Annotated in this window: 53 protein-coding genes and 1 riboswitch (2 of these 54 only partly in view); of the genes, 40 read left to right on the forward strand and 13 right to left on the reverse strand. The window is 74.7% G+C overall.

Annotation, left to right across the window (positions count from 1 at the left end; all coding sequences use genetic code 11):
* A protein-coding gene (gene bldD / locus ABEA15_RS01720) for a transcriptional regulator BldD (protein WP_017591133.1) crosses the window boundary here: on the reverse strand, positions 1-84 show its 5' end (the start). The gene continues 411 nt to the left of window position 1, outside the view; only the first 84 of its 495 coding nucleotides appear in the window; the start codon lies at positions 82-84; its stop codon lies off the left edge, out of view.
* Positions 85-604: 520 nt separating this feature from the next.
* Between bldD and pyrR the strand changes: the two genes are divergently transcribed.
* The 15 genes from pyrR to ABEA15_RS01795 all read left to right on the forward strand — a co-directional run bounded on the left by pyrR (position 605) and on the right by ABEA15_RS01795 (position 18,790).
* Positions 605-1,279 (forward strand): bifunctional pyr operon transcriptional regulator/uracil phosphoribosyltransferase PyrR, encoded by a 675-nt coding sequence (pyrR, locus tag ABEA15_RS01725; protein WP_425579346.1) that lies wholly within the window; start codon positions 605-607, stop codon positions 1,277-1,279.
* On the forward strand, positions 1,279-2,187 hold the full coding sequence (locus ABEA15_RS01730) for an aspartate carbamoyltransferase catalytic subunit (RefSeq protein ID WP_345555167.1): 909 nt from the start codon (positions 1,279-1,281) through the stop codon (positions 2,185-2,187). The genes pyrR and ABEA15_RS01730 overlap by 1 nt, the downstream gene beginning before the upstream one ends.
* A gap of 95 nt (positions 2,188-2,282) precedes the next feature.
* Positions 2,283-3,581, forward strand: coding sequence for a dihydroorotase (locus tag ABEA15_RS01735; RefSeq protein WP_344140739.1), 1,299 nt, complete (start codon positions 2,283-2,285; stop codon positions 3,579-3,581).
* Positions 3,578-4,759, forward strand: coding sequence for a glutamine-hydrolyzing carbamoyl-phosphate synthase small subunit (gene carA / locus ABEA15_RS01740; protein ID WP_345555168.1), 1,182 nt, complete (start codon positions 3,578-3,580; stop codon positions 4,757-4,759). The genes ABEA15_RS01735 and carA overlap by 4 nt, the downstream gene beginning before the upstream one ends.
* Positions 4,760-4,774: 15 nt before the next feature.
* Positions 4,775-8,074 carry a carbamoyl-phosphate synthase large subunit gene (carB, locus tag ABEA15_RS01745; protein WP_345555169.1) on the forward strand — a complete coding sequence of 1,100 codons (3,300 nt, stop codon included), beginning with the start codon at positions 4,775-4,777 and terminating at the stop codon, positions 8,072-8,074.
* Between the two features lie 126 nt (positions 8,075-8,200).
* Positions 8,201-9,100 (forward strand): dihydroorotate dehydrogenase electron transfer subunit, encoded by a 900-nt coding sequence (locus ABEA15_RS01750; RefSeq protein WP_345555170.1) that lies wholly within the window; start codon positions 8,201-8,203, stop codon positions 9,098-9,100.
* Between the two features lie 2 nt (positions 9,101-9,102).
* Positions 9,103-10,050: a dihydroorotate dehydrogenase gene (locus ABEA15_RS01755; RefSeq protein WP_345555171.1), complete on the forward strand. Its 948-nt coding sequence runs from the start codon at positions 9,103-9,105 to the stop codon at positions 10,048-10,050.
* Between the two features lie 293 nt (positions 10,051-10,343).
* Positions 10,344-11,045 (forward strand): orotidine-5'-phosphate decarboxylase, encoded by a 702-nt coding sequence (pyrF, locus tag ABEA15_RS01760; protein WP_344139325.1) that lies wholly within the window; start codon positions 10,344-10,346, stop codon positions 11,043-11,045.
* Between the two features lie 338 nt (positions 11,046-11,383).
* The gene (gene mihF / locus ABEA15_RS01765; RefSeq protein WP_131098131.1) at positions 11,384-11,704 is read left to right on the forward strand and encodes an integration host factor, actinobacterial type; all 321 of its coding nucleotides are present in this window, start codon (positions 11,384-11,386) and stop codon (positions 11,702-11,704) included.
* Between the two features lie 374 nt (positions 11,705-12,078).
* Entirely contained in the window at positions 12,079-12,711 is a 633-nt protein-coding gene (gmk, locus tag ABEA15_RS01770; protein WP_344148468.1) for a guanylate kinase, read from the forward strand.
* A 128-nt stretch (positions 12,712-12,839) separates the two neighbouring features.
* Entirely contained in the window at positions 12,840-13,106 is a 267-nt protein-coding gene (rpoZ, locus tag ABEA15_RS01775; protein WP_131098133.1) for a DNA-directed RNA polymerase subunit omega, read from the forward strand.
* Between the two features lie 111 nt (positions 13,107-13,217).
* Positions 13,218-14,444: a bifunctional phosphopantothenoylcysteine decarboxylase/phosphopantothenate--cysteine ligase CoaBC gene (coaBC, locus tag ABEA15_RS01780; protein WP_344148464.1), complete on the forward strand. Its 1,227-nt coding sequence runs from the start codon at positions 13,218-13,220 to the stop codon at positions 14,442-14,444.
* Between the two features lie 423 nt (positions 14,445-14,867).
* Entirely contained in the window at positions 14,868-16,061 is a 1,194-nt protein-coding gene (gene metK, locus ABEA15_RS01785; protein ID WP_311543525.1) for a methionine adenosyltransferase, read from the forward strand.
* Between the two features lie 348 nt (positions 16,062-16,409).
* Positions 16,410-16,898 (forward strand): hypothetical protein, encoded by a 489-nt coding sequence (locus tag ABEA15_RS01790; protein ID WP_345555172.1) that lies wholly within the window; start codon positions 16,410-16,412, stop codon positions 16,896-16,898.
* A 305-nt stretch (positions 16,899-17,203) separates the two neighbouring features.
* On the forward strand, positions 17,204-18,790 hold the full coding sequence (locus tag ABEA15_RS01795; RefSeq protein ID WP_345555211.1) for an OFA family MFS transporter: 1,587 nt from the start codon (positions 17,204-17,206) through the stop codon (positions 18,788-18,790).
* On the opposite strand, the gene ABEA15_RS01800 is transcribed toward ABEA15_RS01795, so the two are convergent.
* From ABEA15_RS01800 to ABEA15_RS01820, 5 genes are all read right to left on the reverse strand, one after another.
* On the reverse strand, positions 18,780-20,030 hold the full coding sequence (locus ABEA15_RS01800; RefSeq protein WP_345555173.1) for a DUF418 domain-containing protein: 1,251 nt from the start codon (positions 20,028-20,030) through the stop codon (positions 18,780-18,782). The genes ABEA15_RS01795 and ABEA15_RS01800 overlap by 11 nt on opposite strands.
* Before the next feature lie 385 nt (positions 20,031-20,415).
* On the reverse strand, positions 20,416-20,880 hold the full coding sequence (locus tag ABEA15_RS01805) for a nitroreductase/quinone reductase family protein (protein WP_344148453.1): 465 nt from the start codon (positions 20,878-20,880) through the stop codon (positions 20,416-20,418).
* Between the two features lie 68 nt (positions 20,881-20,948).
* Positions 20,949-22,139, reverse strand: a complete 1,191-nt coding sequence (locus ABEA15_RS01810) for an acyl-CoA dehydrogenase family protein (RefSeq protein ID WP_345555174.1) — start codon at positions 22,137-22,139, stop codon at positions 20,949-20,951.
* Positions 22,140-22,222: 83 nt separating this feature from the next.
* Positions 22,223-23,548, reverse strand: coding sequence for a CaiB/BaiF CoA transferase family protein (locus ABEA15_RS01815; protein ID WP_425579347.1), 1,326 nt, complete (start codon positions 23,546-23,548; stop codon positions 22,223-22,225).
* Positions 23,545-23,931, reverse strand: a complete 387-nt coding sequence (locus ABEA15_RS01820; RefSeq protein ID WP_345555176.1) for a DUF3870 domain-containing protein — start codon at positions 23,929-23,931, stop codon at positions 23,545-23,547. The genes ABEA15_RS01815 and ABEA15_RS01820 overlap by 4 nt, the downstream gene beginning before the upstream one ends.
* Positions 23,932-24,371: 440 nt before the next feature.
* Here ABEA15_RS01820 and ABEA15_RS01825 point away from each other — a divergent pair, with 440 nt between their 5' ends.
* Both ABEA15_RS01825 and ABEA15_RS01830 read left to right on the forward strand, forming a co-directional pair.
* Complete coding sequence (locus ABEA15_RS01825) at positions 24,372-25,205, forward strand: SAM-dependent methyltransferase (protein WP_345555177.1); 834 nt, start codon at positions 24,372-24,374, stop codon at positions 25,203-25,205.
* Between the two features lie 117 nt (positions 25,206-25,322).
* Entirely contained in the window at positions 25,323-25,880 is a 558-nt protein-coding gene (locus tag ABEA15_RS01830) for a DinB family protein (RefSeq protein ID WP_344148441.1), read from the forward strand.
* Positions 25,881-25,960: 80 nt separating this feature from the next.
* Here the strand turns inward: ABEA15_RS01830 and ABEA15_RS01835 are convergent, their stop codons facing one another.
* Both ABEA15_RS01835 and ABEA15_RS01840 read right to left on the reverse strand, forming a co-directional pair.
* Positions 25,961-26,581: a Uma2 family endonuclease gene (locus tag ABEA15_RS01835; protein ID WP_386699080.1), complete on the reverse strand. Its 621-nt coding sequence runs from the start codon at positions 26,579-26,581 to the stop codon at positions 25,961-25,963.
* A gap of 518 nt (positions 26,582-27,099) precedes the next feature.
* On the reverse strand, positions 27,100-29,505 hold the full coding sequence (locus ABEA15_RS01840) for a primosomal protein N' (protein ID WP_345555178.1): 2,406 nt from the start codon (positions 29,503-29,505) through the stop codon (positions 27,100-27,102).
* Between the two features lie 146 nt (positions 29,506-29,651).
* On the opposite strand from ABEA15_RS01840, the gene fmt reads away from it, so the two are divergent.
* The 13 genes from fmt (at position 29,652) to ABEA15_RS01905 (ending at position 42,118) form a co-directional block, all read left to right on the forward strand.
* Positions 29,652-30,584: a methionyl-tRNA formyltransferase gene (gene fmt / locus ABEA15_RS01845; protein ID WP_344148432.1), complete on the forward strand. Its 933-nt coding sequence runs from the start codon at positions 29,652-29,654 to the stop codon at positions 30,582-30,584.
* A gap of 187 nt (positions 30,585-30,771) precedes the next feature.
* Complete coding sequence (locus tag ABEA15_RS01850; protein ID WP_345555179.1) at positions 30,772-32,262, forward strand: RsmB/NOP family class I SAM-dependent RNA methyltransferase; 1,491 nt, start codon at positions 30,772-30,774, stop codon at positions 32,260-32,262.
* Positions 32,263-32,323: 61 nt separating this feature from the next.
* Positions 32,324-32,989, forward strand: coding sequence for a ribulose-phosphate 3-epimerase (rpe, locus tag ABEA15_RS01855; RefSeq protein WP_344148426.1), 666 nt, complete (start codon positions 32,324-32,326; stop codon positions 32,987-32,989).
* Positions 32,990-33,083: 94 nt separating this feature from the next.
* Positions 33,084-34,130: a phosphatase PAP2 family protein gene (locus ABEA15_RS01860; protein ID WP_345555180.1), complete on the forward strand. Its 1,047-nt coding sequence runs from the start codon at positions 33,084-33,086 to the stop codon at positions 34,128-34,130.
* Positions 34,131-34,167: 37 nt separating this feature from the next.
* Positions 34,168-34,298, forward strand: a riboswitch (FMN riboswitch).
* Positions 34,299-34,409: 111 nt separating this feature from the next.
* The gene (locus ABEA15_RS01865; protein ID WP_344148420.1) at positions 34,410-35,024 is read left to right on the forward strand and encodes a riboflavin synthase; all 615 of its coding nucleotides are present in this window, start codon (positions 34,410-34,412) and stop codon (positions 35,022-35,024) included.
* Positions 35,025-35,131: 107 nt separating this feature from the next.
* The gene (locus tag ABEA15_RS01870) at positions 35,132-36,475 is read left to right on the forward strand and encodes a bifunctional 3,4-dihydroxy-2-butanone-4-phosphate synthase/GTP cyclohydrolase II (RefSeq protein WP_345555181.1); all 1,344 of its coding nucleotides are present in this window, start codon (positions 35,132-35,134) and stop codon (positions 36,473-36,475) included.
* Positions 36,476-36,586: 111 nt separating this feature from the next.
* Entirely contained in the window at positions 36,587-37,084 is a 498-nt protein-coding gene (gene ribH, locus ABEA15_RS01875) for a 6,7-dimethyl-8-ribityllumazine synthase (RefSeq protein ID WP_345555182.1), read from the forward strand.
* Between the two features lie 122 nt (positions 37,085-37,206).
* The gene (locus ABEA15_RS01880) at positions 37,207-37,617 is read left to right on the forward strand and encodes a PH domain-containing protein (RefSeq protein ID WP_344148474.1); all 411 of its coding nucleotides are present in this window, start codon (positions 37,207-37,209) and stop codon (positions 37,615-37,617) included.
* Between the two features lie 74 nt (positions 37,618-37,691).
* Positions 37,692-37,823, forward strand: coding sequence for a hypothetical protein (locus ABEA15_RS01885; protein ID WP_345555183.1), 132 nt, complete (start codon positions 37,692-37,694; stop codon positions 37,821-37,823).
* 189 nt (positions 37,824-38,012) lie between these two features.
* The gene (locus tag ABEA15_RS01890; protein WP_344148408.1) at positions 38,013-38,963 is read left to right on the forward strand and encodes an AAA family ATPase; all 951 of its coding nucleotides are present in this window, start codon (positions 38,013-38,015) and stop codon (positions 38,961-38,963) included.
* Between the two features lie 5 nt (positions 38,964-38,968).
* Positions 38,969-40,102: a vWA domain-containing protein gene (locus ABEA15_RS01895; protein ID WP_345555184.1), complete on the forward strand. Its 1,134-nt coding sequence runs from the start codon at positions 38,969-38,971 to the stop codon at positions 40,100-40,102.
* Complete coding sequence (locus tag ABEA15_RS01900) at positions 40,095-41,258, forward strand: XdhC family protein (RefSeq protein ID WP_345555185.1); 1,164 nt, start codon at positions 40,095-40,097, stop codon at positions 41,256-41,258. Before ABEA15_RS01895 ends, ABEA15_RS01900 begins: the two co-directional genes overlap by 8 nt.
* A 218-nt stretch (positions 41,259-41,476) precedes the next feature.
* On the forward strand, positions 41,477-42,118 hold the full coding sequence (locus ABEA15_RS01905; protein ID WP_345555186.1) for a nucleotidyltransferase family protein: 642 nt from the start codon (positions 41,477-41,479) through the stop codon (positions 42,116-42,118).
* 103 nt (positions 42,119-42,221) lie between these two features.
* Here ABEA15_RS01905 and ABEA15_RS01910 read toward each other — a convergent pair whose 3' ends face one another.
* The 4 genes from ABEA15_RS01910 to ABEA15_RS01925 form a co-directional block, all read right to left on the reverse strand.
* Entirely contained in the window at positions 42,222-43,133 is a 912-nt protein-coding gene (locus ABEA15_RS01910) for an aldose 1-epimerase family protein (protein ID WP_345555187.1), read from the reverse strand.
* A gap of 139 nt (positions 43,134-43,272) precedes the next feature.
* The gene (locus ABEA15_RS01915) at positions 43,273-45,948 is read right to left on the reverse strand and encodes a protein kinase domain-containing protein (protein WP_345555188.1); all 2,676 of its coding nucleotides are present in this window, start codon (positions 45,946-45,948) and stop codon (positions 43,273-43,275) included.
* A 190-nt stretch (positions 45,949-46,138) separates the two neighbouring features.
* Complete coding sequence (locus ABEA15_RS01920) at positions 46,139-46,459, reverse strand: DUF2470 domain-containing protein (protein WP_344148392.1); 321 nt, start codon at positions 46,457-46,459, stop codon at positions 46,139-46,141.
* Positions 46,460-46,595: 136 nt separating this feature from the next.
* Positions 46,596-47,138 carry a YceI family protein gene (locus ABEA15_RS01925; protein ID WP_345555189.1) on the reverse strand — a complete coding sequence of 181 codons (543 nt, stop codon included), beginning with the start codon at positions 47,136-47,138 and terminating at the stop codon, positions 46,596-46,598.
* 230 nt (positions 47,139-47,368) lie between these two features.
* Between ABEA15_RS01925 and ABEA15_RS01930 the strand changes: the two genes are divergently transcribed.
* The 10 genes from ABEA15_RS01930 (at position 47,369) to ABEA15_RS01975 (ending at position 55,970) form a co-directional block, all read left to right on the forward strand.
* Complete coding sequence (locus tag ABEA15_RS01930; protein WP_345555190.1) at positions 47,369-48,073, forward strand: SseB family protein; 705 nt, start codon at positions 47,369-47,371, stop codon at positions 48,071-48,073.
* Between the two features lie 88 nt (positions 48,074-48,161).
* Positions 48,162-49,013, forward strand: coding sequence for a prepilin peptidase (locus tag ABEA15_RS01935; protein WP_345555192.1), 852 nt, complete (start codon positions 48,162-48,164; stop codon positions 49,011-49,013).
* Between the two features lie 64 nt (positions 49,014-49,077).
* Positions 49,078-50,256 carry a chorismate synthase gene (aroC, locus tag ABEA15_RS01940; protein ID WP_345555193.1) on the forward strand — a complete coding sequence of 393 codons (1,179 nt, stop codon included), beginning with the start codon at positions 49,078-49,080 and terminating at the stop codon, positions 50,254-50,256.
* Positions 50,257-50,312: 56 nt separating this feature from the next.
* Complete coding sequence (locus ABEA15_RS01945; RefSeq protein ID WP_345555194.1) at positions 50,313-50,837, forward strand: shikimate kinase; 525 nt, start codon at positions 50,313-50,315, stop codon at positions 50,835-50,837.
* Positions 50,834-51,910 (forward strand): 3-dehydroquinate synthase, encoded by a 1,077-nt coding sequence (aroB, locus tag ABEA15_RS01950; protein ID WP_345555195.1) that lies wholly within the window; start codon positions 50,834-50,836, stop codon positions 51,908-51,910. Before ABEA15_RS01945 ends, aroB begins: the two co-directional genes overlap by 4 nt.
* A gap of 140 nt (positions 51,911-52,050) precedes the next feature.
* On the forward strand, positions 52,051-52,614 hold the full coding sequence (efp, locus tag ABEA15_RS01955) for an elongation factor P (RefSeq protein WP_344148371.1): 564 nt from the start codon (positions 52,051-52,053) through the stop codon (positions 52,612-52,614).
* A gap of 46 nt (positions 52,615-52,660) precedes the next feature.
* Positions 52,661-53,083, forward strand: a complete 423-nt coding sequence (gene nusB, locus ABEA15_RS01960; protein WP_345555196.1) for a transcription antitermination factor NusB — start codon at positions 52,661-52,663, stop codon at positions 53,081-53,083.
* A 53-nt stretch (positions 53,084-53,136) separates the two neighbouring features.
* The gene (locus ABEA15_RS01965; RefSeq protein WP_344148365.1) at positions 53,137-53,934 is read left to right on the forward strand and encodes a methyltransferase; all 798 of its coding nucleotides are present in this window, start codon (positions 53,137-53,139) and stop codon (positions 53,932-53,934) included.
* A 58-nt stretch (positions 53,935-53,992) separates the two neighbouring features.
* Complete coding sequence (dinB, locus tag ABEA15_RS01970) at positions 53,993-55,267, forward strand: DNA polymerase IV (RefSeq protein WP_345555197.1); 1,275 nt, start codon at positions 53,993-53,995, stop codon at positions 55,265-55,267.
* Between the two features lie 280 nt (positions 55,268-55,547).
* A complete protein-coding gene (locus tag ABEA15_RS01975) occupies positions 55,548-55,970 on the forward strand; it encodes a DUF3040 domain-containing protein (protein ID WP_344148359.1) in 423 nt (140 codons plus the stop codon).
* 191 nt (positions 55,971-56,161) lie between these two features.
* On the opposite strand, the gene ABEA15_RS01980 is transcribed toward ABEA15_RS01975, so the two are convergent.
* On the reverse strand, positions 56,162-57,671 hold the 3' portion of the coding sequence (locus ABEA15_RS01980) for a transglutaminase TgpA family protein (RefSeq protein ID WP_345555198.1). Its footprint extends 836 nt past the window's final position; 1,510 of the gene's 2,346 nt are visible here — the last part of the coding sequence; the start codon falls outside the window, past its right edge; the stop codon is at positions 56,162-56,164.

Genomic DNA, 57,671 nt, shown 5'->3' on the forward strand with positions numbered 1-57,671 from the left:
CTCCACTCCGTGCAGGGAGAGCCCCTGCTGGGTGCGGATGGCGCGCAGCCGCGCACCTAGGGACTTGGCGTATTCGGATGGCATCTTCTTCGTCGCTCCCCGGCCGTGAAAGTGGCTGGTGTGGGCGGTAGGGCCCCGAGTCCGCCATGGGCGACCGCGCCCGGCCGAAGGCGCCCGTGGGCTCCTGCCGCAGGGCCCGGACGGAGCGGTCCCGCCCGAGATTGGTTACGGACAGTGACGGTAGGGCTGTTCGGTTGCCAGGTCAAGCCGTTGGGTGGAAATGCGACGATTCAGTGGCCAAACCGTGTGTAAGTGAGAGGGCTCTCATTCCGGGACTGATCGGGACACCGTATCCACCCCGGGTGCGCGGAAAGCCCGTTGGCGTGGGGATTCTGGAGATCCGTCCGGTGTGTGCACCGTGTGTGGCATCCCCTTCGCCGGACAATGGTGCACTATGTCAAGATTGGTGACTGTGACGAGAGTCACATTTTTCGCCGAGTGTCGTCGACCCGCCGCCCGGAGTGCTCTACCTCCGCTGATAGCGTGAAGGCGTTCGACATCCTTTAACCGCCTGTCCCGTGAGGCAGGGAAGGGGGTCACTACTGTGTGTGCGCACCAGCGTGCCGAACGTGATTCGGACGCATCCGCGGGCGGAGCCGCCGATCCGCTCGGATCCGGCTCGCGCGTCCCAGCGGCCGCGCGGACCGTCCTGAACGGCCCCGAGATCCAGCGGGCGCTGACCCGCATCGCCCACGAGATCCTGGAACGCACCAAGGGCGGCGCCGACGTCACCCTGCTGGGCATCCCCTCGCGCGGCGTCCCGCTGGCCGAGCGGCTGGCCGAGCGCATCGAGCGCGTCGAGGGCCGCACCGTCCCCCGGGGCTCGCTGGACATCACCATGTACCGCGACGACCTGCGGCTGGCGCCCGCCCGCGCACTGGGCCGGACCGATATCCCGCCCGAAGGCACCGACGGCCGCCAGGTGGTCCTGGTCGACGACGTCCTGTTCTCCGGGCGCACCGTGCGCGCCGCCCTGGACGCCCTCAACGACCTCGGCCGCCCCCGCGCGGTGCAGTTGGCGATCCTCGTCGACCGCGGCCACCGCGAGCTGCCCGTCCGCGCCGACTACGTCGGCAAGAATCTCCCCACCTCGCTGCGCGAGAACGTCACGGTGCAGCTGGAGGAGTACGACGGGACCGATGCCGTTCTGCTGGGCCCGGCGGAGCGGCCCCGTCCCGGCGGCCGGAGCCACGAGGGGCACGAGGGGGTGGAGGCCTGATGCGCCACCTGCTGTCCGCCGGCGACCTCTCCCGCGACGAGGCGCTGCTGGTGCTCGACACCGCCGCCGAGCTCGCCCAGGTCAGCGGCCGCTCGGTGAAGAAGCTGCCCACCCTGCGCGGGCGCACCGTGGTCAACCTCTTCTACGAGGACTCCACCCGCACCCGCACGTCCTTCGAGCTCGCCGCCAAGCGCCTCTCGGCCGACGTCGTCAACTTCTCCGCCAAGGGCTCCAGCGTCTCCAAGGGCGAGAGCCTCAAGGATACCGCGCTGACGCTGCAGGCCATGGGCGCCGACGGCGTCGTCGTGCGCCACAGCGCCTCGGGGGCCGCCCACCGGCTGGCCGAGTGGGTCGACGGCGCCGTGCTCAACGCCGGCGACGGCACCCACGAGCACCCCACCCAGGCGCTGCTGGACGTCTACACCATGCGCGAGCGCCTGGGCCGCCTCGACGGGCTGCGCGTGGCGGTCGTCGGCGACATCCTGCACAGCCGGGTGGCCAGGTCCAACGTGCTGCTGCTGCACACGCTGGGCGCCGAGGTCACCCTGGTCGCACCGCCCACCCTGGTTCCGGTGTCGGTGCACACCTGGCCCTGCTCGGTCTCCTACGACCTCGACGCCGTGCTGCCCAAGAGCGACGTGGTGATGCTGCTGCGGGTGCAGGCCGAGCGCATGCACGACGCGTTCTTCCCCACCGCGCGCGAGTACAGCCGCCGCTACGGGCTCGACGGCGAGCGCTTCGCCCGTATGCAGGACGACGCCATCGTCATGCACCCCGGCCCCATGGTCCGCGGCATGGAGATCTCGGCCGAGGTCGCCGACTCCCCCCGCAGCACCGTCAACGAGCAGGTCGCCAACGGCGTCAGCGTGCGCATGGCCGTGCTCTACCTGCTCCTGGGCGGCTCCTAGCGCGCACCGCCCCGGCCCCGCCGCGCCCGCCTGCTCCCGGGGCGGCGGCCGCGCCGCGCCCGCAACACGACCACCACACAGAAGCGATGGACCATATGACCCAGAGCAGCGCCGCCTACCTGGTCCGCGGTGCCCGGATCGCCGGGCGTGACCCGGTCGACATCCTCATCCGCGACGGCGCGATCGCCGAGACCGGCACCGGTCTCAGCGCCGCCGGCGCCGCCGTCGTCGACGCCGAGGGGCTCGTCGCACTGCCCGGCCTCGTCGACCTCCACACCCATCTGCGCGAACCCGGCCGCGAGGACGCCGAGACCGTGGCCGGCGGCGCCCGCGCGGCCGCGGCGGGCGGCTACACCGCCGTGCACGCCATGGCCAACACCGACCCGGTCGCCGACACCGCCGGCGTCGTCGAGCAGGTGTGGCGGCTCGGCCGCGAGTCCGGCCACTGCGACGTCCAGCCCGTCGGCGCGGTCACCCGGGGCCTCGGCGGTGTCCGGCTCGCCGAGCTGGGCGCCATGGCCGACTCCGCCGCGGCGGTGCGCGTGTTCTCCGACGACGGCACGTGCGTCTCCGACGCGCTGCTGATGCGCCGCGCCCTGGAGTACGTCAAGGCCTTCGACGGCGTCGTCGCCCAGCACGCCCAGGAGCCCCGGCTCACCGAGAACGCCCAGATGAACGAGGGCGTGGTCAGCGACCGGCTGGGCCTGGCCGGCTGGCCGGCCGTGGCCGAGGAGGCGGTCATCGCCCGCGACTGCCTGCTCACCGAGCACGTCGGCTCGCGGCTGCACGTCTGCCACGTCTCGACCAAGGGCTCGGTGGAGATCATCCGCTGGGCCAAGGAGCGCGGCTGCGACGTCACCGCCGAGGTCACCCCGCACCACCTGCTGCTCACCGACGACCTCGCCGAGAGCTACGACCCCGTCTACAAGGTCAACCCGCCGCTGCGCACCGCCGAGGACGTGCGCGCGCTGCGGGAGGGTCTGGCCGACGGCACCATCGACTGCGTGGCCACCGATCACGCGCCCCACCCGGCCGAGGCCAAGGAGACCGAGTGGGCCACCGCGGCGATGGGCATGCTCGGCCTGGAGACCGCGCTGTCGGTGGTGCAGCACACCATGGTCGACACCGGTCTGCTCGACTGGGCCGCACTGGCCCGGCGGATGTCGGCCGAACCCGCTCGCATCGGACGTCTTGCAGGTCACGGTCGTCCGATCGCCCCCGGCGAGCCCGCCAACGTTACGCTGTATGACGCGGACACCGCCTGGGACATCGATCCGGCGGCCCTGGCATCCAAGAGCGCGAACACCCCGTACCGGGGCATGCGCCTGCCCGGCCGCATCCAGGCGACGTTCCTGCGCGGCGTCCCCACGGTCCTCGATGGGAAGATCCAGTGAATCCACAACCAGCAACCGGCGGCGTGCCCGCGGTCCTCGTCCTGGAGGACGGGCGCGCGTTCCACGGAAGGTCCTTCGGCGCACAGGGCGAGACCCTCGGCGAGATCGTCTTCAACACCGGGATGACCGGATACCAGGAGACCCTCACCGACCCGTCCTACCACCGCCAGATCGTCGTGATGACCGCCCCGCACATCGGCAACACCGGCGTCAACGACGACGACCCCGAGTCGGGCCGGATCTGGGTCGCGGGCTACGTGGTGCGCGAGCCCGCCCGCGTCTCCTCCAACTGGCGCGCCGAGCGCACCCTGGAGGAGGAGCTGGTGCGCCAGAACGTGGTGGGAATCGCCGTCGACGGCACCCGCGCCCTCACCCGCCACCTGCGCGACCGCGGCGCCATGCGCGCGGCCATCAGCACCGTCGAGACCGACCCCGAGCGGCTGCGCGAGCGCGTGCTGGCCAGCCCGCAGATGGCCGGGGCCGACCTGGCAGGCGAGGTCGCCACCGCCGAGCCCTACACGGTCCGACCGCCCGAAGGCGTGGCCGTCCGCTTCCGCGTCGCGGCCGTGGACCTCGGCATCAAGGCGATGACCCCCCAGCGGCTCGCCGAGCGCGGCTGCGAGGTCACCGTGCTGCCGGGCGGCGCCACCGCCGAGGAGATCCTGGCGCTGGAGCCCGACGGCGTCTTCTTCAGCAACGGCCCGGGCGACCCGGCCACCGCCGACGCGCCGGTGGCCGCGATGCGCGGCGTGCTGGAGTCGGGCACGCCGCTGTTCGGCATCTGCTTCGGCAACCAGATTCTGGGGCGTGCGCTGGACCTGGGCACCTTCAAGCTGAGGTTCGGCCACCGCGGCGTGAACCAGCCCGTGCAGGACGTGCACACCAAGCGGGTCTACATCACCAGCCACAACCACGGCTTCGCCGTCGACGCCCCGGCGGACGGCCCGTTCGCGACCCCCTACGGCCGCGCGGAGGTCAGCCACGTCGACCTCAACGACGGCGTCGTCGAGGGCCTGCGGCTGCTCGACCGGCCCGCGTTCAGCGTCCAGTACCACCCCGAGGCCGCCGCCGGGCCGCACGACGCCGCCGAGCACTTCGACGCCTTCTGCGACCTCATGGCCGCCTCCACCGATCCGTCCAGCAGCTCCGGCCGGTCGGCCGAGCCCGCCCAGTCGTAAGCCGGGGGACCGCACATGCCGCGCCGTAATGACCTGAAGTCCGTCCTCGTGGTCGGCTCCGGGCCGATCGTGATCGGGCAGGCCGCGGAGTTCGACTACTCCGGCACCCAGGCCTGCCGCGTGCTCAAGGCCGAGGGCCTGCGCGTGGTCCTGGTCAACTCCAACCCGGCCACGATCATGACCGACCCCGAGATCGCCGACGCCACCTACGTCGAGCCGATCACACCGGAGATGGTCGAGAAGATCATCGCCAAGGAGCGCCCCGACGCGCTGCTGCCGACCCTGGGCGGCCAGACCGCGCTCAACACCGCCGTCGCCCTGCACGAGTCCGGCGTGCTGGCCAAGTACAACGTCGAGCTGATCGGCGCCAACGTCGAGGCCATCCAGTCGGGCGAGGACCGCGAGACGTTCAAGGGCATCGTCGAGCGCATCGGCGGCGAGTCCGCGCGCTCGCGCATCTGCCACACCCTCCAGGAGTGCCTGGAGGCCGCCGAGGAGCTGAGCTACCCGGTCGTCGTGCGGCCCTCGTTCACCATGGGCGGGTCGGGCTCGGGCTTCGCCCACGACGAGGCCGACCTGCGCCGCATCGCCGGCCAGGGGCTCGCGCTCTCGCCGGTGACCGAGGTCCTGCTGGAGGAGTCCATCCTCGGCTGGAAGGAGTACGAGCTGGAGCTGATGCGCGACGGCAACGACAACGTGGTCGTCGTCTGCTCCATCGAGAACTTCGACCCGATGGGCGTGCACACCGGCGACTCCGTCACCGTCGCGCCGGCCATGACCCTCACCGACCGCGAGTACCAGCGCATGCGCGACGTCGGCATCGACGTCATCCGCGAGGTCGGCGTCGACACCGGCGGCTGCAACATCCAGTTCGCCGTCGACCCCGACAGCGGGCGCATGATCGTCATCGAGATGAACCCGCGCGTCTCGCGCTCCTCGGCGCTGGCCTCCAAGGCCACCGGGTTCCCCATCGCCAAGATCGCCGCCAAGCTGGCCGTGGGCTACACCCTCGACGAGATCCCCAACGACATCACCGCCGAGACCCCGGCCAGCTTCGAACCGAGCCTGGACTACGTCGTGGTCAAGGTGCCCCGGTTCGCCTTCGAGAAGTTCCCCGGCGCCGACCCCGCGCTGACCACCACCATGAAGTCGGTCGGCGAGGCCATGGCCATCGGCCGATCCTTCCCCGAGGCGCTGCAGAAGGCGATGCGCTCGGTCGAGAAGAACGGCGTCGGGTTCACCTGGGCCGGCGAGCCCGGCGGCAGGGACGAGCTGGTGCGCGCCGCGGCCACGCCCGGCGAGCTGCGCATGCGCCGGATCCAGCAGGCGCTGCGCGCGGGCGCGGGCGTGGCCGAGCTGCACGAGGCCACCGGCATCGACCCCTGGTTCCTGGACCAGATGCTGCTGTTGGAGGAGACCGCCCGCGGCCTGGCCGGGGCCCGGCTGGACGCCGAGCGGCTGCGCGCCGCCAAGCGCGCGGGGTTCTCCGACCTGCAGATCGGCGAGATCACCGGCAAGACCGAGGAGGTCGTGCGCGAGCTGCGCCACGCGCTGGGCGTCCACCCCGTCTACCTGACCGTGGACACCTGCGCCGCGGAGTTCGCCGCCAAGACGCCCTACCTCTACTCCAGCTACGACGAGGAGACCGAGGTCCCCGAGGGCACCAAGCCCAAGGTGATCATCCTGGGGTCGGGCCCCAACCGCATCGGCCAGGGCGTGGAGTTCGACTACAGCTGCGTGCACGCCTCGTTCGCGCTGTCGGCGGCCGGCTACGAGACGGTGATGGTCAACTGCAACCCCGAGACCGTCTCCACCGACTACGACACCAGCGACCGCCTCTACTTCGAGCCGCTCACGCTGGAGGACGTGCTGGAGGTCGTGCGCGCCGAGCGCGCCACGGGCGAGCTCGCCGGGGTGGTCGTCCAGCTGGGCGGGCAGACCCCGCTGGGGCTGGCGCGCGGCCTGGAGGCCGCGGGGGTGCCCATCGTCGGCACCAGCCCCGGCTCCATCGACCTGGCCGAGGACCGCGGCGAGTTCGGCAAGGTGCTCGCCGACGCCGGGCTGCCCGCGCCCAAGCACGGCACCGCCCACTCCTTCGCCGGCGCCCGCGAGGTCGCCGGCGAGATCGGCTACCCCGTCATGGTGCGGCCCTCCTACGTGCTGGGCGGGCGCGGCATGGAGATCGTCTACGACGAGCGGATGCTGGCCGACTACATCGAGCGCAACGCCGAGGTCAGCCCGGACCACCCGGTACTGATCGACAGGTTCCTCGACGACGCCATCGAGATCGACGTCGACGCCATCTACGACGGCACCGACCTCTACCTCGGCGGCATCATGGAGCACATCGAGGAGGCCGGAATCCACTCCGGCGACTCCGCCTGCGCGCTGCCGGCGGTGACGCTGGGCAACGAGGACTTCGAGCGCATCCGCTACTCCACCGAGGCCATCGCCCGCGGTACCGGCGTGCGCGGTCTGCTCAACGTGCAGTACGCGCTGGCCTCGGGCGTCCTGTACGTGCTGGAGGCCAACCCGCGCGCCTCGCGCACGGTCCCGTTCGTGTCCAAGGCGACCGCGGTGCCGCTGGCCAAGGCGGCCGCCCGGGTGATGCTGGGGGCGGGCGTGCGCGAGCTGCGCGCCGAGGGCCTGCTGCCGGCCGAGGGCGACGGCGGCACGCTGCCCATGGACGCCCCCGTCTCGGTGAAGGAGGCGGTGCTGCCCTTCAACCGCTTCATCGACCGCCAGGGCGAGGGCGTGGACACCGTGCTGGGGCCGGAGATGCGCTCCACCGGCGAGGTCATGGGCCTGGACACCGACTTCGGGGCCGCCTACGCCAAGTCGCAGCTGGCCGCCTACGGCTCGCTGCCGACGGCGGGGTCGGTGTTCGTCTCGGTGGCCAACCGGGACAAGCGCACCATGGTCTTCCCGGTCAAGCGGCTGGCCGACCTCGGGTTCGAGATCCTGGCGACCGAGGGCACCGCCTGGGTGCTGCGCCGCCACGGCGTGGCCGCCCGCGTGGTGCGCAAGCACAGCGCAGGGCCCGGAGCGGACGGCGAACCCACTATCGTGCAACTCATCCACCGCGGCGATGTGGACCTCATCGTCAACACGCCCTTCGGCAGCGCCGGGCAGTCCGGTCCGCGCCTGGACGGCTACGAGATCCGCACCGCAGCGGTCGTGCGCGGGGTGCCCAGCGTCACCACGGTCCAAGGGCTGGCCGCGGCGGTCCAGGGCATCGAGGCCCTGGTGCGGGGCGACATCGGGGTGCGCTCGCTGCAGGAGCACGCCGCGTCGCTGCGCGGCGCCGCGGGCTGAGCGCGCGTGTGAGGGGGCGTCGAGGCGGCCGGGAAGCCCCCGGCCGCGACAGGGGCGGCCGGTAGGCGGCCGGGCGCGGGGCCGGGGCAGGCCGCGCAGCCGAGCGGATCGAGGCAGGGCAGCCGAGTGAGTGACAGCGGGCCGGTCCAGACGCGCAGCTCCGTGCTGACCGTGCGCCGGGTCGACGCCTACCACGCCATCACGGTCGTGGCGCCCCAGATCGCCGAGCGGTTCCGCTCCGGGCAGTTCCTGTCGGTGGGCGTGGGCGGCGAGCACTCCGGCATGCTGCTGCGCCGCCCCTTCGCCGTCCACGACGTCAAGCCCGACTACGGCGGCACGGTGGAGTTCCTCTTCGCGGTGCGCGGGCCCGGGACGGCCTGGCTGGCCGAGCGGCGCTCGCGCGACCTCATCGACGTCGTGGGCCCGCTGGGCCGGCCGTTCCCGCTGCCGCGCGACCCGGTCAACTGCGTGCTGGTCGGCGGCGGGTCCGGTGCGGCCCCGCTGTTCCCGCTGGCGCACGCGCTGCGCCGGCGGGGCTGCCGCGTGGACTTCGTGCTGGGCGCCGCCTCGGCCGACCGGGTCTTCAGCGCGATCAGCGCCCGCCGCGTCGCCGAGACCGCCACCTTCACCACCGACGACGGCTCCTTCGGCGTCCGCGGCCGCGTCACCGACGCGCTGGAGCGGGTGGTGGCCGACGCGCGCTCCGACGTGATCTACGCCTGCGGGCCGATGCCGATGCTGGGCAGGGTGGCCGCGGCCGCCGCGCGCATGGACATCCCCGCGCAGGTGGCGGTGGAGGAGGCGATGGCCTGCGGGACGGGCGTGTGCATGAGCTGCGTCGTCCCGGTGGTCGGCGAGGACGGCATCACCCGCATGGCGCGCGCCTGCGTGGACGGGCCCGTCTTCCGCGGGGAGCGGGTGCGTTTCGACGACGTGGGCACCATCCCCTTCGACGCGCTGGGCGCGCCCGGCTGGAAGGCCCGCGCCGAGGACGCGGGCGGGGCCGCCGAACGGGAGGCCGGCTGAGCGTGAACCCCGACATGCGCGTCCGCCTGGCCGGACGGGAACTGGCCAACCCGGTCATCGCGGCGGCCGGCTGCGCCGGAACCGGGCGCGAGCTCGCCCGCTTCTACGACATCGCCCGGCTGGGCGCCCTGGCGACCAAGTCGGTCATGCTGGAGCCGCGGGCCGGGCGGCCCGCTCCGCGCATCGCCGAGACCCCCTCGGGCATGGTCAGCGCGATCGGCCTGCAGGGGCCGGGCATCGAGGTGTTCCTCCAGCGCGACCTGCCGTGGCTGCGGTCGCGCGGCGGCACCACCGTGGTCTCCGTGGCCGGGTCGGGCCCCGACGAGTACGCCGCGCTCGCCGCGCGCCTGACCGCCGAGGCGGGGGTGGCGATGATCGAGATCAACCTCTCCTGCCCCAACCCCGCCGGGCACGGGCGCGACTTCGCCGACGACCCGGCCGAGGCGGCCCGCGTGGTCGCGGCCGTGCGCGGCTCCGCGGAGCCGCGCATGCCGGTCTTGGCCAAGCTGGCCGCCGACGTGCCCGACCCGGTGGCCCTGGCCGGCGCCTGCGTCGACGCGGGCGCCGACGGGCTGAGCATGGTCAACTGCCTGCGCGGCATGGCGATCGACCCCGCCACCCTGCGGCCGGTGGTGGCCGGGGGCGTGGGCGGCGTCTCGGGGCCGGCGATCCGCCCGATCGCCGTGGGCTGCGTCTACCGCGTGCGCGCCGCCCTGCCGGACGTGCCGATCGTCGGGATGGGCGGCGTGCGCACCGGCGCCGACGCCCTGGAGTTCCTGGCGGCCGGCGCCTCGGCGGTGGCCGCGGGCACCGTGAACTTCGCCGACCCCTCCGCGTGTGTGCGGATCCTGCGCGAGCTGGAGGAGCTTCTGGAGGAGCGCGGTGTGGATCGGGTCACCGACGTCGTCGGGGCCGCACACCGTCCGATCGGAACTGTGCTGGGACGATGACCGGCAAACCGCTCAGATCGCCTCCAGGCACCCAAAGCGCCCGGGGCTGTGTCCAACCTACCCTCGGGTACGGAACGCCGCGCTGCGGTCGTCTCAGCGGCGCCGACGCACATCTGGCGGCGAACATGCATGAACCGGCCGCACGGGGGAACCGCTCGGGGCAGCGCGCCGGCGCTGACCGGTCGGCCGCCTCCGCCCGACCGCGCGGGCACCGCGCGGTCCGTCCCGGCTCCGCGGCCGGCCGCACACCCTGAACCGTTCCGACCACCTCAGCGAGCCGAAGGAGAACCACCGTGGCAGCGCCCATCGCCGTCGCCATCGACGCACCCGACATCGAGACAGCCGCACGCTGGGCCTCCGAGGTCTCTCCCCACGTCAGCACGGTGAAAGTGGGGCTGGAGCTCTACCTGCGCTACGGCCCCGAGGTCGTGGGCACCCTGCGCGGAGGCAACAAGACCTCGGTCTTCCTCGACCTCAAGCTGCACGACATCCCGGCGACCGTGGCGGGGGCGGCGCGCAACCTCGCGCGGCTCAAGCCCTCGATCCTGACGGTGCACGCGGCCGGCGGGCGCGAGATGATCTCCGCGGCGGTCGAGGCCGCCCCGCAGACGAGCATCGCCGCCGTGACGATCCTGACGTCGCTGGACGACGCCGCGCTGGCCGAGATCGGCATCACGGGCCCGGCGGGCGACGCGGCGCGGCGCCTGGCGGTCATGGCGGTCGAGGCGGGCGCCCGCGCGCTCGTGTGCTCGCCGCACGAGGTCGCCTCGCTGCGGTCCGAGGTCGGCCCGGACGTGGCCCTGATCACCCCCGGCGTGCGGCCGCTGGGCTCCGATCACGGCGACCAGGCGCGCGTGGCCACGCCCGAGGCGGCCTACGAGGCCGGAGCCGACCTCCTGGTGATCGGTCGGCCCATCACCCGGGCCTCCGACCCCGGTGCGGCGGCCGCCTCGATCGCGGCGGCGCTGCGGCGGGTGGAGGCGGCCTCGGCCTGATCCCCGCCCTGCGCCGTGCGTCCCGGACGTGGACACGATGACCGGTTGCGGCCACCTCGTGACAGCAGAAAGTTCACGCCCGAAACCTCTCTGAGACGGCACGGCCATGACCTGCGCGGTCGAGGACCGGGCCCGGCCGCGGTACGGTTGAACCGAACTTCAACCGGGCCGAAAGTCCTGATTTTCCTACCTCTGCGCAATCGATTAATTACAAAGAGTAATTACTTTGATGAAATGGCGCCTGAAAGGCGACTTTGCGTTGCCGAACGGGGTCGGAACCTACTAACTTGCGCAGGCGTCCGCCCTCTACAAACGAGAGAAAACCGAGGTGACCCGGCGTGGCCCTTCCTCCCCTCACACCCGAACAGCGCGCCGCGGCTCTGGAGAAAGCCGCGAAGGCCAGAAAAGAGCGCGCGGAAGTCAAGAACCGTCTGAAGCACGGCGGCGTGTCGCTGTCCGAGGTGCTGGCTGACGGACAGACGGACGACGTCATCGGCAAGATGAAGGTCTCGGCTCTGCTCGAATCCCTCCCGGGCGTCGGCAAAGTCCGCGCCAAGCAGATCATGGAGCGGCTGAACATCGCCGAGTCCCGCCGAGTCCGCGGGCTGGGCGCCAACCAGCGCTCGGCTCTGGAGCGGGAATTCGGCGGAGCCGAGTAGCGCTCGAAGGCGGATGTGCCGTTTTTCACGACGGATTGAGGCCGCTCGCACAAGTGCGGGGCGCGCCTGAGCGCGACCGCCGGTGCCCCACCGCCGCGCTCCCGCGCCGGCGGCGCCGGCGGCGCGCCGAACCGCCGCGCCGCCCCGGCCGGCGCCGCCGCGTGCTCAGCGCAGCGGCCGGACCGCGGTCGGCGCGGTGGTATAAAAGACCAATCGCCACCGGCTCCGCCGGACGGCGCCCCGCCCGCGCCGCGAGCGCCGGGCAGGCCGGGCGCGGTGAGCCGGCGGCGAGAAGCGCCGAACCCGCCCGCACCCGTCGGGGCCGCCGTCGGCCGCGACGCGGCCGGCCCTCCTTCCGAGAGTTAGATCCGCACGTGTCCTACGACTCCGCCTCCGCCTCCCGTGCCGAGGGAGGCCGGCGCTCCGGCCGGGCGCAGCGGCTCACCGTCCTGTCCGGCCCCTCGGGAGTCGGCAAGAGCACGGTCGTGCGCGAACTCCGCGCCGAGCACCCCGAGGTGTGGCTGTCGGTCTCGGCGACCACCCGCGCACCACGGCCCGGCGAAACCGACGGCGTGGAGTACCACTTCACCGACGACGCCGGATTCGACGCGATGATCGCCGCCGGGGAGCTGCTGGAGTGGGCGCAGTTCGCGGGCAACCGCTACGGGACCCCCCGCGCACCCGTCGAGGAGCGCCTGCGCGGCGGCCGGCCCGTACTGCTGGAGATCGACCTGCAGGGCGCCCGCCAGGTGCGCGAGACCATGCCCGAGGCGCTCCAGGTGTTCTTGGCACCGCCCTCGTGGGAGGAGCTGGTGCGCCGGCTCACGGGGCGCGGCACCGAGCCGCCCGAGGTCGTCCAGCGCCGCCTCGACACCGCCCGGGTCGAGCTCGCGGCGGAGAAGGAGTTCGACGTCACCCTCGTCAACACCTCCGTGGACGAGGTGCGCGAGCGGCTGCTGGCCCTGATCGGCGTCCGCGGCGACGCCGCTCCCGGGGCGCCCGCCTAGCGCGCGGCGGGCCGACGCCGCGCGGGACGCGCGGCGGCCGGAGCGGAGCCCGCAGTCGACTATCCTTGTAGCCGAGTCAGATTCCGCAGGTCCCGGCAGGGGCCGTCCGACCCTCCAGGGGGACGCACGTGGCAGGCACCGAGCCCGTCGCCGAAGGCATCACCAACCCGCCGATCGACGACCTCCTCGAATGCGTCGAGAGCAAGTACAGCCTGGTCACCATGAGCGCCAAGCGCGCCCGCCAGATCAACGCCTACTACGCCCAGCTCGGCGAGGGGCTGCTGGAGTACGTGGGCCCGCTGGTCGAGACCCAGGTCCAGGAGAAGGCCCTGTCCATCGCGCTGCGCGAGGTCAAGAGCGGCCTGCTCACCGCCGAGCCCTACGAGGGCGCCTGACCCTTCCCCCGGGCGTGTTCCGCCGCCGCCCGCACAGGCGCGGCGCTCGCGGAACACCGTCCGGCCGGGGCGGCCCGCGCGGCGCGCGGGCCCATCTGCTGGGATCTCCTGGTGAACATCGACAATAGGCCCGAGGTCGTCCTGGGCGTCGGTGCGGGTATCGCCGCCTACAAGGTGTGCGAGCTCCTCCGCCGCCTCACCGAGTCCGGGCACAGCGTCCACGTCGTCCCGACCGCCGACGCGCTGCGGTTCGTGGGCGAGCCCACCTGGGCCGCGCTCTCCGGCCGCCCGGTCGCCACCGGGGTGTGGGAGTCCGTACACGAGGTCCCGCACGTGCGCATCGGCCGCCGCGCCGACCTGGTGCTCGTCGCACCGGCGACCGCCGACCTGCTGGCCAGGGCCGCCCACGGCCTCGCCGACGACCTGCTCACCAATACGCTGCTGACCGCGCGCTGCCCCGTCGTCTTCGCCCCGGCCATGCACACCGAGATGTGGGAGCACCCGGCCACCCGCGCCAACGTCGCCACGCTGCGCTCGCGCGGGGCCGTGGTCGTCGAGCCGGCCGCGGGGCGGCTCACCGGCGCCGACACCGGGCCCGGCCGGCTGCCCGAGCCCGACGCCCTCTTCGCGGCCGCGCGCCGCGTGCTCGCCCGCGGCGGCCTCCCCGCGGACCTGGCCGGGCGCCACGTGCTCATCACCGCCGGCGGCACCCGCGAGCCCATCGACCCGGTGCGCTTCATCGGCAACCGCTCCTCGGGCCGCCAGGGCTACGCGCTGGCCGCCACCGCACTGGCCCGCGGCGCACGCGTGAGCCTGGTGTCGGCCAACGTCGCGCTTCCGCCGCCCGCCGGCGCCGAGGTCGTCGGCGTCGGCACCGCCCGCGAGCTGCGCGACGCCGTGCTCGCCCGCAGCGGCGACGCCGACGCCGTCGTCATGGCCGCCGCCGTCGCCGATTTCAGGCCGACCGAAACCGCGACCGGAAAGATCAAGAAGACGGGGGAGGGGCCCGCCCCCGTCGAGCTCGTCGAGAACCCCGACGTCCTGCTGCGGCTGTCCGCCGAGCGGGGGCGCCCCGGCCAGGTGGTGGTGGGCTTCGCCGCCGAGACCGACGACGTGCTCGCCAACGGCCGCGCCAAGCTGCGCCGCAAGGGCTGCGACCTGCTGGTGGTCAACCAGGTCGGCGAGGGCCGGGCCTTCGGCACCGAGGACAACCAGGCGGTGGTGCTGGCCGCCGACGGGTCGGCCACCGAGGTCGGCAGCGGTCCCAAGGAGGATCTGGCCGACCGCGTCTGGGACCTCGTGGTCCCGCGCCTGGCTCCCGCCGACACGGTCCCGTAGCGGCCGCACCGGTTACCCCGGGTGATCGAAACGGCGGTGGTCCGACCACTCCGCGATCGCGCCGCGCCGGGCTCCGTGTTGCGTGTCTAGCTTCCCGTTTCGCTCTCCGCTACGGAAATTCCCAGCACAGGGGCATGATCGGGGCGGTATCGGAAATTCGGCTGTGTCGTGCGTCACACTCCGCGGGTTGCCGCCTGAGTAGGCATTCCGCGCTGACGTGGCGATGCCGCCCCGCCTCGGGGGCCGACGTTGTGCGGCCCGAGCGGCGAGGCCGCCCGAGCGCGCCGAGCACCGCCCCACTACAGTGGTCCCCAGAAACCAACCGCGTCGGTCGGTTTCGCGGAGGAGACCCCCTTCCCCTCCGTGATGGCCGAGCCGAGCCGACAACTGTCAGCCAGCAGCCGCTGCAAGGAGTCACTCAACGTGTCCCGTCGCCTTTTCACCTCCGAGTCGGTCACCGAAGGCCACCCCGACAAGATGGCCGACCAGATCAGTGACGCGATCCTCGACGCGATGCTCAAGGACGACCCGGCCAGCCGGGTCGCCGCCGAGACCCTGATCACCACCGGACAGGTACACGTGGCCGGTGAGGTCACCACCAAGACCTACGTCGACATCCAAGAGATCGTCCGCAAGAAGATCCTGGAGATCGGGTACGACTCCTCCGCCAAGGGCTTCGACGGCCAGTCCTGCGGGGTTTCGGTCTCCCTCGACGCGCAGTCCCCCGACATCGCCCAGGGCGTCGACACCGCCTATGAGGCCCGTGTCGACAAGGAGGACGACGCGCTCGACAAGCAGGGCGCCGGCGACCAGGGCCTGATGTTCGGCTACGCGAACAACGAGACCCCCGAGCTCATGCCGCTGCCGATCAAGCTCGCCCACGCTCTGGCGGAGCGCCTCTCCGAGGTCCGCCACAACGGGACCGTGCCCTACCTGCGCCCCGACGGCAAGACCCAGGTCACCGTGGAGTACGAGGGCCAGAAGCCGGTCCGCCTGGACACGGTCGTCGTCTCCAGTCAGCACGCCCCCGACATCGACATCGACGAGCTCCTGACCCCCGACGTCAAGGAGCACGTCATCGCGCCGATCGTCGCGAGCTACGGCCTTGAGGCCGACGACTACCGGCTGCTGGTCAACCCCACCGGCCGCTTCGAGATCGGCGGCCCGATGGGCGACGCGGGTCTCACCGGCCGCAAGATCATCGTCGACACCTACGGCGGCTACGCCCGCCACGGCGGCGGCGCCTTCTCCGGCAAGGACCCGTCCAAGGTCGACCGCTCGGCCGCCTACGCCACCCGCTGGGTCGCCAAGAACATCGTCGCGGCCGGCCTGGCCGACCGCGCCGAGGTGCAGGTCGCCTACGCGATCGGCAAGGCGCACCCGGTCGGCGTCTTCATCGAGACCTTCGGCACCGAGCAGGTCGCCCCCGAGGTCATCGAGAAGGCCGTGGACGAGGTCTTCGACCTGCGCCCGGCCGCGATCGTGCGCGACCTGGACCTGCTGCGCCCGATCTACTCCGGCACCGCCGCCTACGGTCACTTCGGCCGCCAGGACGCGAAGTTCACCTGGGAGCAGACCGACCGCGCGGCCGCCCTGAAGTCCGCCGCGGGCGCCTAACCCCGAAATCCGGCGCGAGCGCCCGCCGATTTTGGGGGCGCCCGGCACCGACGCACGCCCGGCCGCGGCCCGTCGAGGGCCGCGGCCGGGCGCGTTTTCGCGTGCGCCCAACCGGCGCGGTTCCACGGTTTCCGGCATGCGGACGGCAGGGCGTAAGCATGGTCGCAGACATGATGATGGCGGAACGCGGATATTCGCCGTATCCGGTCAGTCGCCGTAAGCAGTATCCGATGGTCGGACCGCCTCGCTAGCGTGAACGGGAAGAAGAAGGGAATGCCCGCGACCATGGGACTATGCGAGCGTCCGCACACGGTCGAGGTCGACCTGGTTCGCGAGATCGCCGAGTAGATGGAGGTTCCCGAGGGCTCAAAGGTGGAGATTCTCGGCGGACGCATCCACCTCACCGCAGCGCCGATTGCTGAGCACGTCGGCATCGCGAGCGAGACGACGGAGCAGTTCTACGAGCAGTTGCCGCGCTCCATGCGCTCGACCACCGCCGGTGCGGCCATCGCTCCTTGCGTCACCGGGGGCGATTTCGCGGTGCCGGACCTCATCGTGGCGCCGAAGGAGGTTTTCGATACCGGAAACCAGGTGCTCCCCGCGGTGGAGATGCACCTCGTCGCCGAAGTCGTTCCCCCAAGCAACGCCACGAAGGATCTCCATGTCCTTCCGGAGGTGTACGCGTTTGGCGAATCCCCGTGTACCTGCTGGTCGACCCCCGCACGGGCGATATCACGGCCTACTCCGAGCCTTCCCACGGCGTTTACGCGCAGAAATCGGGTCACGACTTCTGTGACGGCATCGAACTCCCGTTGCCGGAAGGGAAGCTCATTCTGAACGCGGCCGGGTTCCCGCGCTACCGCCGACTCATCGGCTGAGGATCGCTATCGGGCCGGCCGCCCCACGGATATCACCGGCATCCGTCTCAGGCGACGACGTCAGGATGGCCGGCCCGGGGCGGCAGGGCTGCACACTTCCCCCGAGCGCGCGGGTTCCCTCAATGTTCGGTTCGTGGCATCATTCCGGCAGTCGGCTGTATGCGGTATGCGAACTAGTGTGCGCGCCGCATGCACCCGGCGCAGTGTGCCCAAACCCCGGGCCGAGACGGCCCGAGACCGCGCTGAGGGGGCCGCTTGTCCGCGTTGAGTGTGCTGGACCGGGAACGATCCGTGGCTCCCCGGAGCTACAACCGCTGGCTCATACCCCCCGCTGCGCTGGCGGTGCACCTGTCGATCGGGCAGGCCTACGCCACCAGCGTCTACAAGAACTCGCTGGTCGAGCACTTCGACGCCAGCCAGACCCAGATCGGCATCATCTTCTCCATCGCGATCGTGATGCTGGGGCTGTCGGCGGCGCTGGGCGGCACCTGGGTCGAGCACAACGGGCCGCGCAAGGCGATGCTGGTCGCGGCCGCGTTCTGGAGCGGCGGGTTCCTCGTCGGCGCGCTCGGCATCGCCACCGGCCAGCTCTGGCTGCTCTACCTCGGCTACGGCTTCTTCGGCGGCATCGGCCTGGGGATCGGCTACATCTCCCCGGTCTCGACCCTGATGAAGTGGTTCCCCGACCGGCCCGGGCTCGCCACCGGACTGGCGATCATGGGCTTCGGCGGCGGCGCGCTCGTCGCCTCGCCGGTGTCCAACCAGCTCATGGCCCTCTACGACCCCGCCTACGACGCCACGGTCCCCGGCTCGGTGGCCTCCGGCGGCGCGCTCGTGGGCCTGTTCGTCACCCTCGGACTGGGCTACTTCGCGCTGATGATGATGGGCGTGGCGCTGGTCCGCGTGCCGCCCAAGGGGTGGCGGCCCGCCGGGTACGACCCGGCCGCCAACAACCACGCTCCGGTGGCCGGCTCCGACGGGGTCTCGGCCAACAACGCGCTGCGCACGCCGCAGTTCTGGTTGCTGTGGACCGTGCTGTTCACCAACGTCACCGCCGGCATCGGCATCCTGGAGCACGCAAGCCCGCTGCTGCAGGACTTCTTCCGCGACGCCTCGGGCACCTCGGCCGTCACCGCGGCCGCCGCAGGCGGGTTCGTGGGAGTGCTGTCGCTGTTCAACATGGCCGGCCGGTTCGTGTGGTCCTCGACCTCCGACATCGTCGGGCGCAAGCCGATCTACGCCTTCTACCTGGGCGCGGGCGCCATCCTCTACATCCTGATGGCGACCGTCGGCGGCACCTCCACCATCGTGTTCGTCGCCACGGCGGGCATCATCATCTCCTTCTACGGCGGCGGGTTCGCCACGGTGCCCGCCTACCTGCGCGACCTCTTCGGCACCTACGAGGTCGGCGCAATCCACGGCCGGCTGCTGACCGCGTGGTCGGCGGCGGGCATCGCCGGACCGCTCATCATCAACGCGTTCCTCGACGCCCAGGGCGAGCCCGGCACCCTCACTCGCGACGCCTATCAGGCGCCGCTGTTCACGATGGTCGGGCTGCTGGTCGTGGGGTTCACCGCCAACCTGCTGATCCGCCGCGTGAACGCGCGCTTCTTCGAGCCCGCCGAGAAGGAGTCCGCGCCAGCGGCACCGGCGGCACCGGCGGCACCGGCGGCACCGGCGGCCGAGGCTGCCGCGGCTCCCGACCCGAGCGGAGCAGCGCCGCGGACCGACGAGGGCGCGTCGCGCAGCACCCTCCCGCTGCTCGTGGCGTCGTGGGCGGTGGTGGCAATCCTCCTCGGCTACGCCGTCCTGCGCGTCAGTACCACGGCGGCGCGCCTGTTCACCGGCTGACCCGCGCCCCCGCCGACCGCTCGCGCTCGGGGATCCGGTTCAGCACCGCCTTCTGCAGGGCCTCCAGCGGGCCCTGGTCGAAGCGGCGCAGCCACAGCACCGAGCCCGCCAGCAGGAACAGGCAGATGCCCGCCCACAGACCGATGACCCACCACGGCCCCGACCCCGCCAGGCGCGACGCCAGGCCCAGCCCGAACCCGTAGCACAGGACCGTCGCCAGCACGTTCTGCAGCACGTAGCCCGTCAGCGCGGTCCGGCCCAGGCAGGCCAGCGGCCGTGAGAGCGGTCCGGAACCGTCGCCGCCGGACCGGTCGAGCAGCGTGCCGACCAGCCCGACCAGGCCCAGCGCCACCACCGGTGCGGCCACGTAGCGGTCGACGAGGAAGAACGCGTCGCCGGCCAGCGTGGTGGCCGCGTTGAGCGGCACTCCCGCGCCCAGCCCCCACGCCAGGAGGCGGGTGCGCAGCGCCGCGCCCGCGGGGCCGGGGTCGAAGGCCCCGGCCCGCAGCAGCCGGACACCCGCCAGGAACAAGAACAGCAGAAGGAAGAACGTCAGCACCGGTTCGATCCGCAGCACCGCCGCGTTCTGCAGCCGGGCCGCCACCTGCTCGGTGTAGGCGCCCTCGGCGTAGAGGCGGACCACCTCCGGCGACGGCCCCGATCCGGCGGCTGCGGTCGGCGCCGCCGCCAGCGCCCAGGTCAGCAGGCCCATCACCGCGGCGTGCAGGGCGCCCGCCCCCCACATCACCGCCGAGCGGACACGCGCCGACCGGGTCAGCACCCAGGCCGCCACCAGGGACGCCACCGCGTAGCCCATCAGCACGTCCCAGGCGAACACCAGGATGAAGTGCACGGTCCCCTCGACGAACAGGAACAGCGCACGCCACGTGTAGCGGCCCGGCCAGCGCCGCCCCCGGCGGGCGGCCGAGCCGAACTGCACCGCCAGACCCGCACCGAACAGCAGGGTCAGCAGCGCGAGGAACTTGCCGTTGGCGGCGAAGCGCATCAGCGCCTCGGCCGCGGCCCCCGCCGAGGGGTCGGACAGCACCCCGCGCACGTCGACCAACTGGACCGACCCGCTGAGCAGGCTCATCTCGGCGCCGGGGGCCGTGAAGACCCAGATGTTGGTCGCCAGCGTGCCGAGGATGGCCGTGCCGCGCAGCACGTCCAGCAGCGGAAGCCGCCCCCGTACGGCCTCCGGCGCCGGGCGGGCCCGGGCCCCGGCGGAGGTGGTGTCCATCGTTGAATGCTCCGTTCGTGCGCCGCGGAAGACGTCCGGAAGGGGCGAGTGCCCTTCCCGAACGCCCAGCGTGGCCGCACGGAACGGTCCGACACATCCTGCCGGGTGCCGAGGCGGTGTGCTGCTTTGGTCGTACGCCGCGCGGGCGGCCGACCCCCTGTTCTCGGGCGCGTTCGGCGGGCCGCCGGCCCATTGCGCGGCGCGCCGGCACCGCTCCCGCTGCGCGCCAGTCGGCCGGGGACCCGCCCCGACTCCCTCATCGGCCGTGCGAGGGCGGTACCGGTCCCCGTGGCGGCGACTCGCGCCGCGAAGCGGCGTTTCGCGCTCGGAGCGCGCGGCGCATCCGCGTGCGCCGCCCGTTGCGGAGGGACCCCTCGAACACGCCCTACAGGCGCACCGTGGTGCTGCGGACGATCTCGAAGACCGGGTGGGTCTCGACCTCCTGCCCGAACGCCTCGACAGGGGAGTCCGGCGCGGCGGTGAACTCGCCGGCCACCACCGCGGCGCGCGGATGGTCCAGGTACTCCTTGAGCACCCGCGCCGCGCGCTCGGGCCCGGTCTCCACGACGCTGATCAGCTCGATCCACCCGCCGCGGCGCAGCGTGGCGAAGCCGTCGCGGCGGATGTTGCGCACCCAGCCCGTCTCGCCGTACGCGCCGACGAGGAACCTTCCCTGGTCGTTCTCCACCAGACTGACGGGCGTTGTCCGCAAAAAGCCCGACTTGCTGCCGCGCGTGGTCAGCAGCCGCATCTCGCCGGGACTGATGCCGTAGGTGATGAAGCCCGCGATGACGGCGTTGGCGGTGCGCCGCAGCCGTGTACGGGGAAAGCGGCCGGCCTGGTCTGGCATCGACGTCTCCCTTGCTCGGTTGTCCCCCATTCTGGTGCTTCCGCGGACCGCCCGCACCCTGCGGCGCCTCACCGGAACGCCGAGACGCCCGTCACCGCCTGGCCGATGCTCAGCGCGTGGATCTCCTCGGTCCCCTCGTAGGTGGCCACCGTCTCCAGGTTGGCCATGTGCCGCATCACCGGGTACTCCAGAGTGATGCCGTTGGCGCCGTGCAGGGAGCGGGCGGCGCGCGCCACCCGCTGGGCGGCGGCGACGTTGCCGAACTTGCCCAGGCTGATGTGGTTGCGGTGGCAGGCGCCCTCCTCCTTGAGCCGGCCGATGCGCATCGCGGTCAGCCCCGCCTGGTTCACGTCCAGCACCATGTCGGCGAGCTTGCGCTGGGTCAGCTGGAAGCCGGCGATGGGCCCGCCGAACTGCTCGCGCGTACCTGCGTAGTCCAGCGCCGCGGCGTAGCAGGCGCGCGCGGCGCCGGCCGCGCCCCACACGATGCCGTACCGGGCCTCGTTGAGGCAGGACAGCGGCGATCCCAGGCCCGCGGATCCGGGCAGCAGCGCGTCGCCGGGCAGCCGCACCCCCTCCAGGACGAGCTCGGAGGTGATCGAGGCGCGCAGGGACAGCTTGCGGTGCAGCGTGTTGGCGGTGAAGCCGGGGGCGTCTGTGGGCACCGCGAACCCGCGGACGCCCTCGTCGGTGGCGGCCCACACGATCGCTACGTCGGCGACCGAGCCGTTGGTGATCCACATCTTCGTGCCGTCGAGGACCCAGTCCGCGCCGTCGCGCCGGGCACGGGTGCGCATCGACCCCGGGTCGCTGCCGGAGTCGGGCTCGGTCAGCCCGAAGCAGCCGATCGCCTCGCCCGCCGCCATCCGCGGCAGCCACTCCCGCTTCTGCTCCGAGGAGCCGAAACGGTGGAGGGCGTACATGGCCAGCGACCCCTGCACCGACACGAAGCTGCGCAGCCCGGAGTCGACCGCCTCCAGCTCGCGGCAGGCCAGGCCGTAGGCGACCGCCCCGGCGCCCGCGCACCCGTAGCCCTCCAGGTGCATACCCAGCACGCCCAGCTCGCCGAAGGCCCGGGCCAGGCCGCGCGGGTCGGGCAGTGTGCCGGCCTCGTACCAGTCGGCGACGTGCGGCAGCAGCTCGCGGTTCGCGAAGGCGCGGACGGTGTCGCGGATGTCGGCCTCCTCCGCCGAGAGCGTCGCGTCGAGCGCGAGGAAGTCCTGCGGGTCGGGCGCCTGGGGCCGGTGCTGGTCGCTCATCTGGGCGGTGCCTCCTCGAAATGGCGGTCGGGTCGTGGGACCGAGCCGGCGGCGCGGCGGGTCCCGGCGGGGTGTCGGGGCGGTCAGCCGGTCGGCGGAGCGCCGCCGGGGCCGGCGCCCTCGCGCCGGGCCTGGTGGACGGCACCCCGGTCGATCAGCCGGGCGACGCGTTCGTCGGACACGCCGGACTCGGCCAGTACCCGCGCAGAGTGCTCGCCCAGCAGCGGCGGAGGGGCGGCGGTGCGCTCGCCTGCGGCCGCCGAATCCAGCCGGAACCCGGCGCGCACCAGGTCCAGCGGTCCCGCCGCGGGGTGCTCGGCGCGCAGCAGCACGTCGTCGCCGGCCGACTGGGCGCTGCCGACGGCGTCGAGGACGCCGCGGACGCGCCCGACCGGGACCCCGGCCGCCAGCAGCGCCTCCAGCCACTCGGCCGCCGGCCGGGTGCGCAGCTCGGCCGCGATCTCGGCGACCAGCTCCGCGCGGTGGGCCACCCGGTCGGGATTGGTGGCGAACCGCGGGTCGGCGGCGAGGTCGTCGCGGCCCAGCACCGAGCACAGCCGCCCGTAGAGCGCGTCGTTTCCGGCGGCGATCACGATGTCGGCGTCGGCGGTGGCGAACGCCTGGTAGGGCACGATGGAGCCGTGGGTGTTGCCCACCCGCTCGGGTTCGGTGCCCGTGACCAGCGCCTGCTGGGTGACGTTGGCCAGCCCCGACAGGGCCGAGTTGACCAGGGTGGCGCTGACGTGCTCGCCGCGGCCGGTGGCGCGCGAGCGCACCAGTGCGCCCAGGACGGCCACAGCGGCGTTGAGCCCGGTGAGCACGTCGGTGATCGCCACACCGGCCTTGACGGGCGGGCCGCCGGGCTCGCCGGTGGCGGCCATGAACCCGCTCTCGGCCTGCACGATGAGGTCGAAGCCGGGCCGCTCGGCCGGCTCGTGCTCCGGTCCGAAGCCGCTGATGGAGCAGTAGACGACGGCGGGGTTGCGCGCGCTGACGCCGGCGTAGCCCAGTCCCAGGCGGTCGGCCACGCCGGGGCGGAAGTTCTGCACGACGACGTCGGCGCCCGCGCAGACCTCCTGCACCGCGGCGAGCCCTTCGGGGTCCTTCAGGTCCACGGCCAGGCTGCGCTTGTTCCGGTTGACCGCGAGGAAGTAGCTCGCCTCGCCGCCGGCCCACGGCGGGCCCCACGCGCGCGTGTCGTCGCCGCGGCCGGGGTGCTCGATCTTGACCACGTCGGCGCCCATGTCGGCCAGCAGCATCGTCGCGTAGGGGCCGGCCAGCACGCGGGACAGGTCCGCCACCCGCACCCCCTCCAGCGGGCGCCCGGGCGTGGCAGGGCCCTCGTCGGAGGCGGGGGAGGGGGAGGACGCGTGCCGCGCCCCCGGCGCGGAGCGCTCCTGCCCGGTCACGCCGGCCCGCTCGCGCCGGGGCCCTGCGCCGGCTCGGCCGCGCGCCGCTGGTGGAAGGCCTCCAGGCAGCGGCGCAGCGCGGTGGCCAGCGCGCCGCCGGACTGCCCGGCGTAGCGGCGCTGCACGCGGTCCACGATCTCGGTCATGTCCCGCGTCACCGACAGCCCTTCGACGAGCGCGCGGAAGAACTCCTTGGCCAGGTCGGTGAGCAGGGTGGTGTCGGCGGCGACGATCCTGCCGTCGGCCACGTCGACCGCGAGCACGACGCCCAGCCGCTCGTACTGGGAATGGCTCGCCACGGTGTCGGGCAGCCGGGCATAGCCGGAGACGAGGATGATCCCCGGATCCTCCAGCAGCGGCCTGATGCCGTCGTTCGCGCGCACAGCGCCCCCTCCCGTAACCCGCCGCCGCCCGTCGGCGGCGACGCTACGCGTCACATGCCCCTGGGACATGCGGATCTCCCGGTGTGCTGGAGTCTCGCGCCTGATGGGGCGGCCGGGGGAAGCCGGGCGCCCTCGGCGGGAGGGCAGGCGCCTCACAGTATTCCCGACCGGCGCCGCGGCGTGTCAATCGGGGGCCGCGCCCGGCGGGGCGCCGCGCCGGTGCGGGGGCCTCGGGCCCGGAGCGCCAGGGGGCCGCCGGGAAAAGAACCGTGAAGTTTTCCGATGGTGAATGATCTGCCTCACAACCGGTAACATCGGGCGCTAACTGAAGGTGCGGCGGCGACCGGCCACCGTCCCGGACCCGCGGGCCGTGCGAACCACGCGCCCCACGGCGGCGCCGGGCGCCCGCGGCACCGGCCGACGGCCCGGGGAGCGCGACCGTGACTGACCACCGGCGAGCGGTGCACACCGGCGACGAGCGGCCCGCGGCCGAGGTCGGCGACCAGCGCGTAGTGGACATGGCCGAGCGCCGGGGCCGGGCGCCGTTCGGGCCGCCGACCGACCCCGCGCGCCGGGACCCGGGAGGGCCCGGAGCCGGCGGCCGCTCGGCGGGGGCGGGCGAAGCCGCCGGACCGGCCGCGAGCGCGCACGGCCGCGTGCCGGCGCAGGTCGGCGGCACCCTGATCGAGGCCCGGCGCGGGTTCCTGCGCCGGGCCGTGGGCTATCTCGCCGCCGACGCCGGCGTCCGCCAGTTCGTCGACCTGGGATCGCGCCTGCCGGTGGACGAGGGCGTCGGCCGCGCCGCGCGCGAGTACGCGCCGGGCTCCCGGGTCGTCTACGTCGACGCCGAGTCCAGCGCCGCGCTGCGCGCCGGGCGCGTGGGCGCCGACGACACCGCGGCGGTCGTGGTCGCCGTTGAGCGCATGGACCCCGGCGCGCTGACGGACCGGCTCGCGGAGCGCGGCCTCGTCGACTTCGCCGAGCCGGTCGGCGTCCTCATCACCGACACCACGGCGCTGCGGCGCGACGGCGTCCTCGTCCACGACCTGGTGCGCGCGCTGCACGCCCGGATGGGCCGCGGCGGGCACGTCGCCATCGCCCAGCCCGTACCCGAGGCGCGCGACCCGCACAGCCGGGAGATCGCGGCGTCGGTGTTCGAGCCCTTCACCCTCGTGGAGCCCGGACTCGCGGACATGGCCTGGTGGCCCTACCCCGACGAGGAGGTGAGCGGCGAGCCCACCGGCGTCCTCGCCGGACTCGGCCGCAGCGGCTGAGCAGTCCGTCCGTCCGAGAGGCCGGTGGGAGGCGCGGGAATGGGAGACGGCGCCGGGGTCGGCGAAGCGGGAGCACGGCGGATCGGGATCGGCGGAGCGGCACGGAAAGGGGCGGCCATGGCGGCGCCGGAGTGGGGTGCGGAGATCCTCGGCCAGTTGGAGTCCCATTGGGCACGCACCATGCGGCCCAGGCTGCAGGGGCTCGACGACGACGAGTACTTCTGGGAGCCGGTCGAGGGCTGCTGGTCGGTGCGCCCGCGCCCCGACGGCGGGTTCGGGCTCGACTTCGCCCGGCCCGAGCCCGACCCTCCTCCGGTCACCACCATCGCCTGGCGGTTGAGCCACGTCATCGTGGTGGTGCTGGAGGCGCGCATCGACCGCCACTTCGGCGGGAGCGCCGTGCCGCCGGAGGAGCCGGTGTGGCCGGGCGGCGCCGCCCAGGCCCTCGACCGGCTGGAGCGCGCCCACCGGCGCTGGTGCGGCGAGGTGCGCAAGCTGAGCGAGGCCGACTTCGCCGCCCCGGTGGGAGCCGCCGAAACCGCGGAGTGGGCGCAGCGCCCGTTCGCGGCGCTGGCCCTGCACGTCAACCGCGAGATCATCCACCACCACGCCGAGATCGCCCTGCTGCGCGACCTCTACCGCGCCCACCCGGCCCACCGGGACGACGCCCTGTGAGGTGGGCTCGCGGGGGCGGGTCCCCGTTCGAGTCCTGCCGATGGGAGAACCCGCCTCCACGCACTGCGGCTATGCGGTCTTCAGGCTTCCTCGGATGTGTCGCTGCCGCCGATCTCGTCCTGCCAGTCGTCGCTGTCAGCGACAAGCCAGTACGGAACCAACGTAACCGGGAACGGGGCCTCGGTCGTGAAGAGGTCGCATCCGAATGCTCGTGACGCATCGCGGTACTGACCGTCCTCGAGGCGGAGTTCGAGAATCCCCGGATTCTCCAGGTCCGGATTGATGATCCAGTATGACTCGATACCGAACTTGGCGTATTCGGTGCGCTTCGTGTGATGGTCGTGGAAGACGCTCGATTTCGAGACGATCTCCACCGCCAATAGGGGGGCCTGCGTAAGGTAGGGGGTTTCCCGAGCTGCGCGTGGGATGACCGACAGGTCGGGAACTCGGTGGTGAGTGCGGTCGGCATCGAAATTGATGCCGGCCCCGCTCACCACCGTGAAGCCTTTGGGGGCCTGCCTGTTCAATGCAAAGCTCAACCTGTCGTTGATGAGCGAATGGATGAACGTCGGAGCCGGCGACACCTCAAGCCGCCCTTCGGCCAGTTCGTAGCGGCTGCCGTCGTCCGGCATGCGCTCCAGATCCTTCACCGTCAACGGGCGCTGCTGAGGATGCGCTTCCTCGATGCTCATGACAACCATGATGCCTCCTTGCCTGCATGGAACCAAGTATTCAGAGCGCGCACCGGTTTCGCGGCGGCTTCGCGGAACTCCACCGACTCGGGAGAGCGGCCGAGCGCGCATGCGCGAAATCCCCCTCCGCCGCGCGCCGCGCCGCGGAATCCGCGTCCGCGGCGACCGGCATGAGGTCCTGTTCACGAAGGTGTGGCTGCGAGGTCGCGCAGCCGGATGCCGAGCACGGCGATCCGGACCGCGGCCTCGTAGCGCAGGGCGGCTTGTCGTAGCGCGCGGCCACAGCGCGGACCCGCTTGAGCCGGTGGCCCTGGCGTTCGGGCAGTCGCGCCAGGGCGCACCGGGCGGGCGCCGGCGGATGCCGTCCGGAAGCCGCCGGCGGCTCCATCCGGCCGGTCCGCCGCGCCCGCTGCCGCGGGGCGGCGGCGGTCGGGCTGCCTGGTCGCTGTCCCGGTTGCCGGAGGCCGCGTTCATGTGCAGCCCCGACATGCCGGTCAAGCCCGGCAGACACGCCTTCTCTAACAGGCCTAAACCACGTGGAGCGGGTCCATGCGGACCTGGGCGAGGTGCTCGTCCTTGCGGGCGCTGCGGGCCGAGGCCGCGGCCTTGAGGGACGCGGCGAGCGCGAGGGTGTCGGAGTGGGGCACGCGCAGCAGGGCGCGCTCGGCGGGGGAGTCGTCGGACTCCGCTCCGGCGCCGCCCACGGGCACCGGGCCCAGCAGCTCCGCGGAGGCGGGCGGCTCGACCTGGTCCAGCAGTTCGCGCACGTGCGCGGCTCCGCCGGTGACCGAGGCCATCGTCACCGCCGGCGGGAACCCGAGCTCGCGGCGCTCGGCCAGCTCGCGCTCGGCGAAACCGCCCGGGTCCCAGCGCACCAGCGCCTGGGTGGCCGGCAGCTGGGCGTCGGCGACGACCACCACCCGGCCGCCCTCGGCCGCCGGGCGCACCAGGGCCGCGGCGTTGCACCAGCGGCGCAGCGCCTCCTCGGAGGCGCGCAGGTCGGCGCGGCCCAGCAGCGCCCAGCCGTCCAGCAGCACCGCCGCCGCGTAGCCGCCCTCGGCCGCGGGTTCGGCGCCGGGCGTGGCCACCACGAGCGCAGGGCGCCCGCCCACGCCGGTGAGCACCCCCTCGCGCCCCGAGGTGCGCACCGTCAGCGCAGGAAACGCCCGCCCCAGCTCCTCGGCGGTCCGGCGCGCGCCGACGACTCCCGCGCGCATCCGGGACGCGCCGCAGGACGGGCAGGCCCACTCGCCGGCGATCCGGCCGCACCAGCGGCAGTAGGGCATCGCGTGCGCGCCGCGCACCGCCAGCGGGCCCTGGCAGGAGCCGCAGCGCGCGGGCGCCCGGCAGGAACCGCAGGCCAGCGAGGCCAGGTAGCCCCGGCGCGGCACCTGCACCAGCACCGGGCCGCCGGTGGCGGCCTCGCGGGCCACGCGCAGCGCGAGGCTGGGGATGCGGGCCGTGCGGGCGGCCTCGTCGCGCGCGAGCTCGCCGTCGTCGCCCGCGGCCTGCACGCGGGGCGCGCGCCCGCGCACCGCGGCGCGGTCGGCGGTCAGCGGGTGCGCCCACCCGGACTCGACGAGCCGGGCGCCCTCGGTGGTGCGGGTGAAGCCGCCGACCAGCGCCGCCGACTGCGCCCGGTGCGCACGCAGGGTCAGCACCGTGCGCGCGTGCGGATACGGCGCGTGCGGCTCGGCGTGCACATCGTCGCCGTCGTCCCACAGCACGGCCAGGCCCAGGTCGCGCACCGGGGCGAACGCGGCGGCGCGGGTCCCGACGACGACGCGGACGCGGCCGCGCAGCGCGGCCAGCCACCGGCGGTAGCGCTCGGCGGGACCGAGGCCGGCCGTCAGCGCGACGTGGCGGCCCTCGCCCAGCCGCCGGCTCAGGGCCGCGTCGACGGCCTCGACGTCGCGGCCGTCGGGCACGACCACGACCGCGCCCCGGCCCGCCTCATCGGCGGTGGCGGCCGCGACGGCGATCGCGTCGGCCCAGTCGGGGCCGGGGAGCGCGTTCCACACCGCGCGCGGCGCGGTGCCCGAGCGCAGCGCGGCGAGGAAGGAGCGCCCGGCGGTGTAGGCGGCCCAGGGTCCAGGCTCGGGAGCGGGGAGCGCGTCGTGGGCTCCACCGGTTCGGTCGGCGGGGTCGGGGGCGGCCGCGGAACCGTCCGGTTCCGGTCCGCCGGAGTCAGCGGCGGCCGACCCCCCCTCCGGGGAGCCGGCGGATTCGGTGGGCGCACCGCCGGGGGAACCGCGGTCCGCACCCCCGTCCGGCGCTGCGGCCCCGCCCCCCGTCGCGGGCTCGTCGGCGCCCTCGGCGGCCTCCGCGGCGGTGTCAGCGGTCGCGGCGGCCTCCGCGGCGGCCCGGGCCTCCTCCTTCTCCACCCGGGCATGCCGCGGCGGCACGGCCAGCCGGAGCACGTCGCTGAACGTGCCCGCGTAGCGGTCGGCGACCGCGCGGGCCAGACCGGCGATCTCCGGAGTGAGGACCGGCTCGGGCGAGACCACCTGGTGCAGGTAGGCCAGCCGGCCCTGGAACTCGGACTCGGCGCGGCGCTCGACCAGGAAGCCGGCGAGCAGCTGGCCGTTGAACCGGACCCGGACCCGGCATCCCGGGACGGCGTCGGCGTCCATGCTCTGGGGAACCCGGTAGTCGAAGAGCCGGTCGAGGTGGGGGAGCGGGGTGTCGACCGCGACACGGGCGACCGGATCGCGCTCGGCCGGACGCTGCGGCTTAGGGCGCTTGGCGCTTTTTGCGGGCTTTGCCGCGCCTGTGTCGGCGGCAGCGGCCCCGCCCGCGTCCCCCGTGCTCGCGGCCTCCTCCGGGGGCTCCGCCGCGCCCCGCCCGGCCGGCGGCGGCACCCCGTCGGCCCCCGCGGCGGAGCGGGGCACGTCGAACAGGGTCCCCTCGTCGGGGCCGGGCGGCGGAGTCATCGGACAACAGGTCTACCAGAGCCCGCCGACACCCCCGCCGCGCTGCGCCGAAGCGGACGCGACCGGCGGATCGGAGCCCGCACCCGCGGGCGGACTGATAGACAAGGTGCTGCGCAGGACGAGAACAGGTGAGGGAGAGCGGTCGCATGAAACTGGTCTTCGCGGGAACCCCCGAGGCGGCGGTGCCCTCGCTCAAGACGCTGCTGGGCTCCCACCACGACGTGGCGGCGGTGGCGACCCGGCCCGACGCCCGCTCGGGGCGGGGGCGGCGCCTTGCGCCGAGCCCGGTCGCCCAGGTCGCCCAGGACGCCGGCGTCGAGGTGCTCAAGCCGGAGAAGGCGAGCGACCCGGAGTTCCTCCGTCGGCTGCGGGAGATCGCCCCCGACTGCTGCCCGGTGGTGGCCTACGGCGCGCTGCTGCGCCGGGAGGCCCTGGACGTCCCGGCCCACGGCTGGGTGAACCTGCACTTCTCGCTGCTGCCCCAGTGGCGCGGCGCGGCGCCGGTGCAGCACGCGGTGCTGCACGGCGACGACCTCACCGGCGCGGCGACCTTCCTCATCGAGCCCGACCTCGACTCCGGCCCGGTCTACGGCACCGTCGTCGAACCCATCGGCCCGCACGACACCAGCGGCGACCTGCTCGCCCGGCTCGCCGAGTCGGGGGCCGGCCTGCTGCTGCGCACCCTGGACGGCATCGAGTCCGGCGAGCTGGCGCCGCGCCCGCAGAGCGGCGACGGCGTCTCCTTCGCGCCGAAGCTCACTCCCGCCGACGCCGAGGTCGACTTCACCGCACCGGCGATGCGCGTCGACCGCCTGATCCGGGCGTGCACCCCGGCTCCCGGCGCGTGGACGACCTTCCGCGGCCGGCGCCTGAAGCTCGGCCCGGTCCGGCCGGTCATCGGCGCCGACGCGCTGCCGCCCGGCCGCATCGGCGTCACCCGGGACCGCGTCTTCGCCGGCACCGCCACCCACCCGGTGGAACTGGGCGAGGTCCAGCCCCAGGGCAAGCGGCGCATGCCCGCCGTGGACTGGGCCCGCGGCGTGCACCCGGCGGACGCCGACGTCCTGGGGGCCGACTGAGTCCCCGCACCGGGCGCGGGACCGCGCGATCCCGGCCGCGGAGGGGCATCGGGTACGCAGAGTGAGTATCCTCGACAGGGCGGTCCCCCCGTTCCCGAGCCCACAACCGGCCCCTGCGCCCGTGGCCGGTGGGTCGGCGCGCGGGCCGAGTGCAGACCCCCCGGTGAGGCTGAAGGCAGAGTTCCCTGTGAGTGACCGTTCCCGTCCGTCCCACCGCTCCTCGCCCCGCAAGAACGGGGGGAGCGGCGGAAAGGGCGGCAAGACCGCGCCGCCCGCTCCGAAGGACCCGGCGCGGCGGACCGCCTACGACGTGCTGCGGGCGGTGCAGGACCGCGACGCCTACGCCAACCTGCTGCTGCCCTCGCTGCTGCGCGAGCGCGGGCTCCACGGGCGCGACGCCGCGCTCGCCACGGAGCTCACCTACGGCGCCCTGCGCCGCCAGGGCACCTACGACGCGATCCTGGACGCCTGCATCGACCGCTCGCTGCGATCGGTCGACAGCGAGGTGCTGCCCGTCCTGCGGCTGGGCGCCCACCAGCTGCTCTCCACGGCCATTCCGCCGCACGCCGCGGTCAGTGCGACCGTCGACCTGGCCCGCCGGGTGGTCGGCCACCACCGGGGCAAATTCGCCAACGCGGTGCTACGCAAGGTGGGCCGCCGCGGCCTCGACGACTGGACCGCGATCGTGGCGCCCGACCGCGCCGCCGACCCCGTCGGCCACCTCAGCGTGGTCCACAGCCACCCGCGCTGGATCGTGGAGGCCTTGGCCGCGGCCCTGGGCGAGGACGCCGCGGGCGGCGCCTCCGGAGCCGACCCGGAGCCGGGAGGGGCCATGGCCGAGACCGAGCGCCTGCTCGCCGCGCACAACGAGCGGCCGCGGGTGACGCTGGTCGCCAAGCCCGGCCGGGCCGCGGTCGAGGACCTGGTCGGCGGCGGAGCCACGCGCGCGCAGTACTCGCCCTACGGCGCCTACCTGCCCGAGGGCGATCCCGCGCAGCTGCGCGAGGTCCGCCAGCGCCGTGCCGCGGTGCAGGACGAGGCCAGCCAGCTCGTCGCGCTCGCGCTGACCCGCGTCGGGCTCGACGGCGCCGACGCCCGCTGGTTGGACGCCTGCGCCGGGCCGGGCGGCAAGGCCGCCCTGCTGGCCGGGCTCGCGGGCGGGCGCGACGCCCGCCTGCTGGCGGCCGAGGTCCAGGCCGCCCGGGCGGGGTTGGTCGCCGGGGCGGTGGAGCGCTCGCAGCGCGACGCCGGCCGCACCGTGGTGGCCGACTCCACGCGCCCGGCGTGGCGCGACGGCGCCTTCGACCGGGTGCTCGTCGACGCACCCTGCACCGGCCTGGGCGCGCTGCGGCGCCGCCCGGAGGCGCGCTGGCGGCGTACGCCCGAGACCGCCGCCGACCTGGAGCCGCTGCAGCGCGGCCTGCTCGCCCGCGCGCTGGACGCCGCGCGCCCCGGTGGCGTGGTCGCCTACGTGACCTGCTCGCCGCACCTGCCCGAGACGCGCGGCGTCGTCGAAGGGGTCCTGGCCGAACGCTCCGACGCCGAACCGCTGCGCGCCGCCGACTACCTCGGCGAGGTGCCCGACGTCGCGGCCGGGCCCGAGGGGCGCTACGTCCAGTTCTGGCCGCACCGCCACGGCACCGACGCCATGTTCCTGGCGCTGCTGCGCAAGCGCTGAGGCGGCGCGGGAGCCGCGGGCGGCGCGGGAACCGCGCCGATCCGCTAATAGACTCGGCCGCGTGGCAATCCAGATCTCACCCAGCATCCTGTCCGCCGACTTCGCGCACCTGGCCGACGAGGCCGCGGCGGTTTCCGGTGCGGCCGACTGGCTGCACGTCGACGTGATGGACAACCACTTCGTGCCCAACCTGACCCTGGGCCTGCCGGTCGTGGAGTCGCTGCTGAAGTCCGTGGACGTGCCGATGGACTGCCACCTGATGATCGAGGACCCCGACCGCTGGGCGCCCGCCTACGCCGAGGCCGGAGCGGGCAGCGTCACCGTGCACGCCGAGGCGGCGCGCTCGCCGGTGCGGACCCTGCGGGAGATCCGCGGGCAGGGCGCGCGGGCCGGGCTCGCGCTGAACCCCGGCACCGCCCTGGAGTCCTACGCCGACCTGCTGCCCGAGGTCGACATGCTGCTGATGATGACGGTCGAACCCGGGTTCGGCGGCCAGGCGTTCCTCGACCTGGTGCTGCCGAAGCTCCGCCGCGCCCGCGAGCTGATCGCGGCCGGCGGGGGCTCGGTCTGGCTGCAGGTCGACGGCGGCATCACCGACGAGACCGTCGAGCGGGCGGCGGAGGCCGGTGCCGACGTGTTCGTCGCGGGCTCGTCGGTGTACAAGGCCGACGACCCCGCCGACGCGGTCCGGGCGCTGCGGGCCCGGGCGCAGAAGGCCGCCGGGTAGCCGCGCGGCGTGGGGGCGCCGCGTAGTCGACGGCCCCCACTGATCGGAACGAGTCGGACAATCCGAGGTCTGGATCGCGATACGCGAGGTGTGCATGGACGCGGTGTGGGACGTCGAGATCGTCGTGGTCGAGTGGATCCAGAGCTGGGGCCGATGGCTTGAGGCGCCCATGGAGGCCGTGAGCGTCCTCGGCTCCCAGGCGCTGCTGGTGGTGCTCGTGCCCCTGGTGTTCTGGAGCCTGAACGCGGCGGTCGGCGCGCGCCTCTACCTGATCGCCACCGGCGCCGCTCTGGTCGCCGGCCTGCTCAAGATCGTCCTGCACAGTGCGCGGCCCTCCTGGTTCCACCTCTCCGTGCGCCCGCTGGCCGGCGAGACCACCTTCGGTGCGCCCTCCGCCCACGCCACGACGTCCCTGGTGCTGTGGGGGTACACGGCGCTGCGCCTTCGCCGGAGGTGGGCGTGGTGGGCGGCCGCCGCGACCATCGCGGCGGTCGGCCTGACGCGGATCTACCTCGGCGCGCACTTCGTCACCGACGTGCTGGCCGGCTGGCTGCTGGGCGCGGCGGTGCTGTGGGCCGCGCTGCGCTACGAGGACGCGCTGCTGGCACGCTGGCGGCGCCTGGGCCTGCCCGCGCAGACGGGCCTCGCGCTCGCCGCCTCGCTGGTTGCGCTGCTCGCGGCCGCCGGGTGGCAGGCCCTGTTCCACGCCGACTGGAGCCCGCCCGAGGAGTGGACCGGCTCGGTGCCGCCCGGGCTCGACCACGCCTCGCTGGAGTACATGGCGGGCGTCGCCGGCGGCCTCTTCGGCGGTGTGCTCGGGCTGTCGGCGCTGGCCGTGCGCGGCTGGTACAGCACGGCGGGCTCGGCGGTCTCGCGCGCCGCGCGCTATGTGATCGGGATCTCCGGGACCGTGCTGATCCTCGTGGCGGTCGACGTCGCCGTCCCCGGGGCCGCGGGCACCGCGGGGCTGCTGCGCGAGTACCTGGTCTTCGCCGTGCTGGGCGCCTGGTCCGCGCTGGGCGCGCCGGAGCTCTTCCTGCGCATGGGCCTGGCCGAGCGCCCCGCCGGAGCGAGCCCCGCCGCGGGCGCCGCACGGACCGCCGACGCGCCGTCGGACGGGCCCGCTGCCGATCGGGAATGACCCGGCATGGCACACTGTTGCCAGAAACGTTGAACCAACGCGTGCTCCGGGGTCGGTGAAAGTCCGAACCGGCGGTGACAGTCCGCGACCCGGCCGATTCCATCGGCCGGTTGAACCGGTGGAACTCCGGTACCGACGGTGAAAGTCCGGATGGGAGGCAGTACGCGTGGGATCGGTCGAGCCGCGGGCGCCTGCCCGCTCTCCCCGGTCCTCCCAGGGCGGTGCGACCGCCCGCACGCCATCCCCGGAGCCTGATCCGGGTAAGGGGATGGATGGGACGTGTTCACCGGAATCGTCGAGGAACTCGGTGAGATCACCGGGATCGAGCAGGCGGGCGACTTCGAGGGCGACGCCGTACGGCTGACCGTGCGCGGCCCGGTCGTGACCGCCGACATCCGGCACGGCGACTCCGTCGCCGTCAACGGGGTCTGCCTCACCGCCACCGCCGTCTCCGGCGACACCTTCGGCGCCGATGTGATGAAGGAGACCCTGGACCGCTCCAGCCTCGGAGCGCTCACCGCGGGGTCCCCGGTCAACCTGGAACGCGCCGCGAAGGTGTCCGACCGCCTGGGCGGCCACATCGTCCAGGGCCACGTCGACGCCAGGGCCGAGGTCGTCGAGCGCGTCACCGGCTCCCGCTGGGAGACCGTCCGCTTCTCCCTGCCGGCCGACCTGGCGCGCTACGTCGTCGAGAAGGGCTCGATCACCGTCGACGGCGTGAGCCTGACCGTGGCCTCGGTCGGCACCGACAGCTTCACCGTCAGCCTCATCCCCACCACGCTCGACCTCACCACGCTGGGCTCCAAGGGCATCGGCGCGCCGGTGAACCTGGAGGCCGACGTCATCGCCAAGTACGTCGAGCGCCTGATGCCCCGCTCACAGGCGGGCGCCTGATGGGCGGGCAGGCCGGCGGCGGACGCCCGCACCGGGGGGCGGCCCCGCCGGCGGCTCCCGCAGCCGCACCACGCACCGCAGGCAACGGCCGAGGAGTTACCGCAGCGATGACCAGTACCACCACCGAGCAGCCCGCCCCCGCCGGCGCCGACCGGGCCCCCGGGGCCCCCTCCGCCGGCGCCCTCCCGAGCCTCCTCGACGACATCGCCGACGCGATCGACGACATCGCCGCCGGGCGTCCCGTCATCGTGGTCGACGACGAGGACCGCGAGAACGAGGGCGACATCGTCTTCGCCGCCGAATCCGCCACCCCCGAGCTGCTCGCGTTCACGGTCCGCCACACCTCGGGCCTGCTGTGCGCGCCCATGCTCGGCGAGGACCTGGACCGGCTCGACCTCCCGCTCATGACGTCGGAGAACCAGGAGGGCCTGCGCACGGCCTACACGGTGACCGTCGACGCGCGCACCGGCATCAGCACCGGGATCTCCGCCGCCGACCGCGCCCGCACGGTCAGCCTGCTCGCCGCCCCCGGCACCCGGGCCGGCGACCTCAACCGGCCGGGCCACGTGCTGCCGCTGCGGTACCGGCCCGGCGGCGTCCTCGCCCGCCGCGGCCACACCGAGGCCTCGGTCGACCTCGCCCGGCTCGCGGGCATGCGTCCCGCCGCGGTCATCGCCGAGGTCGTCGAGGACGACGGCACCATGGCCCGGCTGCCGCGGCTGCGCGAGTTCGCCGATGAGCACGGGCTGCGGCTGGTCTCCATCGACCAGTTGGTCCGCCACATCGAGGCCGTCGGCGGCGGTGCGCCCGCTGCGCCCGCGGCCGGACCCGCCTCCCGCGGCCCGCTGGTGGAGCGCGTGGTCGAGACGCGCATCCCCAACAACCACGGCGACTGGCGCGCCGTCGGCTACCGGGGCGCGACCGACGGCGCGGAGCACGTCGCCCTGGTCCTGGGAGATCCCGCCCACACCCCCGATCCGCTGGTGCGCCTGCACTCGGAGTGCCTGACGGGCGACGCCTTCGGTTCTCACCGCTGCGACTGCGGCGCCCAGTTGGAGGCCGCCATGGCCGCCGTCGCCGCCGAGGGCAGCGGTGTCATCGTCTACCTGCGGGGCCACGAGGGGCGCGGGATCGGTCTGCTGCACAAGCTGCGGGCCTACCGGCTGCAGGACTCCGGTGCCGACACCGTCGACGCGAACCTGGAGCTGGGCCTGCCCGCCGACGCCCGCGACTTCGGCGCCGGCGCGGCCGTCCTCGCCGACCTGGGAGTGCGCTCGGTGCGCCTGCTGAGCAACAACCCGAAGAAGACGGAGGGGCTGAGCGAGCACGGCGTCGGTGTCACGGAGCGGATCCCGATGCCCAGCGCCGTCACCGCTGACAACCTGCGCTACTTGCAGACCAAGCGCGACCGGATGGGCCATGACCTGCCCGGAATCGTCGCCGCCACCTGACGCGGAGCGCCGTCCGCGCGGCGCGCCGCCCGCCCCGCGGCCGCCGCGGGGCGGCGCGGCGGCGACCGCGACACACCAGCACGCAACCAGCCCGGAAGGAACCCGATCGAGATGAGCGGAACAGGACGCCCGGAGGAGTCCCGGGTCGACGCCGCCGGCCTGCGCGTGGGCATCGTCGCCACCCGCTGGAACGCCGAGGTCGTCGACCCCATGCTCGACCGCGCCCGCACGGCCCTGGCGCACTGGGGTGCGGAGGAGCCCGACGTCGTCCGTGTGGCGGGGGCGATCGAGGTCCCCGTCGTCGCCCAGCAGCTCGCCCGCACCCACGACGCGGTGGTCGCGCTGGGCGCGGTGATCCGCGGCGATACCCCGCACTTCGACTACGTCTGCCAGTCGCTGACGCAGGGCCTGACCGAGGTCGCGCTGGCCGAGTCCACCCCCGTCGCCAACGGCGTGCTCACCTGTGATACCCAGGAGCAGGCCCGCGAGCGCGCGGGACTGCCCGGCAGCCGCGAGGACAAGGGCTGGGAGGCCGCCACGGCCGCCGTCGACACCGCCGCCGTGCTGCGCGGCCTGCGTGCGGGCGCCGACCAGCGGGTACCCGGATAGCACCGGCGCGGGGCGCCGAAGCCGGACGGGCACGATCCAGGCGAGGAGACACCTACACAGTGGACGAGGACGCGCACCGCGAGCCGGTCCCCGAGCTGCCGGTGACCTGGCGGCCCCGCAACATGCGCATCGTCGGCTACGCGCTGGCCGCGCTCGTCGTGGTGACGATGGTCGCGCTGGCCGCCGTGCTGCCGGACCACTGGCGGCTGTCGGACCGGCTGGGCCTGGTCGCCATCGGCGCCGTGGGCGCGGGCGTCCTGCACCTGCTCGCCCGCCCCCGCCTGGTGGCCACCGAGACCCGCGTGACCGTGGTCAACAGCATCCGCACCCACGTGCTGGAGTGGCCCGAGATCATCGACGCCCGCATGCCGCTGGGCGAGCCCTGGCCCACCGTCGACCTGGCCGACGGCTCCACGCTGGGGGTCATGGGCATCCAGAGCAACGACGGGGCCCGGGCACGTCAGGCCCTGGAGGACTTCCAGCGCCTCCTGCACTCCCGGGGCGAGGCGCAGGAGCCCGGCGGCCCGCGGTGACGGCGGCGGGCCGCGTGCCGCCGCCCGCGCCGGCGGGGATGGACGCGGGCCCGCAGCGGTGCTTGTCTGGGGGTATGGGCCCCGGAACCGCAGGGCGCTCCCGGCACCGCCCGCGTCGCCGCAACGCGCGGGCCACGACGCTGCTGTGGACGGCCGTCGCCGGGATCGCCGCCGCCGACGCGCTGCTGGACCGGCTCGCCTTCTGACGGGCCCGCCGGCGGCTCCCGCAGGCCGCCCCGCCGACACGCGGGCGGGGCGGGGACTGGTGCGCCCCCGCCTAACCGGAGCGCCCTTCGGCGCGCCCGCCGCACCGCCGGATCTTGTCGCCTCCGCTGCTCCCGCCGTAGCCTTCCGAGCGCATAGCCTGGGCCGTAGGAGGAGGGGAGGCCCCGACGATGGCTGACGCACCGGGGACCGCTGAGACCGCTGAGGCGACGACCGGCCCCGAGGACTTCGCCCGCCGGCTCGACGAGCACGACTACCTCGCCGACGACGGCGCGGCCACCGCCTGCTTCCTGGCCGTGCGCATGGGCCGCCCGCTGTTCCTCGAAGGCGACGCCGGAGTCGGCAAGACCGAGCTGGCCAAGGCCCTGGCGGCCGTCATGGGCGCGCCCCTGATCCGGCTGCAGTGCTACGAGGGCATCGACGCCGCCCAGGCGCTCTACGACTGGGACTACCCGCGCCAGCTGCTGCACCTGCGCGCGGCGCAGGCCGCCGGCGGCGGGACCGACGCCGAGCGGCTGGAATCGGGCCTCTACGACCGCCGGTTCCTGCTGGCGCGGCCGCTGCTGCGCGCCTTGGAGGCCAGCGCGGCCGGCCCCGGCGTGCTGCTGGTCGACGAGATCGACCGCGCCGACGACGAGTTCGAGGCGTTCCTGCTGGAGTTCCTCTCCGACTTCACGATCTCCATCCCCGAACTGGGCACCGTGCGCACCGAGACCCCGCCGGTCGTCGTGCTCACCTCCAACCGCACCCGCGAGGTCCACGACGCGCTCAAGCGCCGGTGCCTCTACCACTGGATGCCCAACCCCGGCTTCGACCGCGAGGTGGCCATCATCCGCCGGCGGCTGCCCGACGCCGCCGACCGCCTCGTCCGCCAGGTCGCCTCCGCCGGGCAGCGGCTGCGCGCACCCTCCGGCGAGGGCCTGGACCTGGTCAAGCCGCCCGGCGTGGCCGAGACCATCGACTGGACCGCGGCGCTGGTGGCGCTGGGCGCCCGCGAGCTCGACCCCGACTCCGCGGCCCGCAGCCTCGGCGCGCTCATCAAGCACCGCGAGGACCACGAGGCCGTCCGACTCAAGCTCGCGTCCCTGTTCAACGGGCACGACCAGGCACCGGTGGGGTGAGGGGGGTGGACCCGGCCGCCCGCGACACCACCGAGACCCTGCTGGGGTTCGTCCGCACCCTGCGCGCGGCCGGAGTCGGCGCCGACACCGGCCGCGCGGCGGCCTTCCTGCACGCCGTCGACACCCTCGACGTCACCCGGCCCGAACCCGTCTACTGGGCCGGCCGGCTGACCCTGTGCTCCTGCGGCGCCGACCTCTCCCGCTACGACGCCTGCTTCGCCCACTACTTCGGCGGCGCCCGGCCCGGGCCGTCCCGGCCCGCGCGCCCCCGCACCATCACCGCGACCGCCATGTGGAACGCGCCCGAGGCGGCCGAGGGCGAGGACGCCGACACCGCCGGCCTGCTCGCCGCGGGCGAGGCCGAGGTGCTGCGCTCGGCCGACATCGCCGCCCTCACCCGCGACGAGCGCGCCGAGGTGGCGCGCCTGGTCTCGCGCATCAGCGCCGACCGCCCGCGGCGCCGCACCCGCCGCCTCGAACCCGCGGCGCACGGACGGCTGGACCACCGCCGGACACTGCGCGCCGCCATGCGCACCGGCGGCGATCCCGTCCGGCTGCCGCGCCGCCACCGCTCCACCCGGCCGCGCCGGGTCGTGCTGCTCGTGGACATCAGCGGGTCCATGTCGCCCTACGCCGACGCCCTGCTGCGCCTGGCCCACGTCGTGGTGCGCGGCCACCCCCGCCACACCGAGGCCTTCAGTGTCGGCACCCGGCTGACCCGCCTCACCCCCCAGATGCGCATCCGCGACCCCGGAACCGCGCTGTCCGCCGTCGCCGAGGCGATCCCCGACTGGAACGGCGGCACCCGCCTGGGCACCGAGCTCAAGGAGTTCCTGGACGTCTACGGCCGCCGCGGCGCCGCCCGCGGCGCGCTGGCGGTCATCGCCTCCGACGGCTGGGAGCGCGGCGACGCCGCGCTGCTGGGCACCCAGATGGCCCGGCTGTCCCGGCTCGCCCACCGCGTGGTGTGGGTGAACCCGCACAAGGCCCAGCCCGGCTACGCACCCCTGACCGCGGGGATGCGGGCCGCCTGGCCGCACATCGACGAGTTCGTGTCCGGCCACAGCCTGGACGCGCTGGAACAGCTCGCCACCGCCGTGATCGGCGGTCGGCAAGGAAGAGGAGGGCCCCGTGCGTGACATCCGCACCGCCGTCGCCGACATGTACGCCGCCGGCGACACGTTCGCGCTGGCCACGGTCATCGACACCTACCGCAGCGCACCGCGCGAAGCGGGCGCGGCCATGGCCGTGGGCGCCGGAGGGGAGGTGGCCGGCAGCGTCTCCGGAGGCTGCGTCGAGGGCGCCGTCTACGAGCTGGGCCAGCAGGTGATCGCCAGCGGCGAGCCCGCCCGCGCCACCTACGGCGTCAGTGACGACGACGCGTTCGCCGTCGGACTGACCTGCGGCGGCACCCTGCACGTGCTGGTCGAGCCGGTCGACCCCGCGCGCCACCCGCACCTGGGCTCGGTCATCGCCGACATCGAGTCGCACCGCCCGGTCGCCGTGGCCACCGTCGCCGGCGGCCCCGGCCGCCTGGGCGCGCGGCGCGTCATCTGGCCCGACCGCGCCGAGGGGGACCTGGGCGGCCGGCGGCTGGAGTCCGCGGTCGACGACGACGCCCGCGGGATGCTGGCCCAGGGCAGCACCGGCATCCTGCGCTACGGCGCCGACGGCCAGCGGCGCGGCGACGAGCTGGAGGTGTTCGTGCAGTCCTTCGCCCCGGCCCCGCGCATGCTGGTCTTCGGGGCCATCGACTTCGCGGCCGCCGTCGCCGACATCGGCGCCTACCTGGGCTACCGGGTCACCGTGTGCGACGCCCGGCCGGTCTTCGCCACCGCCAAGCGCTTCCCGCGCGCCGACGAGGTGGTGGTGAAGTGGCCGCACGTCTTCCTCTCCGAGATCGAGGCCCAGATCGACGAGCGCACCGCCATCTGCGTGCTCACCCACGACCCCAAGTTCGACGTGCCGGTACTGGAGGCGGCGCTGCGCACCCCGGCCGGCTACATCGGGGCGATGGGCAGCCGGCGCACCCACGAGGACCGGCTGGCGCGGCTGCGCGAGGCGGGCGTGGGCGAGGAGCGGCTCGCGCGGGTCCGCTCGCCCATCGGACTCGACCTGGGGGCGCGCACCCCCGAGGAGACCGCCGTCTCCATCGCCGCCGAGCTGATCCAGACGCGGTGGGGCGGCAGCGGGCGCCCGCTGTCCACCACCTCCGGCCGCATCCACACTGAGCCGCTCGCCGCCGCGGGCGCCGACGGCGCCGAACCGAGGGTGCCGGCCGGCCGCGCGCGGTGACAGCGCAGTGGGGCGGCAGAGCCGCGCAACCCGCCCGAATCGCCGCGACACGCCCGGGCCGCCCCGGGTGCGGAGGCCGGAAGCGGACAGCTTTCGGTGTAACCCCGCAGCTCGACACGCCCGGATTTGCCGGTGCGCCTGAGGACGCGGCGTTCCCGAGCCCGCAGGTGTCCGCGGCCACCGGACGGTCGGGCGCCCGGGCGTGGCATTATCGCGGCATGACGACACGCGAGCGGGGCGAAAGCGGCGCGGGCGCGGCGCCGATCGCCGGGCTGCTGCTGGCCGCCGGCGAGGGGTCCCGCCTGGGCCGCCCCAAGGCGCTGGTGGAGGTCGCGGGGGAGCGGCTCGTCGACCGGGGCGCGCGGACGCTGCGCGACGGCGGGTGTAGACCGGTCCACGTCGTCACCGGGGCGGTGGAGGTCGACGTCGGATACGCCGCGTCGGTACACAACCCCGGCTGGCAGAGCGGTCTGGGCTCGTCGCTGCGGGTGGGGCTGGACACCCTGCCCGAGGACGTCGACGCCGTCGTCGTGGCGCTGGCCGACCAGCCGCTGGTGACCGCCTCGGCGGTGCGGCGGCTGCTGGAGGCACACGCCGACGGCGCCCGCGCGGCCGTCGCCACCTACGCCGGCAACCTGCGCAACCCCGTACTGCTGGGCCGCGAGCACTGGCCAAGCGTCCACGCCCTCGCCGAGGGCGACGTGGGAGCGCGCCCGTTCCTGAGCGCCTACTCCCATCTGGTCACCCACGTGCCCTGCGACGACGTGGCCAGCCCCGAGGACATCGACACCCCCGAGGACCTGGAGCGCCTCCAGGCCTGCCTCGAAGGCCGCGGCTCCGCCCCGCGCCGGTCCACCTGAGCCGGCCCGTTCCCGCCGGCGCGGTCGGTGCCGGGTGGGGGAGCCCCCTACCCGTCGCAGTTGTGAGCGATCACAATCGACGACGAGTACACGCCCGCCGGCATCAGCCGGCCGGCGCCAACCGCATGATCCCGAAGCGGGAGCTCGTCCGCTCGCCCGGCTCCAGCACGGTCAGGTCGGTGCCGGAGTTGAAGGCGTCCGGGGGGCAGGTCATCGGCTCCACCGCGAGTCCCCGCCGGTTCAGCTCCTCGGGCAGGCCCTCGGCGCTGAACACCTGGAGCCAGCCGCAGGACGCGTCGCCCCACACGCCCACCGACGTGCCGCCGTAGGCGACCACCGTCCAGGCCCGGCCGTCGGCGTCGCGCTCCAGGCCGGTGAACGCGGTGTCGAAGGCCGTCGCCCCGATGGGCCGGGGCGTGCGGAAATCGTGCTCGGTGCCCTCCACCGGCTCCGGGGCGCCCGAGGGGAGCAGCCGTCCGTCGACGGGCAGCCGGCGCGAGGCGGGCAGCTTCAGCACCGCGTCGTCCATGGGCGCCGCGACGGACACGAACGGGTGCGCGCCCATGCCGTAGGGCGCGGGGGCGTCGCCGGTGTTGCGGGCCCCCAGGGTCGCCGTCAGCCCGTCGGCCGCGTCCAGCTCGTAGTCCGCGGTCAGTTCGAGGCGGTAGGGATAGCCCGGGTCGCTCCCGTCGAGCTCGCAGGTCAGCCGGGTGCGGTCGGAGCCGATCTCCACCGGCAGCCACGGCTTGGCGTAGGCCAGGCCGTGCAGGGCGGTGCCGCGCCGGGGTTCGGTGACCTCCAGTTGCCGCTCGACGCCCTTGAAGGTGTAGCGGCCGTCGCGGATCCGGTTGGGCCAGGGCGCCAGGAGCAGCCCGTGCGAGGCCGGCGGCGGCTCGTCGGGCGGGACGCGCCAGATCAGCTCCTGCCCGCCGTAGGCCAGCCGGCACATCGCCGCACCGCGGCGGCCGACGGCCGCTCGGTAGTCGCCGGCCGCCAACTCGATCGCATCGCCCACCACACTGCCGCCCTTCCCCGCTCCGCTACCGGTCCCGGGCGATGATAGTGCCCGCCGTTGCGCCCTCGGGCGTGCGGCACCCCCGCGGCGGGCGCGTGCGCGGCCGGGACCCGCCGCGCCGCGGAAGCCGGCGCGCGGCTCAGCCGAGCAGGTTGTACAGCGGGATCAGCACACCCGCGCCCACCATCAGCAGCCCGCTGGAGAGCACCACAAGCAGCATCAGCACCGAGCCGGCCACCGCGAGCCGGTAGGCCACCAGCCGGGTACGGGCGCGCCTGCGGCCCGCCGCCGTGCGGCCCAGCACGGCGAGCAGCACGCCCAGCAGCACCGGAAGCCACCACTGGCCGGCGATGCCCGCGGGGAGCAGGCCCACCACCGCGTCGGCGGCGCCCGCCGCCGCCGAGACGACGGTGCTGCGGGCGAACTCGACCACTCCCGCGTAGGCGTCGGCGATCGGGCTCGGCCGGTCGGGATAGAACCCGTCGGCGCGCATCACCCGCCCCACGCCGTCGACGAGCCCGGCCAGCGCGGCCGGGTAGGCGAACCTGCGGCAGCGCCCGGCGCCCTCGGCCCGTTCGAGCTGTTGCATGCTGCGGTTGACGCGCCGCCGCTCCCGCTCCTCGCGGCGGCGCGCCCGGCGCTGCTCGGACTCGGTCTGCGGGCGCCCGTAAGGCGCACCCGGCCGCTCGTAGGGCGCGGTGCCCCACCCCGCCCCGGCCCGATCCTGCGGCTGCGCGGCGCCCGGGCCGCCCGCGCGTTCGCGCACCCGCTGCCACCGGTCGGAGACGGCGTCGGACAACGCCGCCCACCGGTCGCGGCGCCGCGCGCGGCTTTCCTGGCGCTCGCGCTCGCGCTCGGCGGCGCCCAGCCGCACGGCGACGGGCAGCAGCAGCCAGGCGGTGACCAGGGCCGCGTTCGCGGCGAGCGCGTCCGAGCGGCGGCGCAGCCCGGTGTCGCGCTGGTGGCGCCACCAGTCCACGCGCGGGGCCGCGCTGCGCCGTCGCGGGTGCCAGGACTGCGCGCGCAGGCGCCCGCGCTCGCGCCCGGCCGCCTCGGGGTCGAGCACCAGTTCGGCGGCCAGCGCCCACGCGCCGTCCCAGGCGTGGCGGGGCAGGTCGGCGACGCCGGCGGCCGAGGCGGGCCCGGACTCCAGCCCTCGGGCGGCGGCCTCGACCTGGCGCATGATCAGCGGCACCTCGTGCTGGACGTGCTCCAGCGGCGCGCAGCGGCCGGCGCCCTCGGCGCGGCAGCCGGGATGGCCGCACCAGTGCCGCGCCGCCAGGTCCAGCGCCCCCAGCTCAAGGGCCTCCCGCAGCACGGCGTGCCGACTGGATCCGCCCCGGGCCAGGGCCAGCACCCCCTCCGCGCCGACCTCCAACCCGCGGAAGCGGGGCGGCATCCCCGGCACGAACCTGGCCGCCAGTGCGCTGATGGCCAGGTGCACCCGCTCGGGGTGGGCGTCCAGGGCGGTCAGGTAGGTGCGGTCGAAGGTGTAGTCGTTGACCTCGCGGTCCAGCCAGGTGCGCAGTGTCGGCCAGTGGGTGCGCAGCCACACCTCGCCGCGGTCCCAGCGGTCCAGCAGGTCGAAGGCGAGGCTGGGCGGGTCGTCGTGGGAGGCGTCGGCGAAGCGGATGGGCGCGTGCCCGCGCGGCCGGACGATGCTCGGGCGCTCCCCGGCCAGCCACTGCCGCACCTCGGCGCAGCCCCAGCGCGCCGACGGGGCGGGGGTGAGCAGCCCGCGCGCCAGCAGCCGCCAGGACTCGTCGGCGACGGCCGAGACGTCGACCTCGGTGCTGCGCGCGGTCAGCCAGTTCTCGCCGCGCTCCGGCCGCCGGCCGGTGACAAGCTCGTGCACCATGACGCCCAGCGACCACCACGCCGCGGGGGCCTCGCGGCGCCCCTCGACGACCTCGGGTGCGGCGTAGGCCTCCGTGACGGCCAGGCCGCCGTAGACGCGGCTCATCGTGGCCCGCACCGCGCCGCCGAAGTCGGTCAGCGCGAACACGGGCGGGTCCACGGAGCGGACCAGCAGGTTCTCGGGCTTGACGTCGGTGTGGTTGTGCTGCAGCTGCTCCTGCCAGTGGTGCAGGCAGTCGGCGACGGCCGCCACGACGGCGCGCGCGGCCGCGTCGTCCAACGGGGCCCGGTCCAGCACCGACCGCAGCGAGCCCTGCGGGAAGTACTCCTGGGCCTCCCACGCCACGTCCTCGCCCCAGGAGCTGCGCGCGCGGCCGTAGCCGTGGATGGCCGGGGTGTGCGGGTCGCCCTCGCCGCGGGCCTGCAGCCGGTCCAGCAGCTCGCGGTTGATGTCGTGGCCGGGGCGGTAGACCTTCAGCGCGACCCGGCGCTGCGGGGCCTGAGCGCCCTCCGCTTCGCGCCCGCGCCCCGCTCCGGCGGGCTCGGCGAGGTAGACGACGGCTTCGCCGCCGGCGCCGATGCGCTCCCGCACGGTGTAGGTGCGGCGCAGTTCGGCGGGCACCGCGTAGTCGATCTCGCCCGCTGGACCCACGACCACCCGCGCGACCAGCCGCGGAAGCCACGAGACCAGCGGTGACAGCAGGCGGCGCCACCACGGCCGGGCCGATCCGCCGGCCGAGCCCTCGGTGTCGGCCGCCGGATCGGGGCGCATCAGGGCGCGGGTGCGGGCGGCGTCGGCGATCGTGCCGGGCGCGTCGCCGGACCCGCCGGTGAGCGGGTGCAGGACGCGGGTGACCCACCGCGTGCGGGCGCGGTCGGCGTCGAGCCGGGTGGTGGCGGCGGCCGGCTCGATGTTGCGTGTGGGCGAGTCGGGATCTGCGGACTCGGGATCGACCATCGTGGTTGCGGCGCTCTCGGGGCTGACGCTGACACCGCGGCGGCGGCGCCGCGAACGGCGCCGCTCCGGGCTTTGGCGTTTTCCAGACTAGGCGAGTCCCGAGCGGTCGGGAGGGGCCCGCAACCCGGATTCGTCCCTGATCCGCAGGGCGGGGGGCTCGGCGGAGGCGGGCGCCTCCGGCCGGTCGCGGTCAGTGGTCGCCGGGGCCCTCTCCTCCGGGGGACCCGCCCAGCCGCTCGCAGGCCTCGCGGTACATCCGCACGACCTCGCGGCGGACCTGGGCGCGCTCGGTCAGCGGCTCCGACCAGCGGATCCGCACCGCGGCCTCCGTGCCGCCGACGACGGCCGCGTAGTCGCCGCCCTCGCTGTCGACGCCGGTCATCCGCGCCGAGGTGGCCCCGGGGACCCCGCCCAGTGCCCGGCAGATCGCCAGCGTCTCGCCGGGGTGGTCCTCGTTCATGTGCCTGGTGATCGCCGAGACGACCTCGGCCGTGAACGGTGTTTCGGGCACGGCGCTCCTTCGGCGTGGCTGTGCGGGTGCCGGATTCCGGGTGCGGCGCGCCTCCGCCGGCGCGGCGCCCCGAGCATATCCGGCCCGCGCCGGGCCGCCGGGTCCCGGACGTGCCGCGCGGCGGCGCGGCGGGCGCTCAGTCCGCCTCGCGCGTGAACTCCGCGTCGATGTCGATCCTGATCCGGTCGGCCACCACGACGCCGCCGCCGTCCATGGGCATCTCGATGTCGACCTTGAAGTCGCTGCGGCTGATCTCGGTCTCGGCGTGGAAGCCGGCGCGCGTGAGGCCGTAGGGGTCCTGCGTCACGCCGTTGAACTCCAGCCGCAGCACCACCGGCCGCGTGTTGCCCCTGACGGTGAGGTCGCCGTCCAGTAAGAATTCCTCGCCGGAGGTGCGGATTCCGGTGGACCGGAACGTCCACTGCGGGTGCGTGCCGGTGTCGAAGAAGTCCGCGGAGCGCACGTGGTGGTCGCGCTGCTCGTTGTCGGTGTTGATGGAGGTCGCGTCGATGGTCGCCCGCACCGACGACTGCAGCGGGTCCTCGGGCACCGTGAGCTCGGCGTCGAACGTCTCGAAGCGCCCCCGCACCCGGCTCACCATCATGTGGCGCACCGAGAACCCGATCACCGAGTGCACTGTGTCGATCCGCCAGGTCCCCGGAGTGAGCTGCTGGTCCATGGCTCCCCTTGCTGGTCGTTGTCGAGGGGCGTCACATAGTGTAATAGTGAACTTCCGAAAAGTGACGATGCGGCCCGGCCCGATTTCGGCTGCGCGTACGCCGGGCGGCGCCCGGCCGCGGCTCGCCCGGCGGCGTTTTCCCGCTTGACGGCCCGCCCGGTTGGCTAAGCTGGTCCTGGACCTCCCGACCGGGGTGGATCCGTCCCGAACAGTCAGGAGTCTTCAGCCGCGTGACCCGCCCCACCATCTCCGGCGCACAGCGATTCCGCGACGACGACGGTTCGCCCGATCCCGCCGTCACCGCGCGGCTCGACGCCTTCTCCCGAGGCGAGGCCGGCGACCGGCAGGTGCTCGCGGCGCTGGGGGACTCCCGCGTGCTCGTGCCGGTGGTGGCCGTGGCCGGCGAGACCGAGCAGGACGACGACGGCCGCACGGGCGAGAAGTCCAGCGACATCGCCCTGCCCCTGATGATCGGCGAGGACGGCCGCCGCGGCGTGCTCGCCTTCACCTCGGTCGACTCCGCCCGCGCCTGGCGCGAGGACGCCCGCCCGGTGCCGGTCACCGCCGTCGAGGCCTGCCGCGCGGCCATCGACGAGGGGGCCGACGCCGTGGTCGTCGACGTCGCCGGGCCCGTCACCTACGCCGTCCAGGGCCGGTTCCTGACCACCCTGGCCGAGCACGGCACCGTGCCCGCCCCCAAGGACGACCCGCAGATCCTCGCCCTCATCTACCGGGTCACCCACACCGAGTTCGGTATCGAGCGCGTGCGCGTCCACGAGTCCGACCGCGCCGAGATCGGCATCCGCCTGGAGCTGGAGCGCCGCGACGACGAGTCGCTGCGCCGCGTCGCCGACCGCCTCACCACCGAGCTCACCCCGGTGCTGCCCGGCGGCGTGGAACTGAGCGCCGTCGTGCGCGCCGACCGGCGCGGCTGAGCCGCGGTCCGGGCGCGCCGCCGCGCGCGCCGTCCACAGCCGCCGCCCCGCGCGGTCGCCGCGCGCGGCGATCCGCTAGTTTCCGCCCATGCCCGCAATCGCCGACATCGCGCTGGCACTGGGGCTGGGCGCCGCCGGTGCGGCGGTCGGCGCCGCGTCCGGCCGGCTCGTGCCCCTGTTCGCCCGCCACGAGCCCGGCCCCGACGACGACACCCCGCCGCCCCCGCCCGCCTGCCCGCACTGCGGGGCGCCGGTTCCCTTCATCCCGTGGCTGCCGGCGGTGCGGGTGCGCGGCTACGCCCGCACCGGCGGCTGCCCCGCCTGCGCCCGGCGGATCCCGTCCTCGGCCGCGACGGCCGCCGCGACCGCGCTGCTGTTCGCGGCGGTCGGCGCCACCCAAGGCGCAGCGGGAGCCGCCGCCAACCCGCTGTGGTGCATCGCGCTGCTGTTCTTCTCGGCCGCGGGCGCGGTGCTGGCCGCGATCGACGTCCGCGTGCACCGCCTGCCCAACGCGATCGTGGGCCCCGCCTACCCCGCGGCCGTCCCGCTGGTGCTCGGCGCCGCCGTGCTGGAGCGCGCGGCCCGCAGTCCCGGCCCCTCCGCGCTCACCGGCACCGACCTGCTCGCCGCGGCCTACCCGCTGGGCGGGATGGCGGGCCTGGCCGCCCTCTACTGGCTGCTGTGGTTCATCCACCCCGGCGGCATGGGCTGGGGCGACGTCAAGATCGCCGGGCTCGTCGGCCTCTACCTCGGCTGGGCCGGTCCCGGCGCGGTCGTGGCGGGCACGGTCGCGGCCTTCGCGGCCTCGGCCGCCTACGGCATCGTCCTCCTGGCGCTGCGCCGCGCCACCCGGCACACCCAGATCCCCTTCGGCCCGTTCATGATCGGCGGCGCGCTGGCCGTGCTGCTGGCGGATGTGCCGACCGGCACACCGCTCTGACCGCCGCCCGGCGGGCGGGCGACGCGATGTGCCGCGCCCGCTCGGCCCGTGAAATGATCGGGGCATGTTGCGCTGGCTGACCGCGGGGGAGTCCCACGGACCGGCACTCGTCGCGATACTGGAGGGCCTTCCGGCCGGCGTCGCCGTCACCTCGGACGACATCGCCGCCGCGCTGACCCGCCGTCGCGCCGGGTACGGCCGGGGCGCCCGGATGAAGTTCGAACAGGACGAGGTGACCCTGGTCGGGGGCGTCCGCCACGGCCTCACTCAGGGCGGCCCGGTGGCCGTCGAGGTCGCCAACTCCGAGTGGCCCAAGTGGGAGCGGGTGATGTCCGCCGACCCCGTGCCCCCCGAGGAGCTGGAGGGAGTGGCGCGCAATGCGCCGCTGACCCGGCCCCGCCCCGGCCACGCCGACCTGGTGGGCATGCAGAAGTACGGCCACGACGAGGCCCGCCCCGTGCTGGAGCGCGCCAGCGCCCGCGAGACCGCGGCGCGCGTCGCCATCGGCGAGGTCGCCCGCGCGTTCTGCCGCCAGGCCCTGGGCGTCGAGGTGCTCAGCCACGTCGTGTCGATGGGCACCATCAGCGTCCCCGACTCCGTGCAGCCCGAGCCCGGCGACCTGGAGCGCGTCGACGCCGACCCGCTGCGCTGCTTCCACCCCGACACCAGCGCGCGCATGGTCGCCGAGGTCGACGACACCCGGAAGGCCGGCGACACCCTGGGCGGCGTCGTCGAGGTGCTCGCCTACGGCCTGCCGCCGGGGCTGGGCAGCCACGTGCACTGGGACCGCCGCCTGGACTCCCGGCTGGCCGGCGCCCTGATGGGCGTCCAGGCCATCAAGGGGGTCGAGATCGGCGACGGGTTCCGCACCGCCGCCCGGCGCGGATCGGCCGCCCACGACGAGATCGAGCCCGGCCCCGGCGGCGTGCGCCGCCGCAGCAACCGCGCGGGCGGCGTCGAAGGCGGCATGACCACCGGCGATCCGCTGCGGGTGCGCGCGGCCATGAAGCCCATCGCGACCGTCCCGCGCGCGCTGGACACCGTCGACGTGGCCACCGGCGAGCCGGCCCGGGCCCACCACCAGCGCAGCGACGTCACGGCGGTGCCGGCGGCGGGCGTGGTGGCCGAGGCCATGGTCGCGCTGGTGCTGGCCGAGGCCGCCGTGGAGAAGTTCGGCGGCGACTCCCTGGCCGAGACCGCCCGCAACGCCCGCGCCTACCTGGATACGCTGGAGATTCCCTAGAAAGCGCGCACGGCCGGGTGCGGCGGGCCCGGTCGACGACAACCGAGGAGACACCGATGAGCACACCGGTCGCGGTCCTGATCGGCTCGCCGGGCGCGGGCAAGACCACGGTCGGCCGGGCCCTGGCCGAGCGGCTGGGCGTGGACCTGCTCGACACCGACGCCGAGGTCGAGGCGCGCGCCGGCAAGTCCGTGGGCGACGTGTTCGTCGAGGACGGCGAGCCCGCCTTCCGCGCGCTGGAGCGCGAGATCGTGGCCGAGGCCCTGGCCTCCTGGGCCGGTGTGGTCGCGCTGGGCGGCGGCGCCGTCCTCGATCCCGGCACCTCCGCCGATCTGGCCCGCCACCACGTGGTCTACCTGCAGGTGGAGTTCGCCGACGCCGCCAAGCGGGTCGGCTTGGACACCCCGCGCCCGCTGCTGGCCGGCAACCCCCGCACCCGGCTGCGCAAGCTGCTGGAGGAGCGGCTGCCCGTCTACGAGGGCCTGGCGCGGGCGACCGTGCCCACCAGCGGATACCACCCCGAGGAGATCGTCGACGCCATCGTCGAGGGGCTGCCCCGGCACCGGGAGGGCATCCGATGAGCGCCACCCGCATCCGCGTCGGCGGTGCCGACCCCTACGACGTCGTGGTGGGCCGCGGGGTCTTCGCCGAGCTGCCGGCGCTGGTGGGCGAGCGGGCCGAGCAGGTCGCGGTCGTCCACCCCGAGGGCCTGGGCGAGCTGGCCCGTCCCGCGCTGACCGCGCTGGGTGCGGCCGGCTGCAGCGTCCACCCGCTGGCCGTGCCCGACGGCGAGGCCGCCAAGACCGCCGAGGTCGCCGCCGGGCTGTGGAGCCGGCTGGGACAGGCCGGGTTCACCCGCAGCGACGCCGTGGTGGGCGTGGGCGGCGGCGCGGTGACCGACCTGGCCGGGTTCGTCGCCGCTACCTGGCTGCGCGGCGTGCGCAGCGTCCTGGTGCCCACGACCCTGCTGGGCATGGTCGACGCCGCCGTGGGCGGCAAGACCGGCATCAACACCGCCGAGGGCAAGAACCTCGTCGGGGCCTTCCACCCGCCCTCCGGTGTGCTGTGCGACCTGGACACCCTCGCCGGCCTGCCCGCGGCCGACTACATCGGCGGCCTGGCCGAGGTGGTCAAGGCCGGGTTCATCGCCGACCCCGCCATCCTCGACCTCGTCGAGGCCGACCCCGAGGGGGCCGCCCGGCCCGACGGTCGCCACACCCGCGAGCTCATCGAGCGCGCCGTCTCCGTCAAGGCCGAGGTCGTCTCGGGCGACCTGCGCGAGAGCGGCCGCCGCGAGATCCTCAACTACGGGCACACCCTCGGCCACGCCGTCGAGCGGGCCGAGAACTACACGTTCCGGCACGGCTACGCCGTGGCCGTGGGCATGGTCTTCGCCGCCGAGCTGGCGCGCCTGGACGGGCGCGTCGACGCCGCCCTGGTCGAACGGCACCGCAAGATCCTCGCCTCGGTCGGGCTGCCCACCGCCTACTCCGGCGCACCCTGGCCCGAGCTGCGGCGCGCCATGCGCGTCGACAAGAAGGCCCGCGGCGCCACGTTGCGCTTCATCGTGCTCGACGCGCTCGCCGAGCCCGCGGTGCTGTCCGGCCCCGCCCCCGAGCTGCTGGACGCGGCCTACGCCGCGATCGGCACCTGATACCTGCGGGCCGGTGTGAACGCCCGCACCGGTGAAACCCACTAGACTGCGGTGACGACGGCGCAGGCCGCCCCGCGCGGCCGCGCTGCGGGCGCCCGCCCGCCACCGACCGAGCCCGACCCTCTGGAGAGACGACCCAAGTGGCCTCGACGAACGACCTCAAGAACGGCACGACGCTGAAGCTCGACGGCGGCGAACTCTGGAACGTCGTGGAGTTCCAGCACGTCAAGCCCGGCAAGGGCGGAGCGTTCGTCCGCACCAAGCTGAAGAACGTCACCTCGGGAAAGGTCGTCGACAAGACCTTCAACGCCGGCGCCAAGGTCGAGATCGCCAATGTGGACCGCCGTGAGATGCAGTACCTCTACAGCGACGGCGAGTCCTACATCTTCATGGACACCGAGACCTACGACCAGCTGCCCGTCGACGCCAAGGTGGTCAGCAAGAACGCCGACTACCTGCTGGAGAGCGCCGTGGTCACCGTCGCGGTGAACGAGGGCGCCCCGCTCTACGTCGAGCTGCCCGCCGCGGTGGAGGTCGAGATCACCCAGACCGACCCCGGCGTGCAGGGCGACCGCTCCACCGGCGGCACCAAGCCCGCCACCATCGAGACCGGCGCGGTCATCCAGGTTCCGCTGTTCATCACCACGGGCGAGCGCGTGAAGGTCGACACCCGCACCGGCGACTACCTCGGCCGCGTCAACTGATGGCGCCGACCGCGATCGGTATCCGGGGCCCGCGGGCGGAGCAGCGATGAGCAGTGGCGGAGGCGCGCGGCGCAAGGCGCGCAGACGCGCTGTGGAGATCCTCTACGAGGCCGAGGTCCGCGGCACCGCGGTCGAGGACGTCGTCGAGCGCCGCCGCGCCCAGACCGAGCCGCCGATCAACGAGTTCACCGTGCAGCTGGCCTTCGCCGTGGACGAGCGCCGCGAACGCCTCGACGCCCTGCTCGACGACTACGCGATCGACTGGTCGCTGGAGCGCATGCCGGTGGTCGACCGCAACATCCTGCGGATGGGCGCCTACGAGCTGCTGTGGGCCGAGGACATCCCCGACGGCGTCGCGATCTCCGAGGCGGTCGCCGTGGCGCGGCAGCTCTCCACCGACGAGTCCCCGTCCTTCATCAACGGCCTGCTCTCGCGGCTGATGGAGAACAAGGCCCAGCTCGCGCCCTGACCGGCGCCGCCGGTCGGCGGGCATTCGACCAGCAAGCAGAAGGGGAGCCGGTGTTGAGCGACAAGCCCCACGGCGGCACCGTCCCGAGCGACCCCGGCGCGGGCTCCGGCCCGCACCGCGCCGCCAGCGCAGCCCGCACCGAGGTCGTCTGGCAGGTGCTGCGCGCCGCCCTGGCGGAGCAGGAGCCCGCCGGCAGCGACGGCCTGGACATCGTCGACGCCGGCGGCGGCACCGGCGGCGCGGCCGTCCCGCTCGCAGGGCTCGGCCACCGCGTCACCGTGGTCGACCCCAGCCCCGACTCGCTGGCGGCCCTGGAGCGCCGCGCCGCCGAGGCCGGTGTGCGCGTGCGCGCGCTGCAAGGCGAGACCGGCGACCTGGCGCAGCTGCTGCCCGAGTCCCACGCGCACCTGGTGCTGATGCACAACGTGCTGGAGTACGTCGAGGAGCCGGCGGCCGCCCTGGCCGACGTCGCCGCGCTCACCCGGCCCGGCGGCGCCGTCAGCGTGCTGGCCACCAACGCCCTGGCCGGGGTGCTGCACCGGGCGCTCGCCGGCCACCTGGCCGACGCCCGCCACCTGCTCGACGACCCCGAGGGCCGCTGGGGCAGCGGCGACCCCATGCCGCGGCGCTTCACCGCCGACCGGCTCGTCGGCCTCGCCGAGCGGGCCGGGCTGGGCCGCGCCGACATCCGCGGTGTGCGGGTCTTCGCCGACCTGCTGCCCGGGCGGGTGCTCGACGGCGAGCACGGGATCGGCGAGCAGCTGCTGGAACTGGAGAAGGCGGCCGCTGTGCACCCGGCGCTGTCGGGGATCGCCACCCAGATCCACCTGCTGGCCCGCAAGCCGCTGTGACGCGGCCGGGGAGCGGGGCCGCTGGCGCGGCCCGCGCCGGCGGCGGCACACTGGTGGCATGAGCCGACGCCAGCTCGAGCGCGGTCAGGCGCTTCGCGGGATGATCGGGCCCGGCGGGGTCGAGCCGCTGCCGGAGGACGACAGCGAGGACACCGCCGGCTGCACCGTCCTGCACATCGACATGGACGCGTTCTTCGCCGGCGTCGAGCGGCTGGTGCACCCCGAGACCCGCGGCAAGCCCATCATCGTCGGCGGCACCGGGCCGCGCGGCGTGGTCTCCTCGGCCGACTACATCGCCCGCTCCTACGGCGTGCACTCGGCCATGCCCATGGTGCGCGCGCTGCGGCTGTGTCCCGACGCGATGGTCTTCCCGCCCGACGGCGCCCACTACAAGCGGGTCTCCGAGGCGGTCATGGACATCCTGCTGGCGGTGACGCCCGAGGTCGAGCGCGTCTCGCTGGACGAGGCCTACCTGGACGTCTCCGGTGCCCGGCGCCGCCTCGGCGGCCCGGTGCGCATCGCCGAGGAGATCCGCCGCCGGGTGCGCGACGAGCAGAGCCTGACCTGCTCGGTGGGCGCCGCGCCCAGCAAGCTGGTGGCCAAGCTCGCCTCCACCCGCTGCAAGCCCGACGGCCTACTGGCGGTGCCCCCCGACCGGGTGACCGCGTTCCTGCACCCGCTGCCGGTGGGCGCGCTGTCGGGCGTGGGGGACAAGACCGAGCAGACCCTGGCCCGGCTGGGCCTGCGCACGGTGGGCGACCTGGCGCGCGTCTCGGCGGCCACCCTGCGCGGCGAGTTCGGGACGGCGCTGGGCGACCGCCTGGCCGCCCTCGCCCAGGGGCGCGACGAGAGCCCGGTCGTGCCGTCCTCTCCCGACAAGAGCATCGGCGCCGAGGAGACCTTCCCCCGCGACGTCGACGACCCCGAGGTCATCCGGCGGGAGCTGCTGCGGCTGTCGGAGAAGGTCGCCCGGCGGATGCGGGCCGGCGGGCACGTGGGCCGCACGGTCGTGGTGAAGCTGCGCCGGGCCGACTTCACCACCATCACCCGCTCGCGCACCCTGGCCGAGTCCACCGACGTCGCGCACGAGATCAGCGCCGCCGCGCGCGAGCTCTACGCCGCAGCGGGCCTGGAGCGGGTGCGGCTGCGGCTGGTGGGGGTGCGCATGGAGGGGCTGGCGCCGGTCGCAGACGCCCACCGCCAGCTCAGCCTGGACGAGCCCGAGACCGGCTGGCGCGAGGCCGAACAGGCCATGGACGCGGTCACGCGGCGGTTCGGGGCGGGGGCCATCCGACCGGCGGCCTTGGCCAAGCGTGAGGAGGATGACGTATAGTACTGCAACTTTCGGATGGTTGAATCCGTTATAGGGGCGGGGATGCCGGGCCGGCCCGACCGGTCGGCGGCGTCCCGCGGTAGTGCAGGGGACGGCAGAAGGGCGAGCGCAGCCGTGTTGCGGTTAGACGGTGAGGGTAATGTGGCCCATGTGGGCCAGCTGCACGCTCATCTTTTCTTTTCAGTAGGCGCTAAGGCGCCTTATTCTGGGCATACCACTGAACAACGGCCTGTTGGTCAGCACACCTCACCCCACGCAGGGACTGTCATTGGGAGGCGCCGTGCCGCTCTCTGAACACGAGCAGCGTATGCTCGACCAGATCGAGCAGGCGCTGTACGCCGAGGATCCGAAGTTCGCCAACACCGTGAGCAAGACGAACCCGGCCGTGCACTACAAGCGATCGATCGTGCAGGCCTCGATCGGGTTCGTCGTCGGGATCTCGCTCCTCATGGGCGGCGCGATCCTCCAGCAGGTCATCGTCGGCGTCATCGGCTTCATCGTCATGCTGGCCTGCCTGCTGTGGGGCCTGTCCGCCTGGCGGCGCGTCGCCGGCGGCGGAGGCGAGGCCCAGGCTCAGGCCCAGGCGCAGCAGCCGCAGGGCAAGTCCGCCGAGCCCAAACAGCGCAAGCGCCAGCAGCGCCCCGGGATGATGCACCGCTTCGAGGAGCGGTGGCGCCGCCGCCAGGAGGGCGGCGACAAGTAGCCCTCGCACCGCGGCCGGCTCCCGGCCGCGCGCGAGCGCCCGTACACGAGAACGCGTCCACCGGCCCCGACCGGCGGGCGCGTTCTCGTGTACGCGCGTTCTCGTGTACGCACCCGGGACGGCCGCCGAGGACCGCGGTCCCGAGGACCGCCCCCGCACCGGGCCCGCCGGCGCCGGCCGCGGCCGGCGCCTCAGCCCGCCGCGGTGCCGGGCCGCTGGGCGCGCGGCGGCTCCGGCGCGCCCAGCGGCGCGGGAAGCAGCGAGCCGGGCAGCAGGCTCGCCCGCAGCGCGGCACCGCGCCCGCGGGACGCCCGCAGCGCTGAGCGCACCAGCCGGCTGTCGTCGGAGGGCGACCCCTCCTGGCGGAACTCCGGTGCGTAGTGGGCGCTCTCCTCGGCCATCGCCAGGCGCCACAGCGCCGCCTCGGCCGCGGGCCCCGGCCCGTGGTCGGCGGCGAGCCGCCCCGCCACCGCACGCGGCGACTCGGCCGGGCTCCAGGAAAGGCCCAGGTCGCGGCAGTCGTCGCGCAGTTCCCGCCACGCGGCGCGGGCGCGCTGGGCGGGTGTGCCCGCGCGGACCCACCGCGTGCGCCGCACCAGGACCCGCGCCAGCCCGGGGACCGCTGCGACGGCCAGCAGCGCGGGGACCAGCGCCGCCCACCACCATCCGGCGCCCCGGCCCTCGCCGGGACCGCCGCCGGATCCGCCCTCGTCCTCCTCGGTCGGCTCCGGGCTGTCCGAGGACGCGGTGGGCTCCTCCTGCTCCTGGGGCGCCGACGGCGCCGCATCGGCGCCCGGCCGGCCCGCCTGCGCACCGGGGCCCGCACCGCCCTGCGGCGCCGAGGGGACGGTGTCGGCGTAGTCAGGAACGGTGGCGGTGCCCTGGCCGCCGGAGGAGGCGGGCGTGGGCTCGAACCGCAGCCACCCGGCGCCCTCGAAGTACAGCTCGGGCCAGGCGTGGGCGTCGGACTCGGTGACCTCCCACGAGTCGCCGCCGGTCCGGGTGCCGGCGGTGTAGCCGATGGCCACGCGCGCGGGGATGCCCGCCTGCCGCGCCAGCAGCGCCATCGCGCCCGCGAACTGCTCGCAGTAGCCCACCCGGCTCTCGAACAGGAAGTAGCTCAGCGGGTCCTCGCCCTCCGGGATGGAGGGCGGGCTGAGGTCGTAGTCGAACCGGCCCGCGGCGCTGAACCAGTCCTGCAGCGCCACGGCCTTCTCGTGGGCGGTGCCGGCTCGGGCGGTGATCGACTCGGCCAGCTCCGCGGTGCGCTCGTCGACGCCGTCGGGGACCTCCAGGTAGCGCTCGTCCAGGTCGCTTCCCGGGGGCAGGTCCGCGGCCAGCGTGTCGGGGTCGGGCTCGTTCACCAGGCTGGTGACCTCGTAGCTGTCGCCCCGGGCGGGGGCGCCGGTGGTGAAGACCATCAGGGTCTCGGGGTCGGCGTACCACTCGCCGGCGGCCGACAGCTCCCGCGCCGGATAGGGCATCGGCAGGAAGTCGGCTTCGAAGCGGTCGGCGAGGGCGACCTCGGTGGTGACCCGCCGGCTGTCGATCCGGCTCTGGCCGGGCGGGGAGGGCAGCAGCTCGTCGCCGAGGTCGCCGTCGCCCTCGGCGCGCAGCCGCGACATGGTCCAGGTCTGGCCGTCGAAGGCGTCCAGCGCGTACATGCGCAGGTAGTCCGGCCGTTCGGCGTCGGTCTCGTAG

The organism is Streptomonospora halophila (assembly GCF_039542725.1).
Classification (GTDB): domain Bacteria; phylum Actinomycetota; class Actinomycetes; order Streptosporangiales; family Streptosporangiaceae; genus Streptomonospora; species Streptomonospora halophila.

Excerpts from the sequence above, each read along its gene's own strand:
- ABEA15_RS01840 (WP_345555178.1), bottom strand. The coding sequence starts at position 29,505 with ATGACTCCGCCGCCCGGCCCCGACGAGGGGACCCTGTTCGACGTGCCC.
- ABEA15_RS01730 (WP_345555167.1), top strand. The coding sequence starts at position 1,279 with ATGCGCCACCTGCTGTCCGCCGGCGACCTCTCCCGCGACGAGGCGCTG.
- ABEA15_RS01810 (WP_345555174.1), bottom strand. The coding sequence starts at position 22,139 with ATGAGCGACCAGCACCGGCCCCAGGCGCCCGACCCGCAGGACTTCCTC.
- ABEA15_RS01800 (WP_345555173.1), bottom strand. The coding sequence starts at position 20,030 with ATGGACACCACCTCCGCCGGGGCCCGGGCCCGCCCGGCGCCGGAGGCC.
- ABEA15_RS01925 (WP_345555189.1), bottom strand. The coding sequence starts at position 47,138 with ATGGACCAGCAGCTCACTCCGGGGACCTGGCGGATCGACACAGTGCAC.
- ABEA15_RS01935 (WP_345555192.1), top strand. The coding sequence starts at position 48,162 with ATGCCCGCAATCGCCGACATCGCGCTGGCACTGGGGCTGGGCGCCGCC.
- ABEA15_RS01945 (WP_345555194.1), top strand. The coding sequence starts at position 50,313 with ATGAGCACACCGGTCGCGGTCCTGATCGGCTCGCCGGGCGCGGGCAAG.
- ABEA15_RS01885 (WP_345555183.1), top strand. The coding sequence starts at position 37,692 with ATGGGCCCCGGAACCGCAGGGCGCTCCCGGCACCGCCCGCGTCGCCGC.
- ABEA15_RS01735 (WP_344140739.1), top strand. The coding sequence starts at position 2,283 with ATGACCCAGAGCAGCGCCGCCTACCTGGTCCGCGGTGCCCGGATCGCC.
- ABEA15_RS01830 (WP_344148441.1), top strand. The coding sequence starts at position 25,323 with ATGGCGGCGCCGGAGTGGGGTGCGGAGATCCTCGGCCAGTTGGAGTCC.
- aroC (WP_345555193.1), top strand. The coding sequence starts at position 49,078 with ATGTTGCGCTGGCTGACCGCGGGGGAGTCCCACGGACCGGCACTCGTC.
- ABEA15_RS01805 (WP_344148453.1), bottom strand. The coding sequence starts at position 20,880 with ATGCCAGACCAGGCCGGCCGCTTTCCCCGTACACGGCTGCGGCGCACC.
- aroB (WP_345555195.1), top strand. The coding sequence starts at position 50,834 with ATGAGCGCCACCCGCATCCGCGTCGGCGGTGCCGACCCCTACGACGTC.
- carB (WP_345555169.1), top strand. The coding sequence starts at position 4,775 with ATGCCGCGCCGTAATGACCTGAAGTCCGTCCTCGTGGTCGGCTCCGGG.
- ABEA15_RS01790 (WP_345555172.1), top strand. The coding sequence starts at position 16,410 with ATGGAGGTTCCCGAGGGCTCAAAGGTGGAGATTCTCGGCGGACGCATC.
- ABEA15_RS01870 (WP_345555181.1), top strand. The coding sequence starts at position 35,132 with ATGACCAGTACCACCACCGAGCAGCCCGCCCCCGCCGGCGCCGACCGG.
- ABEA15_RS01860 (WP_345555180.1), top strand. The coding sequence starts at position 33,084 with ATGGACGCGGTGTGGGACGTCGAGATCGTCGTGGTCGAGTGGATCCAG.
- dinB (WP_345555197.1), top strand. The coding sequence starts at position 53,993 with ATGAGCCGACGCCAGCTCGAGCGCGGTCAGGCGCTTCGCGGGATGATC.
- ribH (WP_345555182.1), top strand. The coding sequence starts at position 36,587 with ATGAGCGGAACAGGACGCCCGGAGGAGTCCCGGGTCGACGCCGCCGGC.
- ABEA15_RS01890 (WP_344148408.1), top strand. The coding sequence starts at position 38,013 with ATGGCTGACGCACCGGGGACCGCTGAGACCGCTGAGGCGACGACCGGC.
- ABEA15_RS01905 (WP_345555186.1), top strand. The coding sequence starts at position 41,477 with ATGACGACACGCGAGCGGGGCGAAAGCGGCGCGGGCGCGGCGCCGATC.
- fmt (WP_344148432.1), top strand. The coding sequence starts at position 29,652 with ATGAAACTGGTCTTCGCGGGAACCCCCGAGGCGGCGGTGCCCTCGCTC.
- nusB (WP_345555196.1), top strand. The coding sequence starts at position 52,661 with ATGAGCAGTGGCGGAGGCGCGCGGCGCAAGGCGCGCAGACGCGCTGTG.
- ABEA15_RS01915 (WP_345555188.1), bottom strand. The coding sequence starts at position 45,948 with ATGGTCGATCCCGAGTCCGCAGATCCCGACTCGCCCACACGCAACATC.
- ABEA15_RS01880 (WP_344148474.1), top strand. The coding sequence starts at position 37,207 with ATGCGCATCGTCGGCTACGCGCTGGCCGCGCTCGTCGTGGTGACGATG.
- ABEA15_RS01835 (WP_386699080.1), bottom strand. The coding sequence starts at position 26,581 with ATGGTTGTCATGAGCATCGAGGAAGCGCATCCTCAGCAGCGCCCGTTG.